The 57,671-nt window shown below is 54.6% G+C and carries 46 protein-coding genes (1 of these 46 running past the window's edge); 19 read left to right on the top strand and 27 right to left on the bottom strand.

Annotated features, from left to right (window positions below; genetic code table 11):
* Window positions 1-152: 152 nt before the first annotated feature.
* The 7 genes from ACF8D4_RS21645 to phhA form a co-directional block, all read right to left on the bottom strand.
* On the bottom strand, window positions 153-614 hold the full coding sequence (locus tag ACF8D4_RS21645) for a hypothetical protein (protein WP_025010899.1): 462 nt from the start codon (window positions 612-614) through the stop codon (window positions 153-155).
* Between the two features lie 10 nt (window positions 615-624).
* Window positions 625-2,742 carry a S8 family serine peptidase gene (locus ACF8D4_RS21650; protein WP_144133695.1) on the bottom strand — a complete coding sequence of 706 codons (2,118 nt, stop codon included), beginning with the start codon at window positions 2,740-2,742 and terminating at the stop codon, window positions 625-627.
* A 461-nt stretch (window positions 2,743-3,203) separates the two neighbouring features.
* Window positions 3,204-3,863: a maleylacetoacetate isomerase gene (maiA, locus tag ACF8D4_RS21655; protein ID WP_025010900.1), complete on the bottom strand. Its 660-nt coding sequence runs from the start codon at window positions 3,861-3,863 to the stop codon at window positions 3,204-3,206.
* 165 nt (window positions 3,864-4,028) lie between these two features.
* A complete protein-coding gene (locus ACF8D4_RS21660; protein WP_025010901.1) occupies window positions 4,029-5,018 on the bottom strand; it encodes a fumarylacetoacetate hydrolase family protein in 990 nt (329 codons plus the stop codon).
* A 261-nt stretch (window positions 5,019-5,279) separates the two neighbouring features.
* On the bottom strand, window positions 5,280-6,818 hold the full coding sequence (gene tyrR, locus ACF8D4_RS21665) for a transcriptional regulator TyrR (protein WP_025010902.1): 1,539 nt from the start codon (window positions 6,816-6,818) through the stop codon (window positions 5,280-5,282).
* Window positions 6,819-7,016: 198 nt separating this feature from the next.
* Entirely contained in the window at window positions 7,017-7,355 is a 339-nt protein-coding gene (locus ACF8D4_RS21670; protein ID WP_025010903.1) for a 4a-hydroxytetrahydrobiopterin dehydratase, read from the bottom strand.
* Between the two features lie 54 nt (window positions 7,356-7,409).
* A complete protein-coding gene (gene phhA / locus ACF8D4_RS21675) occupies window positions 7,410-8,201 on the bottom strand; it encodes a phenylalanine 4-monooxygenase (protein ID WP_025010904.1) in 792 nt (263 codons plus the stop codon).
* 286 nt (window positions 8,202-8,487) lie between these two features.
* Between phhA and galU the strand changes: the two genes are divergently transcribed.
* The 6 genes from galU (at window position 8,488) to ACF8D4_RS21705 (ending at window position 15,096) form a co-directional block, all read left to right on the top strand.
* Entirely contained in the window at window positions 8,488-9,399 is a 912-nt protein-coding gene (galU, locus tag ACF8D4_RS21680) for a UTP--glucose-1-phosphate uridylyltransferase GalU (RefSeq protein WP_025010905.1), read from the top strand.
* Window positions 9,396-10,409, top strand: coding sequence for a UDP-glucose 4-epimerase GalE (galE, locus tag ACF8D4_RS21685; RefSeq protein WP_025010906.1), 1,014 nt, complete (start codon window positions 9,396-9,398; stop codon window positions 10,407-10,409). Before galU ends, galE begins: the two co-directional genes overlap by 4 nt.
* A 2-nt stretch (window positions 10,410-10,411) precedes the next feature.
* A complete protein-coding gene (napF, locus tag ACF8D4_RS21690; RefSeq protein ID WP_144380239.1) occupies window positions 10,412-10,891 on the top strand; it encodes a ferredoxin-type protein NapF in 480 nt (159 codons plus the stop codon).
* 116 nt (window positions 10,892-11,007) lie between these two features.
* Window positions 11,008-11,412 carry a polymer-forming cytoskeletal protein gene (locus ACF8D4_RS21695; RefSeq protein ID WP_025010908.1) on the top strand — a complete coding sequence of 135 codons (405 nt, stop codon included), beginning with the start codon at window positions 11,008-11,010 and terminating at the stop codon, window positions 11,410-11,412.
* A 155-nt stretch (window positions 11,413-11,567) separates the two neighbouring features.
* Window positions 11,568-12,542 (top strand): LysR family transcriptional regulator, encoded by a 975-nt coding sequence (locus ACF8D4_RS21700; RefSeq protein ID WP_392466541.1) that lies wholly within the window; start codon window positions 11,568-11,570, stop codon window positions 12,540-12,542.
* A gap of 286 nt (window positions 12,543-12,828) precedes the next feature.
* Window positions 12,829-15,096 (top strand): OmcA/MtrC family decaheme c-type cytochrome, encoded by a 2,268-nt coding sequence (locus tag ACF8D4_RS21705; RefSeq protein ID WP_190532572.1) that lies wholly within the window; start codon window positions 12,829-12,831, stop codon window positions 15,094-15,096.
* Between the two features lie 106 nt (window positions 15,097-15,202).
* Here ACF8D4_RS21705 and ACF8D4_RS21710 read toward each other — a convergent pair whose 3' ends face one another.
* From ACF8D4_RS21710 to ACF8D4_RS21740, 7 genes are all read right to left on the bottom strand, one after another.
* Window positions 15,203-15,877, bottom strand: a complete 675-nt coding sequence (locus ACF8D4_RS21710) for a DUF2982 domain-containing protein (protein ID WP_101059771.1) — start codon at window positions 15,875-15,877, stop codon at window positions 15,203-15,205.
* A gap of 68 nt (window positions 15,878-15,945) precedes the next feature.
* Window positions 15,946-16,725, bottom strand: a complete 780-nt coding sequence (locus tag ACF8D4_RS21715; protein ID WP_392466545.1) for a YdcF family protein — start codon at window positions 16,723-16,725, stop codon at window positions 15,946-15,948.
* 205 nt (window positions 16,726-16,930) lie between these two features.
* Window positions 16,931-17,833, bottom strand: a complete 903-nt coding sequence (mak, locus tag ACF8D4_RS21720; protein WP_392466548.1) for a fructokinase — start codon at window positions 17,831-17,833, stop codon at window positions 16,931-16,933.
* Between the two features lie 28 nt (window positions 17,834-17,861).
* Entirely contained in the window at window positions 17,862-18,623 is a 762-nt protein-coding gene (gene cysQ, locus ACF8D4_RS21725; RefSeq protein WP_392466576.1) for a 3'(2'),5'-bisphosphate nucleotidase CysQ, read from the bottom strand.
* Between the two features lie 188 nt (window positions 18,624-18,811).
* Window positions 18,812-20,095, bottom strand: a complete 1,284-nt coding sequence (locus tag ACF8D4_RS21730; protein WP_392466549.1) for an SDR family oxidoreductase — start codon at window positions 20,093-20,095, stop codon at window positions 18,812-18,814.
* Between the two features lie 68 nt (window positions 20,096-20,163).
* The gene (locus ACF8D4_RS21735; protein ID WP_392466551.1) at window positions 20,164-20,925 is read right to left on the bottom strand and encodes a phosphatase; all 762 of its coding nucleotides are present in this window, start codon (window positions 20,923-20,925) and stop codon (window positions 20,164-20,166) included.
* A gap of 348 nt (window positions 20,926-21,273) precedes the next feature.
* Entirely contained in the window at window positions 21,274-22,503 is a 1,230-nt protein-coding gene (locus ACF8D4_RS21740) for a DEAD/DEAH box helicase (RefSeq protein ID WP_392466554.1), read from the bottom strand.
* A 227-nt stretch (window positions 22,504-22,730) separates the two neighbouring features.
* On the opposite strand from ACF8D4_RS21740, the gene ACF8D4_RS21745 reads away from it, so the two are divergent.
* Window positions 22,731-25,109, top strand: coding sequence for a Lon protease family protein (locus tag ACF8D4_RS21745; protein ID WP_071239211.1), 2,379 nt, complete (start codon window positions 22,731-22,733; stop codon window positions 25,107-25,109).
* A gap of 43 nt (window positions 25,110-25,152) precedes the next feature.
* Here ACF8D4_RS21745 and ACF8D4_RS21750 read toward each other — a convergent pair whose 3' ends face one another.
* Window positions 25,153-26,106 carry a LysR substrate-binding domain-containing protein gene (locus ACF8D4_RS21750; RefSeq protein ID WP_045282634.1) on the bottom strand — a complete coding sequence of 318 codons (954 nt, stop codon included), beginning with the start codon at window positions 26,104-26,106 and terminating at the stop codon, window positions 25,153-25,155.
* A 117-nt stretch (window positions 26,107-26,223) separates the two neighbouring features.
* Here ACF8D4_RS21750 and ACF8D4_RS21755 point away from each other — a divergent pair, with 117 nt between their 5' ends.
* From ACF8D4_RS21755 to ACF8D4_RS21765, 3 genes are all read left to right on the top strand, one after another.
* The gene (locus ACF8D4_RS21755; protein ID WP_345844725.1) at window positions 26,224-28,011 is read left to right on the top strand and encodes a flavocytochrome c; all 1,788 of its coding nucleotides are present in this window, start codon (window positions 26,224-26,226) and stop codon (window positions 28,009-28,011) included.
* A gap of 524 nt (window positions 28,012-28,535) precedes the next feature.
* Window positions 28,536-30,404, top strand: coding sequence for a methyl-accepting chemotaxis protein (locus ACF8D4_RS21760; RefSeq protein WP_044734824.1), 1,869 nt, complete (start codon window positions 28,536-28,538; stop codon window positions 30,402-30,404).
* A 64-nt stretch (window positions 30,405-30,468) separates the two neighbouring features.
* Window positions 30,469-31,662 (top strand): porin, encoded by a 1,194-nt coding sequence (locus ACF8D4_RS21765; protein ID WP_107353386.1) that lies wholly within the window; start codon window positions 30,469-30,471, stop codon window positions 31,660-31,662.
* Between the two features lie 300 nt (window positions 31,663-31,962).
* Here ACF8D4_RS21765 and ACF8D4_RS21770 read toward each other — a convergent pair whose 3' ends face one another.
* A complete protein-coding gene (locus ACF8D4_RS21770) occupies window positions 31,963-36,912 on the bottom strand; it encodes a S8 family serine peptidase (RefSeq protein ID WP_345844724.1) in 4,950 nt (1,649 codons plus the stop codon).
* A 189-nt stretch (window positions 36,913-37,101) separates the two neighbouring features.
* Between ACF8D4_RS21770 and ACF8D4_RS21775 the strand changes: the two genes are divergently transcribed.
* A complete protein-coding gene (locus ACF8D4_RS21775; protein WP_335900196.1) occupies window positions 37,102-38,040 on the top strand; it encodes a transporter substrate-binding domain-containing protein in 939 nt (312 codons plus the stop codon).
* On the opposite strand, the gene ACF8D4_RS21780 is transcribed toward ACF8D4_RS21775, so the two are convergent.
* On the bottom strand, window positions 37,958-39,001 hold the full coding sequence (locus tag ACF8D4_RS21780) for an alkene reductase (RefSeq protein ID WP_044734827.1): 1,044 nt from the start codon (window positions 38,999-39,001) through the stop codon (window positions 37,958-37,960). The two genes, ACF8D4_RS21775 and ACF8D4_RS21780, sit on opposite strands and share 83 nt — an antisense overlap.
* Before the next feature lie 183 nt (window positions 39,002-39,184).
* Here ACF8D4_RS21780 and ACF8D4_RS21785 point away from each other — a divergent pair, with 183 nt between their 5' ends.
* The gene (locus ACF8D4_RS21785) at window positions 39,185-39,766 is read left to right on the top strand and encodes a TetR/AcrR family transcriptional regulator (protein WP_025010924.1); all 582 of its coding nucleotides are present in this window, start codon (window positions 39,185-39,187) and stop codon (window positions 39,764-39,766) included.
* Between the two features lie 43 nt (window positions 39,767-39,809).
* Here ACF8D4_RS21785 and ACF8D4_RS21790 read toward each other — a convergent pair whose 3' ends face one another.
* Window positions 39,810-41,450 carry a methyl-accepting chemotaxis protein gene (locus ACF8D4_RS21790; protein WP_392466578.1) on the bottom strand — a complete coding sequence of 547 codons (1,641 nt, stop codon included), beginning with the start codon at window positions 41,448-41,450 and terminating at the stop codon, window positions 39,810-39,812.
* Window positions 41,451-41,647: 197 nt separating this feature from the next.
* On the opposite strand from ACF8D4_RS21790, the gene ACF8D4_RS21795 reads away from it, so the two are divergent.
* Window positions 41,648-42,370 (top strand): YebC/PmpR family DNA-binding transcriptional regulator, encoded by a 723-nt coding sequence (locus ACF8D4_RS21795; protein WP_025010927.1) that lies wholly within the window; start codon window positions 41,648-41,650, stop codon window positions 42,368-42,370.
* A 74-nt stretch (window positions 42,371-42,444) separates the two neighbouring features.
* Here the strand turns inward: ACF8D4_RS21795 and hpf are convergent, their stop codons facing one another.
* The gene (gene hpf / locus ACF8D4_RS21800; protein ID WP_025010928.1) at window positions 42,445-42,801 is read right to left on the bottom strand and encodes a ribosome hibernation-promoting factor, HPF/YfiA family; all 357 of its coding nucleotides are present in this window, start codon (window positions 42,799-42,801) and stop codon (window positions 42,445-42,447) included.
* Window positions 42,802-43,151: 350 nt separating this feature from the next.
* Here hpf and ACF8D4_RS21805 point away from each other — a divergent pair, with 350 nt between their 5' ends.
* Genes ACF8D4_RS21805 through ACF8D4_RS21815 form a run of 3 tightly spaced genes read left to right on the top strand, consistent with a single transcriptional unit; the run spans window position 43,152 to window position 45,383 of the window.
* Entirely contained in the window at window positions 43,152-43,454 is a 303-nt protein-coding gene (locus tag ACF8D4_RS21805) for a hypothetical protein (RefSeq protein WP_025888316.1), read from the top strand.
* A gap of 1 nt (window position 43,455) precedes the next feature.
* Window positions 43,456-45,063, top strand: coding sequence for a PepSY-associated TM helix domain-containing protein (locus ACF8D4_RS21810; RefSeq protein ID WP_392466559.1), 1,608 nt, complete (start codon window positions 43,456-43,458; stop codon window positions 45,061-45,063).
* Window positions 45,060-45,383 carry a DUF3325 domain-containing protein gene (locus ACF8D4_RS21815; RefSeq protein ID WP_044734831.1) on the top strand — a complete coding sequence of 108 codons (324 nt, stop codon included), beginning with the start codon at window positions 45,060-45,062 and terminating at the stop codon, window positions 45,381-45,383. Before ACF8D4_RS21810 ends, ACF8D4_RS21815 begins: the two co-directional genes overlap by 4 nt.
* An 82-nt stretch (window positions 45,384-45,465) precedes the next feature.
* Here the strand turns inward: ACF8D4_RS21815 and ACF8D4_RS21820 are convergent, their stop codons facing one another.
* Window positions 45,466-47,028, bottom strand: a complete 1,563-nt coding sequence (locus tag ACF8D4_RS21820) for a S8 family serine peptidase (protein WP_144220906.1) — start codon at window positions 47,026-47,028, stop codon at window positions 45,466-45,468.
* Between the two features lie 342 nt (window positions 47,029-47,370).
* On the opposite strand from ACF8D4_RS21820, the gene ACF8D4_RS21825 reads away from it, so the two are divergent.
* The gene (locus ACF8D4_RS21825) at window positions 47,371-47,814 is read left to right on the top strand and encodes an OsmC family protein (RefSeq protein ID WP_028781544.1); all 444 of its coding nucleotides are present in this window, start codon (window positions 47,371-47,373) and stop codon (window positions 47,812-47,814) included.
* A 101-nt stretch (window positions 47,815-47,915) separates the two neighbouring features.
* Here the strand turns inward: ACF8D4_RS21825 and ACF8D4_RS21830 are convergent, their stop codons facing one another.
* Both ACF8D4_RS21830 and ACF8D4_RS21835 read right to left on the bottom strand, forming a co-directional pair.
* Window positions 47,916-51,182, bottom strand: coding sequence for a S41 family peptidase (locus ACF8D4_RS21830; protein ID WP_392466561.1), 3,267 nt, complete (start codon window positions 51,180-51,182; stop codon window positions 47,916-47,918).
* 134 nt (window positions 51,183-51,316) lie between these two features.
* Window positions 51,317-51,631: a monooxygenase gene (locus tag ACF8D4_RS21835; protein WP_025010933.1), complete on the bottom strand. Its 315-nt coding sequence runs from the start codon at window positions 51,629-51,631 to the stop codon at window positions 51,317-51,319.
* Between the two features lie 206 nt (window positions 51,632-51,837).
* Between ACF8D4_RS21835 and ACF8D4_RS21840 the strand changes: the two genes are divergently transcribed.
* Both ACF8D4_RS21840 and ACF8D4_RS21845 read left to right on the top strand, forming a co-directional pair.
* On the top strand, window positions 51,838-52,176 hold the full coding sequence (locus tag ACF8D4_RS21840) for a helix-turn-helix domain-containing protein (RefSeq protein WP_144220908.1): 339 nt from the start codon (window positions 51,838-51,840) through the stop codon (window positions 52,174-52,176).
* Complete coding sequence (locus ACF8D4_RS21845) at window positions 52,173-52,637, top strand: DUF2809 domain-containing protein (protein WP_045282624.1); 465 nt, start codon at window positions 52,173-52,175, stop codon at window positions 52,635-52,637. Before ACF8D4_RS21840 ends, ACF8D4_RS21845 begins: the two co-directional genes overlap by 4 nt.
* On the opposite strand, the gene ACF8D4_RS21850 is transcribed toward ACF8D4_RS21845, so the two are convergent.
* The 5 genes from ACF8D4_RS21850 to ACF8D4_RS21870 form a co-directional block, all read right to left on the bottom strand.
* Entirely contained in the window at window positions 52,576-53,409 is an 834-nt protein-coding gene (locus ACF8D4_RS21850) for an ABC transporter substrate-binding protein (RefSeq protein WP_157824673.1), read from the bottom strand. The genes ACF8D4_RS21845 and ACF8D4_RS21850 overlap by 62 nt on opposite strands.
* Window positions 53,410-53,680: 271 nt before the next feature.
* Window positions 53,681-54,151, bottom strand: a complete 471-nt coding sequence (locus ACF8D4_RS21855; protein ID WP_167715291.1) for a cupin domain-containing protein — start codon at window positions 54,149-54,151, stop codon at window positions 53,681-53,683.
* A 104-nt stretch (window positions 54,152-54,255) separates the two neighbouring features.
* Entirely contained in the window at window positions 54,256-55,101 is an 846-nt protein-coding gene (locus tag ACF8D4_RS21860; RefSeq protein WP_392466562.1) for a hypothetical protein, read from the bottom strand.
* The gene (locus ACF8D4_RS21865) at window positions 55,098-55,649 is read right to left on the bottom strand and encodes a sigma-70 family RNA polymerase sigma factor (RefSeq protein WP_208183852.1); all 552 of its coding nucleotides are present in this window, start codon (window positions 55,647-55,649) and stop codon (window positions 55,098-55,100) included. The genes ACF8D4_RS21860 and ACF8D4_RS21865 overlap by 4 nt, the downstream gene beginning before the upstream one ends.
* 167 nt (window positions 55,650-55,816) lie before the next feature.
* Window positions 55,817-57,671, bottom strand: partial view of a von Willebrand factor type A domain-containing protein gene (locus tag ACF8D4_RS21870; RefSeq protein WP_392466564.1) — the 3' portion only. The gene runs 47 nt beyond the window's last position; only the last 1,855 of its 1,902 coding nucleotides appear in the window; the start codon falls outside the window, past its right edge; its stop codon occupies window positions 55,817-55,819.

Raw genomic sequence — 57,671 nt, forward strand, 5'->3', positions numbered from 1 at the left:
TTTATAGACAAACGCCCTAAGCCAAATCGGCCTAGGGCGGTAAAAATATCAAAGACCCGATATCCTGTTAATCACAAGGCAGCTCCGCTTAAGTGAACTAGGTTGCGGTGGGATCCGGGCCTTTTTGCGTCTGAGTGGATCATCTCAGTGGATCACATAGGCTCGTGTTTAAGTACCGCCCTATCCAGCTTGACTCTCATCACTTGCGGATCCCGCTTCAGCTTTTCGAGCACAGCCAGGAGATCGCTGCCTTCACTGGCGGCCAACACCATCAGCTGAGTGTCATTTTGCCAATCCAACCTCAGGCCTGAATCGGCAGCAAAGGCCGCGGCATCAACACCAGGCTTGAGTTTGACCACCAGCTTTCCGGTCACTGTCGCAAAAGGCTCGCCGGCCTCTGTCACCAGTTGCTCTCCCTGGCTCAGCCTGCTGGCTTTCTGCACACCTTTGTCTGTCTTGACATAAAAGGTATCCTTCAGTCCGAGGAAGTCGGCTCTATCGCCCTGTTGCTGATACTGCTTGCCGTTATCTTCAAAAGGATTTTTATCATGCGCCATTGCAGGAGCCGCCAAAAGTGTCAGCCCCATGGCCATCATTGCTGTTGAAATCTTCATCTGTTACTCCTTAAGATGCTGCCTTGGCCTTGTGGCCATGAAAACGAATGGACCAGCCCTTCAACATACCGTTACTCTCATTGGGAATACTGATATAACCCTTGTCATATTTGAGGAACTGATATTCACCGCTGTTCACATCTATCAGCTTAATGGTCCACACACCTTTGGTGTTTTCACCATAGAAAGCATTTGAGAGCATAGGCGTCTTATCATAGCCTTTGACCAGGTCATCCGGATCGTTGGGATCCATCACACCCTGATACACCAGGCCATTGAAAGGCGTCATCAACACACTGCGGGTACCTGCCGGAGACACCAGCTCAACCGCCAGATCAGGAAGACGCAGATGATCGGCGCTGAGCTCAATCTGCACCGCTTCCACCACCAAATCCTCGGCAACCTCAAGAGAGTCTGAAACCCCGGCAAGACTGGCATCCGGAATCGCCTTATCAAGATCCTTTTCACTGGCAATCCAGTCAGTCAACAGATACTCACCCAAGTCTGCCTTGTAGTCCTTGGCCATAGCTACAGCCGCACTGACATCTACCCTGCCAAAACCATACTCATTGTGGAAATGAAATCCTGCAGCGTTGTCCTGCCAGGCTGAGATAGCCTCATAGACAGGCGCCTTGTCCCCCTCACCGATAGCAATCGTCTTGGCGGGTATATCTGCATCCACCTTGGTGGCAGTCGAAGCCAAGATATGGCGAATATCACGCCAGGAAAGAGAGGGGTTGGCACTCATAATCATGGCGACTGCACCACTGGTATTGGGCGCTGCTGACGATGTTCCGTTCATGGTAGAACGATAGTCACATTCCAGATTGAGTGGATGCAGGCCGCCGTCAAAAGGCGTTGATGGGCGCTCTTCGGTAACCGAGCTCCCCTTGTCACAGCCGGCTCTGTCCGTGGTCACAATGGCGGGATCATCCTCACCATATTCCCCACCCGGCGCAGTAACGAACACATTGGAACCTACAGAAGAATAACTTGAGCGCTTACCGGCTGCATTGATTGCCGATACCAGGAGGTTATATACGTTGGCATTGTCGGAGGACATGTTGGCATTATGGAAGGGCAAACCGTGGTTGGGCACTTTGCCTTCTTTTGGCGCACTGAAATAATCACCGGGGATCCAGAAGGTATTGAACGCCTTGTAATATTTGTAGCCATTACCGGCAGACTTGACAAAGATGCTGCCCTTGCCGTCAAAACTGTCTTTGGTAATAGCACCATAGACCTCATTTTCATCTTCATCAAATCCATGGGGGAAAGGCACTGAATAACCATAGCTCTGGTTAAACACCCTGGCATTGTCACTGTAAGCACTGGCACCGTGGGACTTGGCGAAGTTCTCAAAGGTTTGTACGCTCTTGACCTTACCGCTGGGATCCTTATCCAGGAAGTTAAAGCCGATAAGGTTGGCATCGGGGGCAACACCGCGGCCGCCAAGGCCATTCCAACCGGCAGCGGCTATGATCCCACCAACAGAAGTACCGTGCGAAGCACTGTCGGCAAATGGCGTAGGATCGATAGTGCCGGTGATCAGGTTATAGGAGCCGCCTTCAATAACATTGGCCTTGAGATCCGGGTGACTAATCTCCAGACCATCATCTACCACAGCAACAATAACGCCTTTACCGGTAACACCTGAGGCAATAGCATCACTGACATTCATGTCTTCACCGGCCACACCGCGATTCTTGGCAAAGGCATTTTGGCCTGTGTTTTTCAAGTGCCACTGATGCTGATACAAAGGGTCGCCACCGTCGATACGCAATGTCAGCGCTGAGACAGACTCGCTCTTGCCGTCACTGACTTTGAAGCGCACGACTTCTGTGCCTTCCAACGCATCGGTCTGGTAGCTGAAGCTACCCTTGGCCGCATCATTGATGGTCAAAGTCCCTAACTTGACTTCGCCGGGATCCACTAACGAAAAGGTTATCCCTCCTTCGGCATCTCTTCCTTCCAGTTGACCATCCAGGCGTACCGACTGACGAACGTCATAGGTCACATCCTGACTCTCAGGGGCTGTATTAACCGGCTCAGGTGCCTTCTTGTTGTCACTGCCACACCCCGCCAATAAGACTGCGGCTATGCTCAGCGCAATAATCGACTTATGCATACTTCTTTTCCTTTTGATAATAAAACGCCATACCGCCGAAAACAGGTTTTCGGAAGCAAATGTTTAATAGGTATGGCGTATTTTTTATTGTTATAGCTTGGTCAAAATCAAGCATTAACATATGTATCACATGTAACAGCCAATTCAATAAGAGAAAAACAACAAGCAGGAAAAATCCTACATATGATACGAAATACGTTATTTGAGGTATTTTATAAAAGACTAAATAAAGAAATGGTAAGCCTATAAATCTAAAAACAATTTCCTATATAAGCCAGATCGCAAATGTAATAAAAACAGCATATTGTTTAAACAATTAGTTACAAATTGCCGAGCAGATTTTATTTTCAAAAGCCTGTTATTAACAGAAAGGTATCATTTTATAAGAGAGGTTTTTCAAGCGCGGGGTATTTTTAAGGTTATTTTATAGTCACCGCATAGATGACTATAAAATAATAAAACTACTGGGCATCTGGTTGATTTTCAGGTGCTGCATCAATAAAGGCCGGCAGAGTCAGGCACTCATCATTAATACGACATATATTGGGATAAGGAGACAAATCGATATTAAAACGCTTAGCATTATAAACTTGGGGAACCAGACAGATATCCACCAGGCTGACCTGGTCGCCGAAACAATACCGGCCCGAGTACTGCTGCAGCTGTTGCTCCAATGCACCAAAGCCCTGTTCGACCCAGTGGCGATACCAATCATTCTTGGCCGCGTCATCCAACTTGAGCGTCCCGGTCAGATACTGCAACACCCGCAAGTTGTTCAAAGGATGGATCTCACAGGCAATCCCCATCGCCATGGCCCTGACCAGCGCCCGCTGCTCAATATCACCCGGCAACAGCGCCTCACCGCCAAAGGCTTCATCCAAATATTCAATGATCGCCAGCGATTGGGACAACACCAACTCGGCGCGCTCGTCGGTTTCATCCGTCACCACCAAAGCCGGTACCAACTCCTGCGGGTTAAGCGCCTTGAAAGCAGCCTGATGCTGCTCGCCGCCATTGCGCACCAGATGAACCGAGAGCTGCTCGGCGCAAAGCCCCTTGAGGTTGAGCGCAATTCGCACCCGATAAGCGGCGCTGGAGCGCCAGTAACCATATAATTTCAACATAAGTTGTTCTCCCAAAGCTCGCTAACCTTAGATTGCGACTCCGCCTTGGTGACGCTTTATCCAAAGCCTTAACGCTGACACATTCGAAGGCAATACCAAGCCGGTATAAAAACCAACGGGGCTTCATCTTTATTGAGAGCCCCGTTTTGTTATCGAGTTATTTTACTCGGCTATATACTCAACTACCTGCTGATCTATCGTGCCGAAGATGCTGTGCCCGGCATCATCCAGCATTTCGATTCTGACCCTGTCTCCAAAGCCCATAAATGGCGTCACCGCCTTGCCCTCGGCAATCACTTCCAGCATGCGCTTTTCGGCCAAACAGCTGGAACCTGCGCTTCTGTCATAGTTGGAAATGGTGCCCGAGCCTATGATGGCACCGGCACCCAGGGGGCGGGTCTTGGTGACATGGGCGATCAGCTCGGCAAAGTTGAAGGTCATATCCACCCCGGCATTGGGCTTGCCGAACAGTTCGTTGTTCAGATGGGTGATCAGCGGCAGGTGAACCCTGGTATCCTGCCATTTATCCCCCAACTCATCCGGTGTGATTGCCACCGGCGAAAAACTGCTGGAAGGTTTGGACTGGAAAAAGCCAAAGCCCTTGGCCAACTCGGCCGGGATCAGGTTACGCAGCGACACATCGTTAACCAGCATCAACAGCTTGATGTGAGAGGCGGCGTTTTCAGCACTCACGCCCATGGGTACATCATCTGTAACCACGGCAATTTCCGATTCGAAGTCTATGCCCCAATCTTCGCTTGCCAGCGGGATATCAGCTCTGGGAGCGATAAAACTGTCTGAACCGCCCTGATAGACCAGGGGATCTGTCCAGAAAGACTCCGGCATTTCGGCGCCGCGGGCCTTACGTACCAGCTCAACATGATTGACATAAGCGCTGCCGTCGGCCCACTGGTAAGCGCGGGGAAAAGGTGACAAACAACGGCTCTCGTCAAAGTCCTGGGTGTTATCCAACATGCCGGCATTCAGGGCATCGGAAAGCTCTCTGAGCTGAGGTTCCAGCAGTGACCAACTGTCAAGCAATTGCTGCATGGTCTGGGCTATGGCGGGGACAGCCACTGTCTTCTTCAAATCCCGGCTGACCAACATGAGTTGACCATCGCGGCGTCCATTGTCATATGTCGCTAATTTCATACCTGCTCCTTCCTGTCTCTGCCCGGATTAATGGTTTTCATCAGGCTATGTGCCCGGCTCAATCCGTTTCTGTTATCCCGCCAGTAATACCTCATGCCGCAGGCAATGAAAACTCTGTGACTCACTTCACATTTAGCCCGCACGGGAATGAGTTTGTAAACTTTCACTGACGCTTGCCATCAGCAAGCGCCAGCAAAGGCTTTGCGCTCAAAGATAGCCTAAATTTCAGCCGTTCCGGCGGCAAATCCGCTTTACAGGGCTTCAGCGCTTCTTGCTGATCTCATACTCCCTGAGTTTATTGGCAATGGCGGTGTGGGATACCCCCAACTTTTTCGCCAACTGGCGGGTACTGGGGTACGCGGGATAGAGACGCCGCAGCAAACCGGCTTCAAACTGTTTCATGGCCTGATCCAAGGTGCCTTCAAACTCCTTGTCGAAATAGCCAAAACCTTCGGCATAGGAAGGCAGCTTCAACTGTTCTATGGTCAATTCGGCCGAACCGTCCCACATGGATACCGCTCTGAACACGGCGTTTTTCAGTTGCCGCACGTTACCGGGCCAGGCATAGGTCAACAGGTGATCGCGGCAGGACGCAGAGATCCGCCGCACCGGGCTGGAAAGCTGCTGGCTGTAGTGTTCAAGGAACATTTCCGTCAGCGGGATAATATCGACCCTGCGTTCACGTAGCGCCGGCATATGGAAACTCAGTACGTGAATTCGGTAGTAGAGATCTTCACGGAACTCACCGGTCTGACAAAGCTCCGCCAAATTCTTCTGGGTCGAGCAGATGATACGGACATCGGCGCGCACCTCTACATCGCCGCCGATACGGCGGAAACTGCCATCCTGCAGCAAGCGCAACAATTTAACCTGAGCGGCCTTGGACATCTCGGCAATTTCATCGAGGAAGACGGTGCCCCCCTTGGCTTCTTCGAAGAAACCCCGCTTAACCACTTCCCCCTTACTGACATAACCAAACAGCTCCTCTTCTGCGGCACTGTCGGGCATGGCGGCGCAGTTGATGGCAATAAAGGGTTTCTCCCGCCGCATGCTGGCATCGTGACAAGCCCTGGCCATCAGCTCTTTGCCTGTGCCGGTTTCTCCGGTGATCAGCAAAGGCGCATCCAGCTGTGCCATACGCTTGGCCTGCTTGAGTACCTCTTTCATCTTGTCGCTGACGGCCAGCACGGAATCAAAGCCACTACTCTGGCTCTGCAGCGCGTTGAACTGTTTGCCCACCCGCGCAGGTGACTTGAGTGCCACCACGGCGCCGGCGAGAATACTCTTGTCGTTTTCATCCGGCAGATAAATGGGCAGCATCTCGGCCAGATACTCGTTGCTGCCAATAGCAACCCGGGTGGCCTGCGCCAACACCTTGGGCTCACTGAGCCAGCGACCAAAATTGAAGCCTTGCACCCAGTGATTGAGGGATTCATCTATTACTTCATGTTCGGCCATTTCCAGAATAAGCAAGGCCGACTCGTTGACGATACGAATACGTCCCTTACCGTCGAGGGAAAACACGGCATCCGGCAGGGTTTTCAATAGGGTTTTGAGGGCGTAATGCTCCTGCTCCGAGGGCATAAAGGAAACGGTTCTGACGTCGTGCACCCCTTCCACCTTACGGATTTGGGGCATCAACTCACTCAAGGTCTCAAAGCCGACCTCGGCAAACTGCAAATATAAGAATCCCTTGTTGCTGGCGTCGATAGCGATAAGGTTAATCCCGTATCGCTCCAGCACCATTAAAATATCCTTGGCTAAACCAACGCGATCCTGACAACTGACTTCCAAGCGCATAACTGTCATTCCCTTTTATAATTCAGATTCTTTGGGATTATCGCCTGCATGAAGAGGTCGGCAGGCGATGTAAAAATGCGCCCTATACGTTAGAAGGTTCTGACACAAGTGGCAAGCTCGCTTTACAGCGGATTTGTAACAAAGGGAAAGGATTCAGTGTGAAGAGACAATCAACACACTGAATATATTAGGAAAAGATTAATCCAGCAACTGGTCTGTCTTGGCAGCCATGATAAAGTCGTTACGGTGCAACCCCTTAATGGAATGCGACCACCAGGTCACAGTCACCTTGCCCCATTCGGTCAGGATCCCCGGGTGGTGAAACTCTTCTTCAGCCAAGTCCGCCAGCTTATTGCTAAAGGCCATTGCCTGCCGGAAATTTTTAAACTTGTAAACCCGCTCCAGCTGCATGATGCCATCGCGCACCTGTACGCCCCAATCCGGGATCATCCGAATAAGCTCGGCAAGCTCGGCATCTGTCACCTTGGGAGCATCGGCGCGGCATGCTTCGCACTTCATATTGGCCAGTTCAGTCATAACATCTCCTTGAAAGTGGCCAGCATGCTTGCACGCAGGCCATTACCGCCAGTATCAGCTGGCTTTGGGTTGAAATTTGGGGGTAAAGAGTCCCAGTCGTTTGGCTTGGGTAATCGCCTTCATAATGTCCATGCGGGCGATTTCATCCAGAAAATCAATATGTTCTATCTCGTAATAGATGGGCTGCATAATGTCTATCCGATAGGGAGTGCGCAACACATCCAGCAGTTCAAAGGGTCTGCGCTCCGGTGTGTCGCTGAAGGCGTACAGCGTCTCGCCCGGCGAGCTCAAAATGCCGCCACCGTAAATTCTCAGGCCGTCAGTCTGGGTACGCAGCAAACCAAACTCCACGGTAAACCAGTAAAGACGCGCCAAAAAGACCCTGTCTTCCTTGCTGGCATCCAGCCCCAGCTGACCATAAATATGGGAGAAATGAGCAAAGGCCGGGTTGGTCAACAAGGGACAATGACCGAAAATCTCATGGAAGATATCCGGCTCCTGCAGATAATCAAACTCCTCCCTGCTGCGGATAAAAGTTGCCACCGGAAACTCTTTGTTGGCTAGGAGTTCAAAGAAGCGCCCGAATGAGATAAGCGCCGGTACCGCCGCCGTCTTCCAGCCCGTGGTGTCCTGCAACACGGTATCCAGCTCACCCAGTTGCGGGATCCTGTCTTTGGGCAAGTCCAACGCCTTGAGTCCCTGCATGTATTCGTCACAGGCACGTCCCGGCAAGTTGTGTTCCTGACGGGCATACAGCTCCTGCCAGATGGCGTGCTCGTCCTGCGGGTAATCTATTCGGCCATCACTGCCCGGGTGACGGGCCACATATTGAGTTGCTTTACTCATAGTCCATACTCACTGCCTGAATCGTTTCTGATTTCATGTTCACTCAAGGCCGCACTTTTGTTAACCAGGTCACACTTTATTTCCGGCGACCAGTGAAGAAAATTTGTAAAGATTGAGTTACAAATTGGTATTTAACTCTGTGAGCTCAGAAGCTTATTTTTGTGCTCCAAACAGGCTTTTTTGCATATTCCCAGCGAAATTAGCCCTTTTTGCAAATGGCTTTTCGGTGCCACTGCATTACAATAGGGGCTGTTTTATCCCGAGCACCCAAGGTATCTGAATGCCGATAAAATCGACCACCATCCGCAAGGCGGTAATTCCCGTTGCGGGTCTTGGCACCCGAATGCTGCCGGCCACCAAGGCCATTCCAAAAGAGATGCTGCCGGTAGTAGATAAACCCTTGATCCAATATGTTGTCAGCGAAGCCATTGCCGCCGGCATCAAGGAAATCGTGCTGGTTACCCACGCCAGTAAAAACTCCATTGAAAACCATTTCGATACCAGTTTTGAACTGGAAGCCCAGCTTGAGCGCCGGGTAAAGCGGCAACTGCTCAATGAAGTACAGTCTATCTGTCCGCAAAATGTCACTGTTATCAGCGTCCGCCAGGCTCAGGCCAAAGGGCTGGGACACGCCATTCTCTGTGCCCGTCCGGTAGTAGGTGATGAGCCGTTCGCCGTGCTGCTGCCGGACGTGTTGATAGACGATGCCGCCAGCGATCTTTCCCGCGATAATCTGGCCGAAATGGTCAGCCTGTTCGACCGCACAGGAACCGGGCAGATCATGGTGGAAGGTGTGCCTCACGAGAAGGTAGACCAATACGGAATAGCCGATGTCAACGGCCACGATCTCAAGCCGGGCGAATCCCAGCCGCTTATCAAACTGGTTGAAAAACCGGATGTCGACGAAGCCCCCTCTAACTTGGCTGTAGTGGGCCGCTATGTGCTACCTGCCGCCATTTGGCCCTTGCTTGGCAAGACGCCGGCCGGTGCCGGTGATGAAATCCAGCTCACGGATGCCATTGCCATGTTGATGCAAAGCCAGCAGGTCAACGCTTACTACATGCGTGGCAAGAGCCATGACTGTGGCAACAAGTTGGGTTATATGCAGGCAACGGTGGAACATGCATTGCGCCACCCCGAGCTTGGACGTGAATTTGCCGCCTATCTGGGCGATTTGGTTAAAGGAAGTAAAGCATGACAATTTTGGTCACCGGTGGAGCCGGGTATATTGGCACCCACACTCTGGTTGAACTTCTGGCCGCGGGCAAAGAGGTTGTGGTGATAGACAACCTGAGCAATTCAAGTGTCGAAGCCTTGGCCAGAGTCGAAGAGATCAGCGGCAAGAGCGTGCTCTTTTATCAAGGCGATATTCTCAACAAGGCATTCCTGCAGAAAGTCTTCAGTGACCACAGCTTCGAAGCCGTTATTCACTTCGCCGGCCTTAAGGCGGTGGGTGAATCCGTCGCCCAGCCGCTCAGATACTATGAAAATAATGTCACCGGCACCCTTATTCTGTGCCAGGTGATGAAAGAATATGGCGTTCGCAACCTGGTATTCAGCTCATCGGCCACAGTTTACGGCGATCCCGCCAGTCTGCCGATCACCGAGGCCTTCCCCACCGGCGCCACCAACCCTTATGGTCAGTCCAAACTGATGGTGGAACATATTCTGGCGGATCTGGCCGCGGCCGATGCCAGCTGGAACATCGCCCGCTTGCGTTATTTCAACCCGGTCGGCGCCCACAAGAGCGGCCGCATCGGTGAAGATCCCAACGATATCCCCAACAATCTGATGCCCTTTATCGCCCAGGTTGCCGTCGGCAAGCGCGATAAACTCAGCGTATTCGGCAATGACTACCCCACGGTAGACGGCACAGGTGTGCGTGACTATATCCATGTAGTTGACCTTGCCATAGGCCACCTCAAGGCACTGGATAAACTCGCTACCAATCCGGGCCTGGTCACCTATAATCTGGGAACAGGCCAGGGCTACAGCGTACTTGAGATGGTCAAAGCCTTTGAGAAAGCCTGCAACAAGGCGATCCCCTTCGAGTTTGCCCCGCGTCGTCCCGGCGATATCGCCGCCTGTTATGCCGACCCTACCCATGCTACCAAAGAGCTGGGCTGGAAGGCTGAGCACAGCCTGCAGGATATGGCCGACTCCAGCTGGAACTGGCAATCCAACAATCCTAACGGTTACAAGGGTTAGTCATGGATCTATCCCGCAGACATCTGTTCAGTCGCCGCAAGAGTAATGTGGTCAGGCCGCCCTGGAGTAAACCGGAAGCGGAATTTATCGACGCCTGTACTCGCTGCGGCGCTTGTGTGGATGCCTGCGAGACCCAAGTGCTTATCAAGGGGGATGGCGGCTTTCCGGAGCTTAACTTCCAGCGCGCCGAATGCAGCTTTTGCCAAGCCTGTGTCACCAGCTGTGCAGAGCCGGCATTCAGGCCTCTTAGCGAAGCGCCTTGGCGGCTTATAGCCCAATTTGCCGACAACTGCCTCGCCCGCCAGGGTATTGTCTGCCAAAGCTGCAAGGATGCCTGCGACGAGCGGGCGATCCGCTTTCCGCCCCTTTTAGGGGCTACCGCTCTACCTGTACTGGATGCCGAGCGCTGCAGCGGCTGCGGCGCCTGCGTTGCCCCCTGCCCCGCCTCTGCCATCAAGCTGGTAGAGCCAGACCCCGCCTGACTCCCATCCGGGAGCCAAAAATCTGACTCCCACAGCGCCAAATTTTAGTGGTTTTGTTCTTTTTCAATAACGGGTAACATCGGGCCTTCCCTGAGAAAAAACTCTTAAAAAGCATTATGTTTGGTAAAAGCAAAAAAACGACGGGGCTCACATATATTGCCCAGGGCAGCAAAATCACCGGTGAGAGTCACTTCGATGGCGAGACTCTGGTTGGCGGTGCCATTTATGGAAAAATCAACGCCGAAAGCAAGCTGACCATAGAAGCCAACGGCTTGGTTGATGGCGAACTCACCTGCCAGGAGCTCAAGGTCTCCGGACTGTTTCGCGGTAAGCTCTGCTGTGAAAAACTGACCATCTGCGGCACAGGGACTGTCGAAGGTGAAGTGGCCAGTAAGTCGATGGAGATCTTCGAAGGTGGCCAATTTATCGGCATGAGAGTCAAAGAAGAGGTCAATCTGCTGAAACAGCTGGGTAATGACAGCGAAACGGCTACCGAGTTGAGGCTGCAAACCCAGGAATGAGTTTAAAGTATGGGATCCTGCAACAGGATCTCCATCACACTTTGTTCACAAAATATACAAAAGCAGCACAGAATGGTGCTCAGTCACAGTAATGCGCTGCTCGGAGAGCTAACATCTACCCCCCTAAGTGGTATGAAGCCGCGGGATGGATGTAAGTGACGAGTCGATTACTCAAGCAGTTGTGCGAATTGGATATCTTTACTCTCATGGTGTTCAAGAACATCTATGAGACGGGGCATGCCAACTGTACGGCAAGAGATTTGGCGGTTTCCGCCCCCAAGGTCAGTCGCTGTTTGGCCGCGCTCAGGCTGGCCTTTGATGACGAGCTTTTCTATCGCCGCCAGCAAAAGCTCAAGCCTACCCCACTGGCCGAAAGCCTGTATCAGCCCGTCTGTGATTTCATTCACTCAGTGCATCGGCTGGAGCAACAGGTTCATCAGAGCCGTCAGCCCTCGAACGACATCTGTATCCATATTGCCGTGGCGCATGGACTGCTTTCCGCACTGGCGATGAAATTGGGGCTGAAAAACATTCAACAGAAGTTGGGTCAGGTCAGGCTCTACCCCTGGCAGGACGACTCGGCAGAGAAGATTCACCGTGGGCAACTGGATTTGGGGATCTGTCTCGAACACCCTGAGCAGTTGGATCTCATTCTGAGTTCACTTGGGCAGACCATGGGCGTATGTGTGGTCAGCCGAGAAGATCATCCCCTGTGGCAGAGATCGCCGGCCATCACCCTCGAAGATATCAGCCAATACACCTTCGTTTACTTGACCATCAAGGGCTTCAACGAACGCATGGATCCCATGGAGCTCTTCTGTCAGCAAGAAGGCATACCCCTATCCCAGGTGCATGCCGTACACGACAGAGAAGAATGGCACGCTCACCTGCTTACCATGGGCAGTGTAGCCTTCAGCACTCCCAACGAAATGGCGCTTATCAAGGGCATGCCGGGTTTGCGGGTGCAACATCTGCCCGAAACCGAGGTGGCCAAACTCCACCGGGCATTTTCGCTGCCAAGCTACTCCTTGGTGGAAAAAGCCCCCAGCTACCGCCGCTACTCCGAGCAACAAAGAAAGCAGTTGCTGGCTCTGGTCAGTCAAGAACTCTACCCCAAGGCCGAGTATTGAAAACTAAGTCAGGTCCTGTGCCTGACCCCTTTACTCGCACCAGCACCGACACCCTTCGCCCACCTCTCAAAAGCCGCTGACCGCTTTGTCCCTGGTATGGGTTTTCTGCCCTGTAGATTCGGCAATTTCAAAAACTGAAATTATCCATTTCACCATCAGTTATTTCTTTATCAATTTTTTAACCCTCAATTCACAAATAAAACAATAAGTCAAAACTACTACTTTAGATGTATGTATATTCAAGTTACTGCACAAGCAGTACCCATAATTTGAATAAAGGGACGCTATGATGAAAAACCATAATAAGTCATTACTGGCGCTGGCTCTGACCAGTCTATTGTGCCTTACCGCATGCGGGGACGGTGAGGACGGAAAAGACGGAGCCCCCGGTGAACCTGGCATACCAGGCGAACCCGGACAGCCAGGAGCCCCCGCAGGTTCAGGTACTTCCACCATTATCAGTGCCGGCGATGTCAGTTTCGAGATAGTGCCGGCCGACAACACACTGGCAGGCGGCGAAGCCTTCGCCCTCAAGTTCAAGGCCTCGGCCACCAACAGCTCAGGGGAGCGAGTCCCTCTGACGGGCCTGGATCAGGTCGCCCTCTACTCTATTACCGCCATGAGCAATGACTCGGGCAGCGGTGCGCCGCTGCAATGGGTCAATAATGCCACGGCTCAGGAACTGGGCAGCTCCATGTATTGCACCCTGGATGGCACCTATAGCTCCAGAGGTCAGACTGGCGATGCCTGTCTTCTGGTTGAAGATCCGGCCGAGCCAGGTACCTATACCGGCACTTGGGAACATGACGGGGTCGCCCCCATTATGAATGCCAACGACAACCTCAGCGCACCTCATCGCTTGTTCCTGCGCGCCTATAACCTCAAGGATGCCAGCGGCACAGCGGTTGCAGACAAGGTGCTCTCTACGCCGCTGGATTATATTCCGGCATCCGGCGAGCTGGTTGAAGCCACAGGTAAAGACACGGTAACAGATGCCGCCTGTATCGCCTGCCACGGCGAAGTCGAAGGCCGCATCGCCAAGATAAACGCACACCACAACTACCAAAGCACTGAGAAGTGCGTTGCCTGCCACAACCCGGCTCTGGTACCGGACGAAGCCCAAAAAGCCGAAGGTTGGGTATTTGATTTCGGCCCCATGGTTCACAGGCTGCATGCCGGCCATCACATCGCGGGTTTCCTCTCAGGTGAAGCCAAAGAGTACTTCGGTGAAATCGGCTTCCCGGCGGAACTCAACAACTGCGCCAGTTGCCACAACAACGGTGACTCCTGGAACGCCAATATCTACCGCGAAGCCTGTGTCGGTTGCCATATCAATGTCAACTTTGAAACCGGCGTAGGCCACTCTGACTTCAACCTGGCCCAGACCGACGACAGTCAATGTCAGTCCTGTCATGGCAGCGGAGCACTCAGTCCAACCCAGGCTCACAAGGTGGGTAAACGGGCTGAATATGCCGAGCTGTTGACCGTTGAGTTCACCTCAGCCACAGCTGCCGCTTCTACCACGGCGGGCAATAAACTGGTTACCATCACAGCCAATGTCAGCTTCAATGGTCAACCACTGACTGACACAGCTCAACTGGCGGTGCTCAACAAAGACGCCACTCTGATGGGTAATGTGGATGCCAAGGGTGAAGTCACCCGCTGGGGCAGCAGGCCAGGTCTTGCCAGCGGCAGCGCCGCCAATGGCGTGCTGACCCTGACTGCTGATGTACCGGAAACTCAGGCGATGGGCACCATTTACGTCGGTACCGAGGCCAACTTCTGTGTCGATAACTCAGGTAAGATAGCCGCCTGTGCCGAAGGCATGCCCTTCGATGCCGGTAATCCGATTGGCGCCACTTCAAGCGTTAAGTTCTATAACCTTGACGGTGGTGATGCAGTAACAGCCCGCTTTGCCATTGCTGAGCGGATGAGCGCCAGTGAAGCCAAGTGTAATGCCTGTCACGGCACCCTGGACTACATCAAGGGTACCCGCCACGGCACCTACACCTTCGATCAGTGTATGGACTGCCATAACAACAGCTATTACGGCTCCTATCACGGCACCTCCGAGTACAACACAGGTAATCTGGATGCCGATGGCAATCCTATATTTGCTGAAGTACCCGAGCTCTTGTATGCCAACCGGGATCTGATGACAGTTGCCCACCGCTTCCACAGTGGTAACTGGGGTGAAGCCGCCATCTTCCGTGACGCTTCAGGCGAGCTGCACGGCTACCCAGGTGTGGAAACCGAATGTTCCGCCTGCCACAAAGACGAGACACCGCTGTTCGCCGCCGATGGTGGCCTGACATCCGCCAAGCGTGCAATCAAGATTTCGGCTACCGAGTATATCTCTCCGGTTGCAGAATCCTGCCGTACCTGTCACGCTCACTCTGACGCGGCCGCTCTGGCCCACTTCAAGAGCAATGGTGCCTTCGTTGCCGGTGATGCTGCCACAGACGCCAACCTGCCGGTTGAGTCCTGTGCCACCTGTCACGCCGAAGGCAAGACCTATGGCGTAGATAAGGTACACGCAGGGGGTGCTCACTAGTACCGTACCTTGAGGGCTGTCCCTGCAAGGCCCTCCCTCAACTCTGCAACAACAAGGGGACCCAACCGGGTCCCCTTGCCTTTTCTCAACTTACTCAAGCCAGAAATTACAACTCAGTAGCCGACACCCTCTGCTGCCATAGTTGCCGCAGTTTACGGACAAAGCTCTCCGGCGGTTGATCCAATGCATCCACGGGAATATAGAGGTGATAACCCAAGTATTTGTCCAGCGTCAGGCAGCGGCGGCCAAACATGGCCAAAACGCCTCTGTAGCGCTCATCATTGACCGTCAGGGGTTCAAACTCGGCGCTGAGTGCCGCTTCCAGTGTTTGCAGCTCTTCATCCTGGGCGGCAGCTGTCATCAGCAAGGGCCGCTGCTCCGACAAGAGCCCGGTCGCCAACCTGGGTGAAATGGCATCCAGCAGTGGATTGATACGTTTGAGCTTGAGCCCGACATAGGGCAGCGTCAGTTGCTCCATACCTTGGGTGACTCTGGGCTGATCCAGCCGCTGAATATTATCCCAGGCCACAAACAAGCTGCCGCGGCGATGAAAGAATCTCAGCCCTTCGGCGCTGAATTCAAGACTGACATGGGGCTCGAGCTGCTTGGCAATTCCCAGCACCAAAGACACGGCCCCGAGGGCGAAACAAACCAGTCCGGGCGCAAACATCCAAGGCCAACCGATAAACAGCACCAAACCCAGGACAACGCCCAGCCCTCCGGCCAGGGTCAGTGTAATGCCATTGCGCTTGCTGCCCGGCCTTATTGTGATAGTTTCCATAACGCTTTTGCTCTATTGTCAGCGGCTTGTCAGCCGTTTATTCATTTCATGACCAGGGTTCAGGACCATTAGCGGCCGGTAACAGTCAACCAGGCCAATCCCAGATATTCGTGCAGCGCCTTTTGTGATTTATCCAGATTGGATGTAGTCAGGCGCCACCAGTGATCGCGCCTAAGCAGAAAGTCGGTCGGTGCCGCCTGAGGTTCAAGCCCGGTCGAGCGGAATATTCGCATCGCCCTTGGCATATGGCTGGCGGAAGTGACCAGGATCAGTTGTCTGCCACCCAAGGCATCTATTCCTTTATCGTCTGTGTCGGCACCGAAGGCCTGCCGCAACGCCAGGGCTTCCTCTATGGTATCGCGGGCCGACTCCAGCATTAGAATTCGCGATGGCTCGGCCCCCAACTCGATGGCGGCCTCGGCCATGCGCCGGGCATGACTCTGCTGCTCAAGGCCGCCACCCCAACCACTGACCGCCAGCAGGCAATCTTTGCTGTTGGCCGCTTTGAGTTGCGCCACCCCTTCACTGAGACGCTCAAGCGCCGTTGCCGACAACATATGTCGCGCGAGTCCGCCAACCTGATCATCATGGCCAGAACCCAGCACCATCACCACACAGGAGCGCGCCGGCGCAGCGGTATAAAGTGGATACTGACGCTCAAGTCCCGCAAGCAGGGTGTTGCTGCCGATAGAGCTGGAAAGCAGCAGCACCCAAGTGATGGCAAAAACCACCAGGGCACGCGCTACTCCCGGCCTGCGACGGATATAAAAGCAAGCCAGCAGCAGAGTGACCAAGGTTAGAGGAATGGGCATAAAGAATTGAGAGAGGATTTTTTTCAGCCAGAACACGCTTGATATCCGAAGGTTGGCAAAAGTAGCCATAGCTTACAGAAGCGTTACTCGGCTGACCAGTGATTGGCGAAGGGCTATAGGCTCACTCGCCCCAATACATGTTCGAGTGCTTTTCCCTTTTGTCTAAAGTGCCTAGAGTGTCTAAAGTGCCTAGAGTGCCTAAGTCGAATACCTGTAACACGGCCAGAGCGCCTCGCCAAACTCAGTCCCGGCCCCACAGCCAAGCGGCGCCGCGTACCCCGGAGGAGCAGCCGTAGTGATTGGCCAACACAGGGGTTCGGCACTCGCCGCCGACCACATAGCGCTTGAGTCTGGCCGGCAATGCCGGATAGATGGCCTGCACATTGGACATGCCGCCGCCAAGTACTATGGCGTCCGGATCCAGCAGATTGATCACATGGGCCAGAGAACGGGCCAGACGGTCAAGATAGCGCTCAAAGGCCGCGCCGGCCTCGGCATCCCCCTGCTCCACCAATGCCATCACCTCGGCGCCTGAGCTGAGCTGCGCCCCAGCAGCCTGGTTATAGTCGCGGACAAATCCGGTTCCCGAAATAAAGGTTTCGATGCAGTCGTACTTGCCGCAAAAACACTCAGTGCTGTTGAACTCCTCGGCGCTTATCCAGGGCAAGGGATTATGGCCCCACTCACCGCCTATGCCATTGCCCCCCTGATGCACCCTGCCATTGATGGCAATGCCGGCACCGCAGCCTGTGCCTATGATCACCCCGAACACCACCTCTTTGCCTGCGGCAGCGCCATCCAGCGCCTCGGAGACCGCAAAACAGTTGGCGTCATTGGCAACCCGCACTTTGCGCCCCAGGTGCTGCTCAAGATCTCTATCGAGCGGATGACCATTTAACCAAGTGGAGTTGGCGTTTTTCACCAAACCGGAAAAGGGTGAGATCACCCCGGGAATACCAATGCCGATGGTTCCTGTCATTTCCAGCTGCGTCTCGGCTTCATCGACCAAGGCACAGATGGCCTCAAGGGTCGCCTGATAGTTTCTGGGAGTGGCAATTCGCTTGCGAAACAGCTCACTCCCTTCGCCACTCAGAGCCACCAATTCAATTTTAGTGCCGCCCAAATCAACGCCGATACGCATCATGCTTTCAACTCCGGTGTGTATATCTGCTTCAATCGCAAGGCCAATCGGCACTGTATGCGATAAACCAAGGATTGAGGATAGTTTCTTTTTGGTTATATTTTAAGTTGTTGCCTGCTGGATATTCCAAAACTCGGCCACCGGCACTCTCAAGCACCGCCTGAGCCGCCGCCGTGTCCCATTCACTGGTAGGGCCCAATCTGGGGTAGATATCCGCTTTGCCCTCAGCGAGCAGGCAGAATTTGAGTGATGAGCCGACACTCTTCATTTCGTGCTCGCCAAACTGCTGCAGATACTCGCCAAGCCCCGGGCTCGAGTGCGAGCGACTGCCGACAATCACAGGGATCTGGCGCTTAACCCCGGCCCTGGCATTCAATTCCACACGCTGGTATCCAGCCGCATTTGGGGTCTCACGCCAGGCACCGAGTCCCAGCGCGCCCAAATAGCACACGGCTGTGGCGGGCACATAGACAACACCGGCGACCGCCTGGCCGCGGTGAATAAGCGCAATGTTGACGGTAAATTCGCCGTTGCCCTTAATAAACTCCTTGGTGCCATCGAGAGGGTCGATAAGCCAATAGGTTTCCCAGCCCCGCCGCTGCGCCCAGGGGATATCCGCCGCTTCTTCCGACATCTGTGGCCAGGTTGGAAACTCACGCGCCAGCGCCTGTTGCAACACGGCGTGACTGGCAAGATCGGCAGCCGTGACCGGACTGTCATCGGCCTTGCGCTCAATCGCCAGTTCGCCGCCCTGATAATACTGCATTATCGCCTCACCGGCGGCGCGGGCCATCTCGGCCAAAAGTGTCAGCTGCTTGGCATCAAGCAAGGTCTTGGGGGGATTATTCGACAAGGTTTCATCCTTTGGATCAACAAGATAGTTTATTATGCCAGCCACCCGGCTTTGGCGGGTATAACCTTTAGCTACTGGTTATAATCTACAGCCGGTTTTGCCTTACTTTTCATTCTGTTTAAGCCGATTCAATCCAAGGAAGATGCACCAAGCCCCGAAAGCATCTGCGTCAACTGCGCCTGCCAGGAAAGCCAGATGGGTGACGGATAATCTTTTGGCAAATAGCAGCGAAATGCCGAAGGCATGGCCGCCATGGCATCTTTGAGAGCGCTTGAGTCGAGCGCCGAATACGCCGGGCGCGGCGCCTGTGCTCGATTCAATAAGGCGCCGTATTCTACTGTGCTGACAGGCGTTATCCGGCACCCTGGCGTGATTGGCGCCGGGTTTGCTGGTGAATGTAATGCAGCTTGAGAATGCAATGCAGCTTGAGATTGCAACGCGGTTTGAGATGGCGACGCGGTTTGCAATGGCGGCGCCGCCTGAGAGCTTGGCGCAGAATTGCACTGCTGCTTGGCGATTTGCTCGGCTATCTCTTGGGTGAAAAGATACCAGCTGCACTGCCCCGTTGCCGCGTAATGAAAGCAGCCGCTCAGCACCGCGGACTTCTCTGGATTAAGATGAAACCAGATGAGCAACTGCCAGATAAGCCGCGCCAACGCCTCGGCCCAGGTTGGCGTGCCGACCTGATCCGCCACCACCTTGAGTTCCGGGCGCTCGGTCAGCAATCGCCGCATGGTCAACACAAAGTTGCTGCCAAAACGGCTGTAAAGCCAAGAGGTTCGCATCACCAGGGCGCCGGGATTAGCCTTAAGCAAGCGCTGCTCGCCGGCGAGCTTGCTCTGACCGTACAGGCTCAAAGGCTCGCAAACATCGCTCTCGGTCAAGGCTCTGGGCGCATTCCCGAGCATATTGGTAGCTGCATTTCCAGAAACGTTTCCGAAAACACTTCCCAAATCATTCCCGAAGACATTCCCGAAGACATTCCCGAAGACATAGTCGCTCGAAATATGGATAAGCCAAGCACCCTGTTGCCGGCACCAGAGGGCCAAACGCTCCGGCGCCTCGGCATTGAGCGCCATGGCGGCAGCCATATCCTGCTCGGCCGCATCCACGGCGTTGTAGGCGGCGCAGTTGATTATCACATCGGCATTGATTTCACTGAGCCGCTCGGGCAAATCTGCTGAGGTTAAATCCAGCTGCTGATGCCCGAGCGCCACGATTTCAATTGCGCTACCGGGTGCTTTAGCACTGCGGGGTTCTACAGCACTGCCGGGCACCAGGCTTGCCTCAGGTATCTCCATTCGCAGCCTGGAAGGCGAAAACTCGGGCAACCAAGGCAAGTTCGCCAGCAGCGCCTGTCCGAGCTGACCATGAGCGCCGGTGATCAATATTCGGGTAGTCTTGGCTTTCACGATTCGGGATTCATGGCTAATCAATTGATGGATTTTGTGGCTCGTATCCTCAAGGCAGGCGAACCAGGTTAGCCTGCGGCCGCCTCACGCTCAAAGTAGTCGATTAACTCACCAAGCGTCTTGTGGCCTCGCTGCTGCAGGAAATTCAGCAGCGCCAATGGTTCGCGATTGAGCAGCCTGTCTCTTGGATAACCGGCGGCATCCACTATCTCAAGCGCCAGCGGGAACTCCCCCAGACTGAAGGCAACATGAGAATCTGATCCCATCACCAACTGGGCGTCGAATCGTTTCGCCAGTTTGGCAATATTGAGGCAGCTGTCTTCACTGCCCTTGCGGGAGCAGGCAAAAGAGGAGTTATTGATCTCCAGCGCCACATTATGCTCGGCGGCAGCGCGGACAATCAGCTCCTGATCCAATGGATACTTGGGGTTACCTGGGTGGGTAATGATATCGACCTTGCCGCTGCGAATGCAGTTCAGCAGCGCCTGAGTATGGCTGTCACTGTCGGCGGGAGGGAATACCGGCTCGTGAAACCCGGCCTGCACCAAGTCCAGCTCTTCCAGGAACTCACCAAAGAAGTCGATTTCCCCCTCCAGATTGGTAATATTGGCTTCAATTCCGCGCAATATCCCTACGCCATCGACTATCCGCGGCAACACCCTGAGATTCACGAAATGCCAGAAATGCGGCGCATCGGCCATCGCCGGGCCATGATCTGTGGTGGCAAACAAACGGATCCCTTTCTGCTTGGCGACTGCCAGGTAATCATGGATCGTGCTGTAGGCGTGAGTAGAGGCAACTGTGTGGGTATGGGTATCGACTGCGAACATGGCTCCCCCAGGAGACTGTTTCTTGAAAACCGGGCCACTAGCTTAGCGCAACTGACCCACTTTGGCGAATGAACCCAATAGCTTTCCTACCTATCGGCCACCCCAAAGATAAAAGGTATGCATCGACTCAAACTGCTTGAACAGCATAGGTTTCCAATCCACACAACTATCAAGCACCTGCCGTGGGCTTTCGTCCTAACGGCTTCTCGGCACGCCGTGAAATCATCCCTGATGGCTCTACTCTGGCATCCATGCCAGAGAAGGCCTCGAATCCATCAGGACCAGAATACTTGTGTTGTTTGCATTTGCGGTTGATTAACTCAAGTAGGCTCAACTAAACCGGACTTGTTATCTTTTACCAAGCGCTCTCTTGCGGGCACGTTGCTTTTGGGCGGCTTTACGCTGGTTTCTCGGTGCATCAAAACTGCGGTTGAGATCCGGCTCAAACCCGGGCAGCCATTCTCTGGGGAGGCGTCTGTCGAGCATGGCTTCCAGCTCTTCGAGGAGGCGCTCGTCGTCACGACTGAATAGGGTGATGGCGAGCCCTTCCATGCCGGCGCGGCCGGTGCGGCCAATGCGGTGCACATAATCTTCGCGCTTGAACGGCAGCTCCAGATTGATAACGCAAGGCAAGGCCGCTACATCCAGGCCTCTGGCGGCAACATCTGTGGCCACCAGCAAACGGCATTCACCCGCCTTGAACGCCTGATAGGTCTGCTCGCGCTGAGCCTGACTCAGATCTGAGTGCAGCGCACTGGCGGCCAAGCCCTCGGCACTGAGCTCACAGACCAGTTTGTCGGCCCCCTCCTTGGTGCGGCTGAACAGCAACACCTGACGCCAGTCGTGCCGGCGACAAAGGGCGGCAACGGCGGCGGCCTTACGCTCGCTATCGAGCTCAATCAATCGTTCCTTGATACTGCCACCCTGCTCCGATGCTTGCAGCTCCAACACTTTGGGAGACTGCAGCAAAATCTTGGCCAGACGCCAGATGTTGTCGTTGAAGGTGGCAGAAAACAGCAGAGTCTGGCGCTGTTTGGCCATCTTTTTCATCAGCGCCGAGATCTCATCTTCAAACCCCATGTCCAACATGCGGTCGGCCTCATCAAACACCAGGGTTTCAACCTTATCCAGCCTGAGACTGCGCTTTTTAAGGTGATCCAGCAGGCGCCCGGGCGTGGCGACCAAGATATCGACGCCATCCTTGAAGTTCTTTAGCTGCCCATCGAGTGGCACACCGCCATAGGCAATGGCAATCTTCAGCTCGCAGCCCTTGGCATAGCTTTTAATGTTATCGAAAACCTGCTGCGCCAACTCCCGGGTAGGCACCAGCACCAGAGCCTTGGGTGCTGCGGGTTTTACTGCTCTCTCAGTCGTGGCGGGCATTAAACGCGCCAGCAACGGCAAGGCAAAGGCGGCGGTTTTCCCTGTGCCCGTCTGTGCCTTCACCAGGAGATCGCTGCCGGCGAGCACCAAAGGAATGGCCTCTGCCTGCACTTGGGTTGCCTTGCTAAAACCCAGTCCGGCCAGATTGGTCAGTAGCGGTTCGGGCAGAGAAAGAGAAAAAGCGGCAAATTCCATGGAGAGTCCTTCAAAAATAAAGCTTAGGGCAAACCGCCATTATACTCTGCTACCCGGTGACGAATAGGCGTTACCCCTGCGTTCGAGCAGCAAACATTGCTTACGGGTGAAAAATTAACCGCCCGAGAGACTTATTCGGTTTGACGTTTGCTTTAGGCTGCAGCGCATCTTATTGTCATAAAAAGCAGTTTTACTTTTCTCTGCCCTATTTGAACAAGGAAGCGCCCATGGCCGTCACCAGCTTAGATGCCAGTCAGGTATACCGTCCCGCCAATCTCGACAATCTGGGAGATGAGGTCAAGTCTACCCGCGAACTGGAGCCACTGGATGACATCATAGGCCAGGAGCGGGCCCAGAGTGCGGTGGAATTTGCCATGTCCATCAAGGAGAAGGGCTACAACATCTATGCCATAGGCCAAAATGGTCTGGGCAAACGCACCATGATGTTGCGTTATCTCAAGCGCCATGAATTTACCGACAAGACACTTAACGACTGGTGTTATGTGGCCAACTTCGACCAGACCCGTACCCCCAAGGTGCTCAAATTGCCCGCCGGCAAGGGCGTCACTTTCAAGAAGGAGATGGAAAAACTGGTTCTCAGGCTGGTCAAGGCGCTGCCGTTGGCATTTGACAACGAGATGTATTACCGCCGCGCCGACAAGCTCAAGAGTCAGTTGGCGCAAAAACAGGAAGCGGCGCTGTTGGCTCTGAGCGAAGAAGCCAAGGGGATGAAAATAAGCCTCTCCATCAACACTCAGGGCGAGTATCAGTTGATGGCGCTGAACGGCGAAGAGCCGCATACCGAGGAAACCTATCACGCCCTGCCAGAAGCCGAGCAGCAGGCGTTTGAACAGAATATCAAACACTTGGAATCGCGCCTGCGGGGCATTATCCGCCAATTGACCGAATGGGAAGAGGAGTTCAGCACCAAGCAGCAGGAGCACGATGAACAGGTAGCCCGCGAAGTACTGAGCCATTTCTTCAAGCCGCTCAAGGATGAATACCGCAGCCTGCCGGAGATCCGCTCTTTTCTGACGGCGATGCAGAAAGATATGCTCGGTAACCTGGATATCTTCCTTGAGGAGAGTGAAGACCAACTGGCACTGGCCTATGCCTCGCTGGAAAAGAAAATGCCCAGGCGTTATCAGGTCAACCTGCTGGTCGGTCAGGAGGAGCAGAAATTCCCTGTGGTGGTAGAGGAAAACCCCACCTATCACGGCCTATTCGGTTATGTGGAAAACGCCACTTATCGCGGCACAGTCTTTACCGACTTTTCGCTGATCCGCCCCGGCAGCCTGCACAAGGCCAATGGCGGGGTGCTGCTGATGGATGCGGTCAAGGTGCTGGAACGGCCCTACGTTTGGGACGGGCTCAAGCGGGCACTGCGTTCCCGCAGTCTGGATCTCAGCTCGCTGGAGCGTGAAGTCTCCCTGTCCGGCACAGTTTCATTGGCGCCGGAGCCTATCCCTCTGGATGTCAAAATCGTGCTCTTCGGTGACAACCAGACCTACCAGTTACTGCAGCATTATGATCCCGACTTCAGCGAGCTATTTCGGGTAACCGCCGACTTTGAAGATGTGATGCCAAGAAGTCCGAAGGCCGAATGTTTCTATGCCAGATTTATCTCCTCGATAGTGCACGATAACCAGATGTTGCACTGCGATCGCAGCGCCATTGCGCGGATAATCGAATTCAGCTCGCGCCAGGCCGATGACCAAACCCAGCTGTCATTGCACTCGGCCAATATCGCCAATCTGCTGCGGGAGACCCACTACTGCGCCAAGGCGGCCAACGCCCGCAGTATTCGCCTCGCCCATGTAGAGCAGGCTCTGGCGCAGCAGGAGCAAAGGGTATCGCGTCTCAGAGATCAACTGATGCAGAGCTTTCATAAGGGCACCACCCTGATTGATGTGCACGGCAAAGTCTGCGGCCAGGTCAACGCCCTGTCGGTCATCGCCACCACAGATCATCAGTTTGGCCTGCCCAACCGTATCAGCGCGACCACAGCTTTTGGCAAGGGCGAAGTGTTGGACATTGAACACAAAGTGCGCCTCGGCGGCCGTATTCACTCCAAGGGGGTGTGGATCCTCTCGGCCTATATCAAAACCCTGTTGGGACGCGAGGCCGATATTCCGCTGACCACCTCCCTGACCTTCGAGCAATCTTATTCCGGGGTCGATGGCGACAGTGCCTCCATGGCCGAATGCTGCGCCATTATCTCTGCAATCGCCCAGGTTCCCCTGCGCCAGGATATTGCCATAACAGGTTCAATGAACCAGTTCGGTGAAGCCCAGCCCATAGGCGGGGTCAATGAAAAGATTGAAGGCTTTTTCGATGTCTGTGCCATCAAGGGGCGCAGACATACCCAAGGGGTGATCATTCCCGCGGCCAACGCCCACAACCTGATGCTGAAAAAGCCTGTGGTGGACGCCATCAGCAAGGGCAAGTTCCATATCTGGACGGTCGAGCATGTGACCGAGGCGATGGCATTGCTGTGCGATATGGAAACCGGCAAGGCCGACAAGCGCGGTCATTACCCGAATGGCAGTTTACTGGGACTGGCCTCGGCCAGGCTGTCAGCTTTAAAAGCCAAAGATAAAGCGTAATCCAACGCTAAAGTAAGCAGCGCCGCTCAAGGGCGGCGTTTGATTATCCCAAAGGGGTTGAACACCCCAACCGCTGCCGACCTGTGCTGACAGAAGAACGCTCCGGGATACGTTTCACCTCTTCCAGAATAGACTGATAGATCAGCGCAGTAGATTCATGTTGCATCCGCTCGAAGGTGCTGACCAGATGATATGAAGGCGATTTGTGCTCAGGCATGCGGATCTCAAACGGGATCACCAAACGCTGTTTCTCCAGCTCCTTTTCCACCAGCAAGCGGTTGACATAGGCAATTCCCGCGCCCAAGACCGCGGCTTCTATGGCCTGAACTGAATTTTGAAATACCAGCCTCGACTGTTGTGCTCTCCGTTCAATGCCAAAGTACTGTAATACTATATCCCACTGTACCAATCTATTATTGGTATATATCAAGGTCATATTATCGACGGCATTTTGTGTTAAAGAATCATAATTAACCGCACAGTATTCAGGGTGGCAAACGGCAACCATTTCCTCATCAAAGAGATGAACGGAATAATAATTATCCCAGGAGTCATAACCGTATCTAATAGCCAGATCCAGACCAGTACTTCCAAAATCAAGATATTCCAGGGTATCGATAAACTCGATACTGATCCCCTTATGATAAATATGACTCTGGCTCATTCTTGGCAATAGCCAGTTTTTCAGCAGTGACGGCGGCACAGCTACTTTCAATGAGGGGCTATGCCCCTGCACCCCAAGGTCTATGGTGGCTTCTTCCATATTTTTTAGAATAATCGCGACTCTGGCGAAATATTTTCGGCCGCTGTGAGTGAGCTCCAATTGCCTGTGACTACGGTCAAACAATTCTTTACCGACAAAGTTTTCCAATGCGGCGATTTGGTGACTGATTGCGCCCGGCGTCACATTCAGTTCAACCGCTGCCAATTTAAAACTCTTGAGTCTTGCGGCCGCTTCAAAACAAATCACCGCCTTCATTGGTGGAATTATTCTCATATTTTCTCTTAACACTTTAGTTTTTTTAACGTCACAGACGAAAACGATTGGTTTGATAACTCACCCATGCATTAACAATATTATCAAGGCATAACAAAACCATGTGTGAGGATATTCATGAAAAGAATAATGTTATTGGCCGGTACTGCATTTCTGTATACCGGCATGGTATCTGCTGCGGGTCTGGCCGAGCACCATATCAAACAGGCCGGGGCCGATTGTCAGTCCTGCCACAGTCAGCCCATAGAGGTAAAAGACAATGAGGCTCGGGAAAACCAGGCTTGTATCAGTTGCCACGGCTCGCTGCAGGAGTTGGCTCAGCAGGCAAAACAACCGCTTTCGCCCCACCACAGTCATCTTATTGACCTGTCCTGCACCAGTTGCCACTCGGGCCACAAGGAGCCTGTGATGGTCTGCCAGACCTGCCATGACAGCTTCAAGAGCAGTTTTCATATCCCCTTCTCCGCGAGCGATAAGGTAGCGGATACCTATGTCTTCCCCGAAGTATCTCAGCAAGCCATAGACAAGGCGCTGGCCGCAGGTCCGGTGGAACGGCATGAGCTTCTGGTCATTGGCGCCGGCGCCGCCGGACACGCCGCCGCCGTATCGGCCCGCCAGCACGGTATCAAGGATGTGGTATTACTTGAGAAACAACCTTACATAGGTGGCAATGGCATGCTGGCCGCCGGTGGCATGGCTTCGGCAGAGACTCTGACCCAAGCGTTTCGTGGTTATCAGGACAGCAAGGCGCTCTGGTATCAGGACACAATGAAGGGTGGCCACCAGCTCAATAATCCGGATTTGGTGCATACCCTGGTCAACAACGGCAGTGCCGGTATCGATTGGTTGATGGCCTTGGGCGCAGATATGACTTCCGCGGCCAGTGCCGGTGGCCACAGTGCCGAACGTCTGCACCGGCCCAGCGGCGGTGCCAAGTCCGGCCCGGAAATCATCAATACCCTGAAAAGGGCGGCCGAAAAACTCGGGGTTGAAACCCGCACCAACAGCAAGGTGATACGCTTGGTTGAAGACAAGCAAGGCAGAGTCACCGGAGTATTGGTGCAAGGCAAGCACACTGGAGTGCATCTATTGGCGGCCAAGGCCGTGGTGATCGCCTCCGGCGGCTTTGCCCGCAACAATGCCTTGGTCGCCAAATACAGACCGGATCTCAAGGGCGTGGACTCTACCAATAACCCGGGCAATGTCGGCGATGCACTCACCTTTGCCACCGCCATTGGCGTGGATACTGTGGATGTCGACCAAATCCAGGCCTTCCCCACAGCAGCGGCCGGTAAAATGGTTATTTCAGGCACAGCACGCGGCGCCGGTGCCATATTGCTGAACCGCGATGGTGCCAGATTCTGTGACGAGATGGGCCCCAGGGACAAAGTCTCCGAGTGCATCTGGGCTCAACCCGGAAAAGACGCCTGGCTGGTATTTGATGAAACCGTGTTTGAACGTCTGGGGCAACTGCGGGGCATGCTGGAGCTGGGTATCATCTACAAAGCCGCCGATGCCAAAGAGCTGGCCGCCAAAACCCAAATGAATGCCGAAACGGCGGCAGCCGCCGTCAAACGCTATAACAGTTTTCAGGCCAGTGGCAAGGACAGCGATTTTGGCCGCAAGAATATGGCCGACGATCTGCATTTTCCGCTCTATGCCGTGCAGGTTAAGCCTGCGGTTCACCACACTATGGGTGGCCTTAAAATCGCCACTGACACCCGGGCATTGAATAAAGACGGCAAGCCTATTGCCGGCCTTTATGCCGCCGGTGAAGTAACAGGTGGCGTCCACGGTGCCAATCGCCTGGCGGGTAATGCGATAGCCGATACCATAGTATTTGGTCGCATAGCCGGTGAAAATGTCGCCGAATTTATCAAACAAACAGCAACCGATAACCAGTAATCTGTATCGCCCCTTGGGAAGATGGGAATAAGTCCTCGTGGCCTTCTCTTTTGTAGAGAGTGGCTTGCACAGCAGTTGGCGTTCAAGGCATCTGACTGAAGGCATGCCGGGGCCTGTCGAAGTCGGATAACGCAGAAAGCTGGTTGCTGTGAAAGCCCCGAAGGGCGTGGCTTACAGGCCTGCCTGCTGTGTTGTGCTTCTTACAAAGGACTAAGGCCATTTGCTGCGAACCACGCCTTGCATCCAGGCCTGTAAGCCGACGCAGAGCACGCATGGGACTTGTTCTCACCTTCCCTTATATGCGCAAGGGGCGTTGTTTAAGCCATATTTCCAGCAGCCCCAGTTAGAATATGGCGCAGGAAAGCCTTATTGGTTCACATTTATTAAATATCCTCAGTTAAAACCCCTCGGCTTGCACTATTCTTGTTAAACAAATGTACTAGATTGTCCCGGTCGCAATGGCCGCTGGGTAGATTTATGTCTATATATTTATGGGATACGTCAACATTATCAGAGGATAAACAATGAAGTTCAGCCATAAGATTGTCGCCGCCTCCTCTGCATTGCTTTTGGTAACAGTTGCACTGCTTTCCACCAAGCAATACTTTGCGGTACAGGAACAGATGCAGGCTCAGGTAGGAGCCAGCGTGACCGAAATCATGGATGGACTCAAAAACACGGTTTCTTCTGAGCTGGACTCGCGCAAGAAACTGGCCGCTTATTCAACCAGTATGTTGGAAACCGATCTTTCGCCCGCACATATCCGCGATGTGATCACCCGTCCAGTAATAAAAAACAGCTTCCTTCTGGTCGGCTTCGGTTATGAAAGCGATGGCTCGAACATCAACAACAATCCCGCCTGGGATCCCGGAGCCGGTTGGGACCCCAGGGTGCGCCCCTGGTACAAGGACGCCAAACAAGCCGACGCTTTAATTATCACAGCGCCCTATGCCGACTCGGCGTCAGGGGAAATCCTGGTTTCCATCGCCACTCCGGTCAAAGACAGCGGCCGTTTTATCGGCGCCATTTTTTATGATGTCAGCCTGGTCGGCTTGGCCGAGTTGGTCAATCAAGTCAAACTCTTCAATGCTGGCTATGTGTTTATCGTCTCGGGCGATGGCACCACCATAGCCCACCCCAAGTCAGAGCTGAACGGCAAACCCATGAGCAACTTCCTGCCCAAGGTGTCGTTAAGTGAAGATCCGCAGCAGGTAATGCTGGACGGTAAACCTTATACCCTGGATTTTGCCAAGGTCAGTGGTGAGAACTGGTACGTCGGCGCCCTACTGGATGAAGATATCGCCTATGCCGCCGTCAGCGAACTGCGCAACAGCTCTGTCCTGTACGCCATTATCGCCGTCATAGTCAGCATCACACTGCTGCTGATGCTGATCAAGACCCTGATGCGGCCTCTGGAAACCCTTAATAAAGCGATTCAAGATGTCGCCTCGGGCGAAGGGGATCTGACCCAGAGACTGGATACGGACACTGACGCCGAATTCTCGGCTCTGGCATCTGGATTCAACAGCTTTACCGCCAGTCTGCAACAGCTCATCACCCAGTCAAAGGCCATAGGGCAGCAGATATTGCAGAGTTCTGAAATGACCTCGGCCGAGCTGCAGCAATCCACTGATGCCATGAAATCCCAGTTGCATGAGCTGGAACAGTTGGCCACCGCCATGCACGAAATGGCCACCACCTCGTCGGATGTTGCCCGTAATGCCCAGGGCGCCGCCACCGCAGCCAAAGACGCCGATAGCGCCACCAGTGTCGGCACTCAGGTGGTCAGCGCCACCACAGATGCAATCAATGCCCTGTCAGAGCGGATTGATATGGCAGTGCAAGAGGTCAAAGAGCTGGAAACCGCCACCAGCAATATCGCGACGATTCTGAGTGTTATCAATGATATTGCCGATCAAACCAATCTGCTTGCACTCAACGCCGCCATTGAGGCCGCCAGAGCCGGTGATTCGGGCCGAGGTTTTGCCGTGGTGGCTGATGAAGTGCGCACTCTGGCACAGCGCACCCAGGAATCCACCACAGAAATTCGCGCCATGATAGAGCAGTTGCAGGCCGGATCCCGCGCCGTGGCCGACGTGATGAATCAGAGTAAGGATACCACCCAGGAAGCCGTTACCAAGGCAGAAGGTGCCAATGAGGCGCTGAACCGTATCCGCGATGCCATTCAGCAGATCACCGATATGAATCTGCAAATCGCCTCGGCCGCCGAAGAGCAGAGCCTGGTGGCCGAAGAGATCAATAACAACACGGTCAGGATCAAGGATCTGTCGGTGCAGGTATCGGATTCGGCGACACAGGCCAACTCAGCCATGCATACCCAAACCGAACAGGTACGGCAGCAGGACGCCATACTCAACAAGTTTATTGTCTGAAACCGCCAGTGCGCCCAGGTAACAAGCCCGGGCGCACCGTATCCACAGCTACCGGAGAGTCGATATGAAAGGCAAACTCCTGATATTGAGCGCCTGTCTGCTGCCGCTGCTGGCGAATGCCGAAGACAGCAGCCAAGAGCAACGCATCAAGGCATTGGAACAAAGAGTCATGGAACTGGAGCAGCTACTGCAAGCCCAGCTGCAACAATCCGGCACTCACTCGCCAATGATGGCCCAAGACACAAGCCAAACCTCAGCATCGTCGCAACAAGCCAGCAAGCCTGAGCCTGCCGCCAGTCAAACGATGCAGGATAAGTCTCCCTCTATGACCTCCTCCCTTGGCGCCAGCCAATTCACTCTGTACGGCTCGCTGCGCCCAACATTGGAATACAGGGATCGCGGCAAAGATCAGTGGGACATAGGCGATGCACTGTCGCGAATTGGAGTCAAGGCAGAAACCGAATTTCTTCCCGGCTGGCGCGCTCTGGCGCAAGGGGAATGGAAAATCCGTATCGATGATAATGGCCGCTTCGGTGAGGCGAGACTGGCGTTTGCCGGAGTCGACTCGCCATACGGCAAACTGACTCTGGGGCGGCAACGCCCGGTGCAATATACCCTGGTGGCGGAATACACTGACATTTTCAACAATGCCAACAGCCCCTTTGGCTACAATCAGGAAAGCCCCTTCTTTGTCGACAACGCTTTAATTTATCAAGTTAACATTGAGCTTTTCACCCTGATGGCTTCGGCAGTATTTGATGACAGCGAATACAATAGCGGCGCCGATATCATCAACCTGGGGGCGGGATTCGATTGGCAGCAGTTGCATCTGGGGCTGACCTGGCTGGCCCAGGATAAATATGCCGGCGATATCAAGCAGGGTGACGAGCAGGTGTGGGGCGCGGTAGCAGCCTATACCTGGCACAACGGCATCTATGCCGCCGCCAGTTACCAACGCAAGGAGTATGACTTTGTCAGTGCTAACAATCGAGATGGCGATACCTTTGATGGCGCGCTGGCACTGCCGCTTGGCAAGGACTACAAACTCAAGCTGGGTTACTTCTGGTTCAAAGATGGCATAGAAGATTTCAGCAGCCTGGACTATGACGGTTACAACCTGACACTGGAATGGCAGCCGCTGAATAATGTACGTTTGCACCTTGAATATCTGGCGCAAAACTATGACAACCGAGAGGATGAGTCGATAGTGGCTGCCGGTATCCGCTACGACTTCGATCTCAATTGGCGTCTTCCTTAGGGAAGGAGCCAATAAGTCCTCGTGGCCTTCTCTTTTGTAGAGAGTGGCTTACACAACAATTGGTGTTCAAGGCTGCTGACTGAAGGCATGCCGGGGCCTGTCGAAGTCAATCTGTATCAATCGTGATGATTAGCCCGGTAAATAACCGCTTTCAATGAACCCTGGCAATAAAAATCCCCGCTGATGCAACCTGCGGGGATTTTTATCTGCTTAGTCAGCAGTTTTTGGCAGCTGGCCCAAGTGAGAACCCGGACTCAGGTTTGGCTTTGGATCTAGCTTTGGCTTTTGTTTAGCTCAGCCTCAGCGCTTGCGCCGCAACAAGCCAAGAGACAATAGCGCCAGCAGACTCCAGCCGAGCGAACCACCCGAGTCTGACTCCTCCAGCGGCGGCTCTGGAGGGCTCACAGGGTCAACCCCGTCGGACTCCACCTTCAGCATAAAGCTGGTGCTGGCGGCATCGCCACTGTTGAGGCTATCACGCACAGTTACCGTGACCTGGGTTTCACCGTGAAAATCTGCCTCGGGGATCAGGTTGAAGCTGTCACCGTCAATCTCGGCGCTGATGTGTTCACCACTGACCTCCAACAGATTCGGCACCTTATCGGCATCGATATAGGTCACGGCAATACCGTCTATACGGCCATTTTCGGCAACACTCATGTCACTGAGTGGCGCCAGCTGGATATTGCCTTTAACCGCAATCTGATGGCTCAAAGTGCCCGGCTCGCCGCCTTCGAGATCGTAATTAAGCGTCATGGCAAGCGCCTTCCCGGTAGCCCCGGGTTGAATCGCCGCCTTGAAGCTCAGCTCGACCCGGCTCTGCTCAGGCCCGGTGTAATCAAAGCAGATCACCAGATCGTCCTTAAGCAAGGTATCCAGGTTATCGAAGCCCAGCATCTCATAAAGATAGCCATTCTTCGGCCCCGCGCCGCTGGACCAGGTACTGTCAAAGCCTTCGACAAACACAGCCCCGTCGGCCACATCGGCCCCCAGGTTCTGGTAGGCATAGATGATCTCGTACATGCCGGGATGATCGTCGATACCACTGCGCAGTATGGTCTGGAAGTCAAACTCCTGGCCTGTCTGGCGGTCGGTAACATTATCAAACTCGAGGAACAACAAGTCCCCCAAATCCGGACGCTCTTCCTTGTACTGAGTGGCTATGGTCAAGCCCCAAGGCTCTTCCCAATGGCGGCGGTACTTCATCTCAAAACTGCCACGCCAGAAGGGGGCCAGCGCCTCGTAGAGGAAACCAGGGCCGCGGTGCGCGCCCATATACCAGTAGGCAGTGTTAAACTGCAACGCGCCCACAGTATGCATCCGCATATAACCGGCATTGGCCTGGTTGTACACCTTGAACTCGGCGCCCTCTTTATAGAACAGCCAATCGATAGGCACATCGACACTGGCTTGAGAGTCGCCGGCCAACCAGTCGGCGTTGGGCTGCATGCCAAACTCGCCGAAGAGATCTATGTAGCCACCGGTGGAGTACTCATCAATCATAGGCGTGCGACACATGGCATCGTTGAGGTTGGTACTGACCTTGTATTGCCGCTCCACCAATCGAGTGCTGGGCTGCTGGCCTGTCAGCGTCAGGCCGCTTTCATCGGCAACAATCGCTTCGGCAACCGCAGGATTATTGCTCTTGATGGTCGCCGGTGCCAAACGCATGCCTTCGGGTAACTTGAGCTGCAACTCATAGTTACGATCGCGGGATTCCAGGTTGGCCGCCAGTTTAACGGTAACATCCACCACATCTTCGCTCAGCGCCTTGTCCTGACTGACTGACCAGCTTACGGCATCCTCGCCGCGGCGGATATTGAGGGCACTGAAACCGAAAGAACCTTCAGCGCCGGGGCCGGCACCGAGATCCATACCGCCATAGAAGACATCCCCTTGCTTGGCATCGGGAATATTCCAGTTGAGGGTCAACTGATAGTCACCATTGCCATCATGCGACGCCGGACCATCCAGGCTCAACATACCGAAATCGTCATCGGCCATGATCACCGCATGGCCGGTCACAGCTTCCACTTCCCCCTTGCCATAGGCCATGGCGGTGGCAAACCAATAGGTACCGGGGGCCGGGTTTTCCAGACTACAGAGGTTGTGCTCGGCTTGGCTGGAAGAGAAACACACCAGCTCGGCATCGTATTCTGCCTTGAGCGCCCTGTCATCCTGCTCCATCTCCTCTTGCGAAGGGATAAAGCCGTTATTGCCGTTGGCATCCCGCCCCAGGATCACAAAGGGGAACACCCCTGAATAACGGGGGTTCATCTCCTCAAGCGTGCTGGTGCGCTTGGCGCTCTGCACTTCCACCACCAAACGCTTGGCGCCTTCGGGAACCGTGACGGTTTGAATATCCCAGCCCTTCTCTATGTATTCCAGATCAAGGAATGGCGCCACGGCTTCCAGAGTGGCAGTTTTTAGCTCAGGCTGCACCGGGCCGTAGAAACGAGGCGTCAGTTGAGCATAGGCCGAGGTATTCATCTTCAGGGTTTCACTGCCCTGAGCCCGGCTGATCTCCAGGTCCATGGATACCGGCATCTGATCAGCCTTACTGGCCACGACTACCGGCATATGCAACTCAGGGGAAGTGCCTGACGCTTCAGTGAGTCTGAGCTCACCGTTGAAGAAGGCGTCCTTGTTTTGTACCTGCTGCCAAGGCGCTCCCGGCTCACCCGGATTGACGTTGGACTCAATCAACGGCGGCACTTTGGCCTTGATCACCAGAGTCTGACTTTCGCCCTTGGCCAGGGTAAAGTTCTCGGGAGAAACACTGAGCTCAAAGCCCTGCTCCTTACCCAAAGCCTCGGCACTCCAACTGCCGTCGCGGGTGGCAGTAACTGTGCGCATCCAGCTGCAACTTTGCTCACAGGCCATTTCCACCATGGAAGGCAAGTTGAGCCAATTGACTATCCCGCCGTTCTCCGGATTGGCATTGCGGTAATTTTCTATGGTCTCATCCATCACCAAGCCGGTATCGGCCGCACGGGCAACATTGATGGCACCGGCGCCGGCCATAAAGTGATAGAAAGGCTCCAGCAACTCATAACCTGTATTGAGATACACAGGCCCGGCTGTCATCATCAGCGCCGACTGCACTTCGGCAGGGGTCCACTCGGGATGCAGCTGCATCAGCAGTGTCATGGCACCTGTCACATGAGGCGCCGCCATTGAGGTGCCGCTCATAAAGGTCCAGTCGGAGGCATCCGGCGCGCCGGTAAAGGGTTGATCATCGGCGTTGGCAGCGTAAATCTGTACCCCGGGAGCGCTGAGATCCGGCACCAGGGTGTTGTTGGTGCGGCTCGGGCCCATTGAGCTGAAAGGCGCCAGGTTATTGGCCAGGGCATCATCAAACAGATACTCGTTGCTGAAGTCCGAGATAGTCGCTATGGCCGTGCCGGGATCACTGTATCTAACCCAGTTTTTCAGCTTGTATCGGTCGCTCTGCTTGACCTGGATCCCAGGGATCACAAAGCTGTCGGCCACCAGATTGTCGACCTGATAGTTCACGTTTTGCAGAATAAAACCACCGGCGCCGCCGGCCGCCACATTCTTGGCCTTATCCACTCTGGGAATGTCACCGCGCTCACAGATGACTATCTGGTCATCGCGGAAGGTTCCGGCGGGGAAAGGTACGTTACAGGAGGCGGCGTTGAAATCATCGCTGGGGTCAGGGTCGGCATAGTTTTCAGCCAGCACCACTTCGCCGGTAATGCCGCCGGAGAAGCTCTTGCCCACAATAGGCTCGGACGGGCGATAGCGTTCGTTACCGCCGAAATTGTCGATATGCTTGTTACCGGCTTCCAGCACCCTGTCGTGGGTGGTGGCGCCAACTGTCGTCACCCAGGGAGAGCTGTGATCCGCACTCCAATAAGCACCGGCATTACCGGCGGCGACAGCCACAGAAATTCCCGCCTCACGGGCGGCCAGAAACGCCAACTCCATAGGGTCGGCCCAGGGCAAAGATTCGGCGCCACCGATGGAGAAGTTTATCGCATCTACCCCGTCGGCAATGGCATCTTCAAAGGCGGCCAGAATCGCCGACTCGGGACAACCGGCATAGGGATCACCACCGTTGCCGGGCCAACACACCTGGTAAGAGATGATATGCGCCCGCGGCGCTACACCGCTGGTAGCCGGGAAGTTAAAGGGCACATTGACCCCATCACTGGTGGCATCACCGGTTGCAGCCTGCAAAGGCGTATTGTCCAGATGGTTACCAGCTACTGTGCTGGCAGTGTGGGAGCCATGGCCGTTATAGTCCTCACCATTGGCCGGGCGCAACATGACAGGTGTGCCCCAGGGGTTGGCCTGAAATTCCGGCGCCCCGTAAACATCTGTGATCTCGGGGTAGGAATGTACCCCCACCAGTTTGTTGTTACACAACTCAGGGCTGTCGATACAATCACCGGTAAACTTGTTGCTGCCGAGCGGGTTCAAACGCACATAGTCTTGATCCTCGGCAAAGGCCGGGTGATCTGTGTTAACCCCGGTATCTATGATCCCGACCAGCATACCTTCACCCTTGGCGGCCAGGCCTGTACTCGGGTCCTGGCCGAGCCAGATCCGATCGGCGCCGATAAACTCAGGCCCTCTGTCGGTACGCAGTTGGAAAATGCGGTTGGGGGTTATCCGCTTGACGCCGCTCTGGCGGGCAAGAATTTTGGCATCTTCCTGAGTCATCTCCACCACCATGGCATTACTGGCAATGGTGAAGCGCTGTTTCAACTGCAGATTGGCACCGGCCTGACGGGCGCGATTTACGAAACTGTCCTGACGCTTTTCCAGGAAACGGCTGTAAGCCCTGGCATCAGTCGTATTGACACTGACCCGACCTTTGGCGATCAGCGAGCGATTTTTCGGTGCCTTGGTGGCCGCCAGCCCGGAAATACTGCCGTCGTAGGTTGCCAGAGGTTCTTCGTTAAGCTGCACTATATAGCTCTGAACGCCGCTGACAGATGGATCCGGCTGAAATATCTGTTCCGGCGTCCGCTGGCGCAATACCTGGTTGAGCACACCCGGCTGACCGGCATAGATGTCGCCTTCAAGGCTCGCCTTACGAGCCTTGTCTGCCGCCAACACCTGTTCTTTGGTAAAACTCGGCTGATAGAAATTGCCTTTGCCCACGGGTTGCATCTGAACCTGGGCGGTGGCGCTCATCATGCCCCCGAAATAGAGCGCGGTCAGACTGGCCAACGCCGTCTGCCGGAACCGCGTTCCAAGTTGATTATTTGTTATAGTCATAGGTCCTCTTTAAGACTCTTGCTTTCAATTACGCAGAAAATCTGCCCTCCAGATATAACAAACAAAAACAAACAATTTCGTAGCATTTGGTAACGTTGCAATTACATGCGGATTTATGGGATGCTGACGACACCTGCAGCTTTCTTTCAGCACTTTTGGGTTCCAAGCCTCTGATATGAAGGGTCAAATATGAAACTGACTTGGGTATTTGCTCTGCTGTTTCTGCTACAGCCATGGCTGGCTTGCGCCAACTGTAATCCAGCATCCCCTTCGACTTCTGAACCGGCAGTACCGCTGCATCTGACACTGACCAATGATCCCTGGCCCCCTTTTATTGAGGCCGATGGCAAAGCCGGTTTGGCACTGGAAATAGTTCAGAGCGCGCTGGCGGTTCACTGTTATCGCTTGCAGGTGGAGTTAAAGCCCTGGGCCCGGGCACTGAGGTCGGTAAAGGAGGCCAAAACCGATCTGCTGCTGGCCACCTGGCATACGCCGGAGCGAGAGCAAGTGCTGCTGTTTTCCGAGCCTTATCTGCAAAATCGCCAGCGTTTCATCAAGCGCCGTGGCGATCCCTTTGAATACACAGATCTCGACAGCCTCAAGGGGAAAAGAATCGGCGTGGTACGCGGATACAGCTATCAAACCGGTTTTCGCGCCGCGAGCGATTTTATTCGCGTGCCCAACAACAGTCTGGAGTCCAATCTGAAGATGTTGGCAGTGGGTCGTCTGGATTTGACTTTGGAGGATGAGATTGTCGCCACAGATACATTCTGGCGTCTGCAACAGGAAGATAGCTTCGACTTTACCGGTCCGCCACTGGATATTCGCAACCTGCACCTGAGCACCAGTCGCCTTCATCCCCATGGCGCAGAGTTGATTGCCGAGTTCAATCAAGGGCTGGAGACAATCAAAAAAAACGGCGAGTATGCCAAAATACTCGCCAAATATGGGGCAATTCTACAAGGACGCCAGGCGCCGCCAATACTGCATCTCGATGGCGCCATGGCTAAGCGGGTTAAGGGTACTCTGGCCGAAATGCCTTGTTTCAGTCGAGAGTGGCCAGCATCTCATCCGAGTAATCCTGCAGGCTCTCGCCGCTGCGAACCTTGGCGATATAGTCAGGGTTAGCAATAAAGGGGCGGCCTATGGCGACCAGATCAAAACGCCCGGCAGCAATCGCCTCGGCAGCCGTTTCCGGGCTGTAACCACCCACACCCACCAGATTTCCCTGGTAGTGGCGGCGCATGTAGTCTGATACCCGGCCATCGAGGAAGTCGAAGCGCATGTTGTCGTCAAACATGCCCTCGTGCAGATAGGCCAATCGGCGGGAGCCAAGCTCGGCGAGCAGATAATCAAACACCTGACGGTCACGGGGATCGGCACTCATATTAAAGTATGCCCCGGGTGACAAACGCAGCGCCGTGCGATCTGCACCTATGGCGGCTATGGTGGCATCCACCACTTCCAGGGCAAAGCGGCTCATGTTTTCAGGCGTTTGACCGTACTCATCTTCACGTCGGTTGCTGTCGTAATGCAGGAACTGATCGATGAGATAACCGTTGGCACCGTGGATCTCAACGCCATCGAAACCGGCCTCAATGGCGTTTTCTGCCGCCTTGGCGTAATCACGCACCAGTTCGGCAATCTCGGCCTTGCTGGCCTCCTTTGGGGTTTGGTAGCTCAGCTCGCGCATTCTCGGTACTGTACCTTCAACGCCCACAGCAGATGGTGCCAACACATGCTCACCATTAAAGAAGTGCGGATGCGCGACCCTGCCTGTGTGCCACAGCTGGGCAAAAATCTTACCGCCCTTTTCATGCACGGCATCTGTCACCCGGCGCCAACCGGCAATCTGAGTCTGGGTAAAGATCCCAGGAGTGTTGGGGTAGCCCTGCCCATCCGGGCGAATGATGGTGGCTTCACTGATGATCAGCCCAGCCTCGGCGCGGCGGGCGTAGTAAGCCAACATGGCATCGGTCGGCACCAAATCGGCATCGGCCATACAACGGGTGAGCGGCGCCATCATAAAGCGGTTATTGAGTGTGATGCTGTCATTGAGACGATACTGTTCAAACAAGTTCTGGTACATGGTTCCTGCCCTTGGCGAGTTAACGGCTCAGTCACTGGCATTCGCCTTATTCAGAGCCTGAGGAGCTGAGCCCCTATTTGAATGTTCGTTCAAGATAAAGATTGTTGAATGATCATTCAAGCCTTTTTTGAACAAATATTCAAATTGCAGTAAACTCGGCGCATCACAGTGGGAAATCATCTTATGAGAAACGCCGAATTCGATCGCGAGAAAGTGCTGCGCAGCGCCATGAATGCCTTTATGGCCAAGGGTTACAGCAAGACGAGCATGCAGGATCTGACCCGGGCAACCGGCTTGCATCCGGGGTCTATCTATTGTGCCTTCGACAATAAGCACGGGCTGTTTCTGGCGGCGATTGACCAGTACCATGCCGATCGCGAGCAGCAGTTGCAGGGCTTTTTCCCGGCCGAGGGTTCACGACTCGAGTGCCTGCGGCGTTATCTGGACAACATAGTCAGCGAGTGCCTCAGCTGTGATGCCAGCCAGGCCTGCCTTTTGGTCAAGGCTTTGAGCGAAGTGGGTGAGCAAGATCTGGCTGTACAACAGAGAGTGAGCCAACATCTACAGCAATGGCAAACGGCGTTGCAGCAGATACTGCAGCAGGCCCAGGTGCAAGGTGAACTGGCCGCCGATAAAGATCCGGCGCAACTGACCCGGTTTCTGATGATGGGTATTTATGGCCTGCGCACTTATGCCCATACTCACCCGAGCGCCGATGAACTCAGTGCCCTGGCCACAGAGCTGTATGAGCATCTGAGTCTCTGAGCCAGCCGCAAGCCTGGAGCGCCCAAGGCGCCTACGCACAGCATCACTGGGCCTTGAAGCCTATCCGAAAGCCACCCCAGTGTTTGCCCTTAACATAGATGGGCACAGAGAGATCGTGCATCACCTCACCCGTGTCACGCTTATAGGTCTGCAGCAGCACCGGCTCTGTGTGCTGGCCGCAGCGGATCCCAGTTGGGTCGTTGAACAATCTCTTGGTGCGGTTTTGCAGCATATCCCGCTCCCTATCACCGGTCAGCGGCTGGCAAAAACGCTGATTGTGAGTCGGAAAGTAGCCCTTCTTATCGACCGCTCCGGCGTAAATCACCTCCCGGTGACGCTCCAGTATCGGTTCCTGCAAGGCCGGAAAGTGCTTGTCGGTAAAACCGTCAAAGGCGGTGTTGTATTTGGGTGGCTCTGTCGCCGCTATCGGCCGATATTGCGGCGAAAACAACTGCTGCTCAGTAAACTTGCCTTCCGCCAACCCTTGCTCCAGCGCCTGGCCGCAAGCCTTGGCGGCCTGCTGCGCTTCTTTGAAAATAAGCTGATCGAAACTGCCGGTATCCCAATGCGAAAGCGCCCGGAACATTCCCTCTGTGGTCTGCGACAGCCCAAAGGCCTGACGGGAGATCTGCTCGCTGCGACGACCTGTATCTGTCAGCGACTCGCTGATATGGGTAATGGCATTGGAAATATCCGCCGTAGTGCCGCGATATTCACGCAACGCGGCCTCAATCTGCTCCAACGCCTGCGCCGAGTCCTCGACACCCGAAGCGATACTGTCAAACCTCTGCTCCAGTGAATTCATGGCATCCACGGCGCCGGCCGTTTGGCTAACCACCTGATTCATTAGCTGTGAGGTGCCATCGGTCAGCTCTCTAATCTGGGTCAACATGGCGGCAATGTTTTGGGTAGCCTCTGCGGTCTTGGCCGCCAGACTGCGCACTTCATCGGCCACCACGGCAAAGCCTCTACCCGCCTCTCCGGCCCTGGCGGCTTCAATGGCGGCATTGAGCGCCAACAGATTGGTCTGGGCGGCAACACTGTCAATCACTTCGGTGATTTTGCCTATGGCATCGGCCTGCGCCTTGAGTTGTCCCACGCCGGAGGCGGCCTTGTCGACATCCTGACTCAAGGCTTCAACCGCACGAAAACCACTGGCGGCATACTGGCGCCCTTCCATGCTGACACTGCGGGATGCCTGTGCCTGATTGAGCACCACTTCGGCATGTTCGCTCAAAGCCACGGTGGTATGGCTCAGTTGACTGGCCGCCACGGCAATTTGCCCGGCTTGCTGACCGCTGGAGTCCAGAGTGAACTTGAGTTGGTCAACAAAGTGAGACACTTCGGCAGCGCCGATAGCGATACGGCTTGCATCCCGGCCCAGTTGCTGCGCCGCCTTTTCATCATCTGCGCCCTCACCGGATGTCTGCTTGGCGCCTTGGGCCACAGGGCGGGAAGCCCAGCGCAGCGCCAATACAGGGCCAATAAGCGCAAGACTCCATCCAAGCAGTGAAAGCAATAGATTGTCGGCACTTAAAGCCAGCAGAGCGCAACCCAGCGCCAGCGCGCCGAGCAGCAACCCTGCCAGCATAGGCAAAATACGGTTTTCCTCAGACATGCAGCCTCCCTTCCTATCCTTATTGTTGGTTTGTGCCAAACAAGGGATCCTTGAGTTTTTCAGCATAACCCAAAGCACGGCGCTCTGCCGAATTGGACATAAGTCTATAGTGAGGTAATGAGCTTCTGCGGCGGGAGACGGTAAGCATGATCAGGCGTGGCTTCACACTGCCGGCAGCCCAGCGGGCGGACAGGTGCATTTAGTGCGGGAAAGCTGCTAGAATCTGCCACTCTTTTTCAACGCATTGATGAGACATTGCAAAGATGGGCAGAGCATATCAAAACCGCAAGGAATCCATGGCCAAGACGGCCGCACAGAAGACCAAGGTCTACTCCCGTTACGGTAAAGAGATCTACGTGTGTGCCAAGGGTGGCGGTGTCGATCCCGACGGTAACCTGGCACTGCGGCGCCTGATTGAACGCGCCAAGAAAGATCAGGTACCGGCACACGTTATTGACCGGGCTATCGACAAGGCCAAAGGTGGTGGCGGTGAAGACTATGATACTGCCCGCTATGAAGGTTTCGGCCCGGGTAACTGCATGGTGATTGTTGACTGTCTGACCGACAACGGCAAGCGCACCTTCACCGAGGTTCGTCAGGCCTTTGTGAAGAATGATGCCAAGCTGGGTGGCCCAGGCACTGTGGCCCACATGTTCGATCACCAGGCGGTATTTGTCTTCCCCGGTGAAGATGATGAAGTGGTGCTCGAGGCCCTGATGATGGCAGATGTCGATGTTGCCGATGTCGAGTTGGAAGACGGCATGATCAGTGTCTACGCCCCCAACACCGAATTCTACAAGGCCAAGACGGCATTGCTGGAAGCCTTCCCCGAGGTCAACTTTGAGATGGAAGAGATCACTTTCGTACCACAAAACATGGTGGAAGTGTCCGGTGAAGATGTCGCCCAGTTCGACAAGTTTATTGCCGCACTGGAAGACTGTGATGACGTGCAAAATGTCTATCACAACGCCGAGATCATTGAATAAGACCAAGGCTTTGAAACATAAAAAGGGACCTGATGGTCCCTTTTTATTTCTGCGTAAATGTTAATGCACTTGAATTAACGCAGTTCCATTTCCTGGATGATTTCGTGGGCAATTTCCGGGGTGGTCACCTCGGGTTTTTCATGAAGATCGGCCTTAAGTTGCCCCTTTCTGTGCTTGAGCGCCGCTTCCAGTTTTTTGCCTGCTTCGGCGATGGCCGGATACATGACTTCGTTCTTGCCGGAGGCCGCGACTGCCACCCCCTCGTAATTGGTTCGAATATCAACCTGATGCACGCCATGCTCTTTGGCAATGATGATGTCCAAGCCTAACAGGCTGGGGAAATGCTTGGCGATTTTGGAAAACTTCTCTTCGATATGGCTACGTACTGCTGCTGTGACTTCAACATGATGACCTGAAAGCTGAATTTTCATAGGTTTTCCTTTTTTCTGCTGATTCACTTATAGAGCTTGGGGCTTTCAGCGTAAAACACAAGGGCCAATGTTCAAATAAAGCTCGATCAGTGCCTCATTCTGCTCTTGTATGGTCAAAATTAATCCAGAGTTCATCTTGTTCCCTGTTTAGTGCTGTTTTTATCGCCGGTTATTGGCCTGTTTTAATTCAGTTCAGTATTTCCAGCCCCTTCTGTATCAAGCCAACTGCCGGTTCGATACAGGCGTTATTTACAGGTAAAACACGAATGGTAATGTTTATCATTAATTATTATTAAGCTAGAATCAGCGCATCTGTTTCCCTTGGTGGTCAATGACTATCCGCAGCAATCATGAAATCTCTATCTCTGTTACAGTTTCCCAGGCGCTATCCCCAAGCCCTGACCATTATCAGCCGGGCGCTGGCATCTATTGTTGGCGGTTATCTTATCGCGTCTTTGGCCTGTGCCCTGTTGGCAGTGAGCCTGCCTATGAGCCGTATCGACAGTACAGTAAGTGCCATGATGCTGTCTTTTCTGATCTACGCCCTGGTGGTTATCAGGGTATTTTGCGTCAAACGCAGTTTGCGGGCCTGGCAAGAACTCCTGCTGCTGGCAGCCGCCTTGTTTGGCACGCTGAAACTGCTGGGGGTTTGAGATGAAAGACAGTTTTTTCCGAACCATGACCTGGCTCCACACCTGGGTGGGCTTGCTGGTATGTTGGGTGCTGCTACTGGTGTTTTTTGCCGGAACCCTGAGCTACTATCGCCATGAAATCAGCCTGTGGAATCAGCCCGAGCTGCACAAGGAGGTGTTCCAATCCTACGATGACACCCGCCTTGCTGAGCAATTGAGTCAGGGCGAGGATTATCTCAGGCAGAATGCGGTCAACGCCCAGCGCTGGCTGATTGAATTCCCCACAGAGCGCCACCCCATGTTGAGTTATGGCTGGCAACAGCCGCCGGAGCCGGGGCAGCGCCGCGGCGCCTTCAGTGAACATCTAGTCAAGGCCGATAACAGCGGCTATGTGACTGAAGTACGGGAAAGCCGCGGCGGTAACTTCTTTTACCGCCTGCATTTCGATCTGCACTATATCTCTGCCATCACGGCACGCTGGATTGTCGGTTTCTGCACCATGTTTATGTTGCTGGCGATCATCTCAGGAATAGTGATCCATAAGCGCATCTTCAAGGACTTCTTCAGCTTCCGTCCCGGCAAGGGCAGTCGTTCCTGGCTCGATGCCCATAATGTCAGCTCGGTACTGGCGCTGCCGTTCCATCTGATGATCACTTATACCGGGCTTATCACCCTGATGATCATCTATATGCCTTGGGGCATATTGGTCAACTATGACAGTGACCGCCGGGAATTTATCAATGAAGCCCGTCCCGGCAGCAGCTTTACCCGCATAGCTGCCGCCAATGAAGCCGCGCCTCAATTGCCACTGGCAAGCTTCCTGCCCAAGGTGCAGCAAACCTTTGCCGAACTGCCGCTCAAGTCGGTGTCAGTGATCAACCCGGATGATGCCAACAGCCGGGTAGTGGTCACTTTCAACACAGGCGAGCAAGTCACAGAACGAGAGCTGTTTATGGTGTTCAGCGGTACTGATGGCGAGCTCCTCTACAGCACAGACAATGACATCAGCGCCGCCAAGGCGACTCACGACGCCATGATGTCCTTGCACACAGCCCGTTTCTCCGGCCCCGCACTGCGGGGGCTCTTCTTCCTTCTGGGGCTGAGCGGCTGCGTGATGATAGCCAGCGGCACCTTGATGTGGGCGGTAAAGATTCGCCAGAAACAACAAAAAGCCATCAGTCAGGGCGCCAAGCCCAGCCTGGGTCTGCGCCTGGTGGAAACGCTGAACCTGATGTTTATCCTCGGTCTGCCCTTGGGTACAGTGGCCTTTTTCTATGCCAATCGCCTGCTGCCTGCCTCTTTGCCTGGCCGCAGTCAATGGGAGGTTCACAGCTTCTTTATTCTGCTGCTGATCAGCGGCTTGCTGGCTATCTGGCGCAGAGACAGAGCCATGTGGCGCGCTCAACTGGCGGCGCTGACAGCTGCACTGGCGTTCTTGCCGCTGCTGAACGCCCTGACCTCACCAGCCAACCTGCTGAGCAACCTCGCGGCCGGTCAGTTGCAATTGGCGGGATTTGATCTGCTGGCGCTGGCCTTCGCAGCCCTTGGCTTATTTGCCTTCAAGCGTTTGGGGAGGCAGCCAATGAAACAAACGGCCAAGGCCCAAAAACTTCAGGCGGTGCGCGGATGATGATTGCACTTATTGCGTTGACTTATCTCGCCTTTGGTCTGCTGGCCATGTCCATGTTTGGTCATTTCCGTGAGGCCATGGGGCGCGCTCCCAAAACTCTGGAAAGCCGCCTGCTGTATGCGGGCGGTTGGTTGGCCCTGCTGGCAAGCTTTGTGCTTTGTGGCATGGGGTATGGCTGGGGTTATGGCAGCATACTGTTTTTCGGCCTGATGACGCTGGCTGCCCTGCCTGTGGTTTTGCAGCTCAGCTATCTCGGTCGCAGTCTGCCTAAAGCGCTTATGTTGGCGCCGGTTGTTTTTGTTGTGGGTTGGTTTATCTAACCAATTTTGGCTCAAACTCTGCCATGAAAAAGCGCTGCAACTGCAGCGCTTTTTCGTGCGTATCTCAAAATAGATCCAGCAATCAGCGAGGATTTTTAGGGCTCTTACAGCCTTTGCCCTTACAACCACCTGTGTCACCGCCACCGCCGCTACCACCGCCCGAGCAACCGTTGGCGGTCAGGTAATCCACTGCATCCTTGGCCTGCACCAGACCATAACCTGTCTCATCATCACGGCCGGCAGCGCCGAGATCTTCGGCGGTGGCACGCAATGCCGCACGAATGTCACTGTTGCTGCACTGAGGGAAATGACTCCACACCAAGGCCGCAACCCCGGCCACATGAGGTGTCGCCATCGAAGTACCGTCGAAGTAAGCATAGTTACCCGCGCCGATATCAACGCTGGCATTGCTGCCAACTGCCGCCAACATGACCGCACCATCAGTATCACTCACACCCACAGACGGAATGGCGGTAACCACCTCACCCAGAGTCCCGTTTAAGGCCCCCGGCTCATTGTTGTAGATAATGGCCGCAACACCACCGCCATTTTCGCAGGCGAGCACCTTGTCGGAGAAGGCGATATTACCGCGTTGAATTAAACACACCTTACCGGCGGCATCACACTGGCTCTCACCTGTGCCGCAGTCAGCCAGAGTACCGGCGGCACTACCTGTAGGTGAGCCTTCCATACCTATGGCTTCGTAACCATTGCCGGCCACTGAGGCCGCAGCCACCAACGCAGTGCCCATAGGCACGGAGGAAAGCACGCCAACACCCGGGCCTGAGAGTTCAACCTGACTGGTACGTTGTGAGAAATCCGCATGCTGCTTGTTGGCATCCACTGCGGCAACCGACACCACAGAGTTATAAGATGCCGGATAAGAGTGACGAGTATTACCGTCGTTACCGGCGGCGGCAATACTCAAAATGCCACGGCTGTCGGCGGCGGCAAAGGCGCTGTCCTCGGTGCGGCTCTTCAAGCTGCCACCCAGACTCATGTTGATTACCTTGGCGCCGGCCTGCTCACACTTGTCCAGTGCAGCAACCAGGCTGGATGAATAACCCCAGCCATCGGCATTAAACACCTTGATAATGTGCAGGTTAAGATTGCCGTTGGGGTTTACACCAACCACACCAACCCCATTGTTGAGTGCGGCAATCGTCCCGGCCACATGGGTACCATGATGGTTTTCATCTGTGTACCAGTTGCCGGTACCGGGATCATTGGTGCCATCGACATTGTTGCCCGACAGATCTTCATGGGCCAACTGGTAACCTGAGTCTATGATACAGACCTTCATATTACCGGTCTGGGCGTCACTGAGTTGGTCGGCCTGTACCATGGGAATACCGTAAGGCACTACCTGTGAAAGCGGGAAACGTTTCACATCCGCTTCGACATATTCCACGTTGGGATTGTTGGCCAGGCCCTTGAGAGCCTGAGCCGGGATGGAAAAGGCGGCGGCGTTGTGGGCCGACAGATCCAGTTCCATTTTGGCGCCCATGGCCTTCATCTGCGCCATAGTGCCGGGGCCTTTCCCCTCCTTGAACTTAACGATGTAACGTTCGTTATCTGCAGCCTGTGCACCAACGCACAGCGCCAGGGTAACCGCTGCCGCGAGGGGCTTGTAAAATGCCTGCATAATGTTCTCCTGCAATTTGTCTTTGATCAGTATTTCGATCCATCTCGAAATATCATTTTTATTAACATTTTAAACATTGTGTTTACATACACTGTTGTTATAGCGCCGCCAGACGACAGATGCAAGACTAAAGTAGGTGGAATGACCAAAGAGATAAGACCAAAGCATTAAAGTTCAAAAACACAAATATTCAATTTAAAACAACTAGTTAATAAGAAATGGCTCTTGGGTGTAATGAGAAAAATCGAGCCGGGTGGAATCGTGATGACCTGTGGCAGACAAGGGTTTGGCAAATAGGCTATAGTGGCCGCTACTTTGCAAACCGTCTCAAGGAGCATCCAATTGAGTTTTCATCTGACCGTATCCTGGCAAACCAGCCCGGCGCCCGAGGGAGAGTTCAATCGCGATCATCAAATAGACTTTGGTACAGGCCAACAACTGCTGGCATCAGCAGCCCCCGAATACAAAGGCAATGAAGCCAAGGTCAATCCGGAAGAGAGTCTGCTGGCGGCATTGTCGTCCTGCCATATGCTGACCTTCCTGACCATAGCTCACTTGAAGCGCTTACCGGTAGAGAGCTACCGGGATAACGCCACCGCAGAAATCGGCAAGAAGGAGTCTGGCAAAATTGCCGTGACCCGTATGAGCCTCAATCCTGAAGTCACTTTTGCCGAAGGCACTGAGATAGATAGGGAAACACTGGAAAAGATCCACGAAAAGGCGCATGCCAACTGCTTTATCGCCAACTCACTGGCGGCCGATACCGAAGTGGAAATTAATTTCTGAGCAATAAAAACGGGTGCTACCGGCCTGGGAACCACGTGGCCGATAACACCCTAACACCTGCACAGGGGATGCAAAATGCATCCCCTGTTTTTTATCACTGCTTACTTAATATCGTCCGCTTCACCCTTGGGAGGCATGGGGCGAGCATTCAATGCAGGTATGGGTTCGCGTACCAGTTCATCCTTGAGATAACTGATAGCCCGCTCTAGCTGGGCGTCTTTGCCTTTGAAGGTTGCCAGTGGCAGGTTGTCTACCTCGATATCCGGGCTGACACCTCGGCCTTCAAGCACCCAGCGACCATCGATGGCATACTGAGGATACTCGGCAACCCGAGCCATGCCCCAGTCGGTAAGGCTGTTGCGCCCCGAGAGCCAAACCCCGGCGCCCGCCGTCTGTTTACCCACCAAGGGCGCCAGTCCCAGCGCCTTTATGCCGGCAGAGAAGGTTTCACCATCGGAATAGGTCAACTGATCTGTCAGTACCACCAGGTGGCCGCGGAACGTCTGCTGCATGTTGACATAAGGCGCGCCTGTTGTGGGTTGCCAGAAGGCCCATGCCTTACGCAGCAGCTTTTCAATGATCCAGCTGTCGATATTACCGCCACGATTGCGGCGCACATCGATAACCAGGCCATCCTTGTCGTAGTTGGCGTAAAACTCGCGGGCAAAGCTCTCAATATCACCACTGCCCATGGCATACAGATGCAGATAACCTATCTTGCCATCGCTGGCCTTGGCCACCTTATCGGCATTGGCATTGACCCAATCGAGATACCTGAGTTTGGCATTGTCACGGTTGCTGATAGCCTGCACTATTACCTTATGCTGCTTGCTGCCGCGCTTGAGTCCCAAAAGCACCTGTTTGTCGGCCTGATTACGCAGCATGGAGGTGAGCTGCGCCAGGGTAGCCAGCTTACGGCCATTGATATGGGTGATGATGTCGCCATCACGGACATCGACCCCGGGGCGCGCCAGCGGTGAGGCCTGCATCGGCAATTCAGGGTCGGTGCGATAGATATGGCTTACCTTGACACCATCTTTCACCTGACTCAGACGTGCACCCAGCTCGGCGGCCTTGGGCATGTCGGGATCCTTGGCAAAGTCACCGCCGCGCACTTGAGAGTGCAGCGCATCGAGCTCACCCATCATCTGAGTGAAGATGTCATTCAGCTCATGTCTGTCGGTGAGCCGGTCCAGCAATGGTTGATATTTGGCCTTGGCGGCTTGCCAATCGACACCGCGCATCTTCTTGTCGAAGAAGGAGTCTCTGTGCATCAGCCAGGCATCCTCAAAGATCTGCTGCCACTCCTGACGCGGTTGAATGGCGAGTTGCCACTGGGATGTTTGCACCACGGCATTGCTGAGATCGCCCGGCAGTTTGTCACCCACTGGCACTATCACCATCTCTTTGGGATTGCTCTGCTTACGCAGCAATACCTTGCTCTGATCGGCCGAGAGTTGATAATCGCGCACATCATCAGCGAAGGTTTCCAACTTGGGGCTCAACGGGTCAAACTTCACCAGCTTGAGCGCCGACTGTTTGCCTGTGATATCCCTATCGAGCAGATAGAGACCCGGGCCCAATACCTGCAGTTTCTGGTAGTTGCCCGCCTCGATGGGGACTTGCCACAGCCGCGACTTCAGGCCTTGCCAATCCACTTTCAGCTTATCGTCAGCGGCCTTTTCATCACCGGCAGCAGCGCCTTGCAGCTCGTTGGGACGTTGGAATGGGAAACGGGCATCCTGACTCAATGCCAGGGCAAATATTTGGCTACGCTTGTCAAATACGGGGCCCATGTTGCGATCGCCCCAAGGCGAAGAAGGAGTGGCCTGGAACTCACGGTTTGACAGGAAATAGAGCCACTGGCCATCCGGGCTGAAGCTGGGCGAGAAAGACTCGTACTTGTCGCTGGTCAGCATCTCGCCCTTGGCGGATTCCAGTGAGTAAAGCATCACTTGGCTTCGTTGGGCACCGACTTCCGAGCGAGTCAAAGCCAGGAAGCGGCTATCCGGCGACCAACGGATATCGGCATAGGGGCCAAGACCTTCGTTGTTGGTCACTATCTTCTTGTTACTGCCGTCTTTGAGATCCAGCAGCCATAAATTACCGGCATAATCATCATGTGCCAAATAACGCCCATTGGGCGACAGCTCCAGGCTCATTCTCAATGTGTTGCCATCTTGGGTCAGCTGCTTGGCGCCAGCGCTGCCATCGGCGGGATAACGCCAGATCTCCTGCTCACCGGAAGCATCCGAGATGGCATAGACCCAACGGCCGTCATGACTCATCAGTGCATTGCGCATTCTATGCTTGCCGTCCGAGTCCAGCTCTACCAGGCGGGAACCATCTGTAGTCGCCAGCGCCACATGGCTGCGGGCAGTGATGACCACCTTGTCTCCTGCCGGCGCCAGCCTGGCACTGGTGGCAAAATCGAGCGGATCTTTAACCCAATGTTCACGCCGCTCGGGAAAGTCGGAGGCCAGACGCAGATCCAGCTTCTGCTCCTGCCCGGAAGCCAGGTCCCACATGTGAATATCGGCGCCCAGCTGGAACACTATGCGGCCGCCGTCCAGATAGGGGCTGCGCACTTCGAAATCACGATATTGAGTCAACTGTTTAAGATCTGAGCCATCGCTGGTCATAGACCAGATGTTGGCATTGCCATCGGCATCCGAGACAAAATAGACCCGCCCCTGCCACAGCATGGGATGACGCAGAGAGCCCTGATGCTCTTTGCCCAGCCGCACGGCCTCTTTGTCCTGCCCCAGTTGATAACGCCACAGTTCGCCCATGGCACCGCCGCGGTACACCTTGGCATTATCCCCTGTGGTTTGCAGCCCAAAGCGGGTGAAGTAGACATACTCGCCTTGTGGGTCAACCACGCCTTCTATGGCATCGGCCAGCGGCAGATCACGGGTTGTCAGGGTATCCGGGTTTACCGAACGCAGCACCCAGTAATTCGCCGGCCCTTGGGCATTGTCTGTGGCATAGAGAATTTCGCCATTTGCGGTCCAGCCCTGCAGCCGTACCTGGCTGTTTTCGAAGCTGACGCGCTTGGCTATTCCGCCGCTCATGGGGATCACATAGACTTCCTGGGCACCGTCATAGTTGGCGGTAAACGCCAGCGATTTTCCATCGGCAGAGATCTTGGCATTCAACTCTTCGGCAGGCAGGCTGGTCAAACGGGCGGCCTTGTCCTGCCCGAGCTTCTGAGTCCAGATATCCCCTTCGGCAGTAAACACCAGGGTGTTGTCATGAATCGCTGGCGAACGGTAATAGCCTTGGCCCGCTTCTGCGGCGTAGGCGGCTGCACTGCCCAAAGTTCCCAATGCCAGCATACAGCAGGCCACGGAGTGACGAAGTTTCATGAATGCCTCTATCTCTGTTATTAGTCTGTTAGCGCGGTTTTGCGAGTCCAACAAGTTAGCAGAGAAAGCAGCGGGATTCAGCTGTTGCCGACGACAGAAGTTTTAGCAAATGTGTCGGCAGGCATACTGAAAAATCAAACTGATAGCGGCCAGCCGTGGGTAATTTTGCTCAAGGATTCATTCACATCGAACAGCCTTATGCGTATGTTGTGGGCGCCCATGGCCGCCACTCGTTGTGAGTGCATGCAGGCGTAAGCTTCGGCGCTGGCTTCATCTTCAAACAGATAAATGCCACCGGCCTCGCCGCTGCGTGGGTTTTCGGTCCAGATTTTGGCAATGAAACCCGGCTCCCGGGTAATGGACTCGGCCAGAGGTTTGGCCTGCTCAGTCAGGGCATCGCCCATCATTTCGGCGGGAAATTCAAAATCGATTTGCAATAGAGTGGTCATTCAACCCTCCCCTTGGTTTGCGGATTAATGTCAGGGAAGATGCCAACAAGTCATAGGCCTTGAACGCCTGTCACTGTTTTAGCCGCTCTCTTTCAAGAGAGCGCCGTAAGGACCTTCCTGATAAAATCATAAAACTGCTGCGCGTTCGCTACAAGGAGGCACAAATTGGTGGCATAGTTACCCCAAAGTAACTTGCGCCCAGCCTTATGACACTCAATCAGCAAGCCCCTCTTTGCCCGGCCTATCAGGTTCTGCGGCTGATCTGCGGCAAATGGAAGCCCGCCATCCTGTTCCTGCTGCAACAGCAGCCACAGCGCTTCAGCTACCTAAAACGGCATCTACCCGGTGTCAGTCAAAAAGTGCTGACCGCTCAGCTAAAGGAGCTGGAGCAAGACGGCGTACTTACCCGTACTCTCTACCCTGAAGTGCCACCCAGAGTCGACTATCGTCTCAGCTCGCTTGGAATAGCACTGTTGCCGCTGCTGGAGCAGATGCACCTTTTTGCCGAGCAAAACGCCGACTTGCTGACAGGAGAGCCCCAATGAAACCTGTGCCCTGGTTCGATGGCTTGAAGCGCTGGCATTTTGCCTTGGCCACAGTTTTATTGTTCGGTATTGAAGTATTGATAGCCCGCTACGCCCCGCCCGGCTTCATCCGCGGGTTTATCGGCGATCTGCTGGTAGTGATATTGATGTTTTGCGCCCTTAAAACCGTGAGCCCCTGGGCAAGTCGGCTGCTGCTTCCCTTGGTACTGGCATTTGCCTTCGCCATAGAGTTTGGCCAGGCCTTTGGCTTGGTGGATAAGCTGGGACTGGGCCATATTCGCCTGGCACGAATCGTTATCGGCAGCCACTTCGACTGGCTGGATCTGCTGGCATACAGCCTGGGTTGTTTGCTGTTACTCCCGGGTTCCATTGCGCTGTCTTTTCCGGGAAGAGCCAAGATCAAGGGGCCCGGGGATAATCCCCAAAATGAAGATCGCTCTCGACGCTCGGCGTCAGGCTGAGTCTGGCGTAGGAGATCTGCTGCCACTTACGCCGCAGCGCCGGCAGAGAGCCATCGGCCTCCAGTGCCTCAATGGCCAGATTGAAACGCTCGAGCAAGGTTTCATCAACCGAGACCTTGCTCAACATTAGATGGATCCCGTCCTGCGCCAACACAGGTTGCAGCGCCTCCAACCGCAGTTTTTCCTGCTCACCGGCAATAAAAGGCACTGAGAGGGAGTCACCCACTACTGCATCGCCCCTGTCGTAGGCCAACATCTGTACCGCCTGGGAAGCGTTGGGGCTGATGATTAACAGCGAAGCCTGACTCAAACGTTGCTTGGATGCCTGATAGTCGGCGCCATACCAGCCGTTACCGGGCAGAATAAGCCTGAGCCTTTGTGAGAATACGTCCTGCCATTGCCGCACCTGGGTGACGGCTTGGTGCCCCTGTTTGACGAAGATACGCACCTCTTCACTGCGATAAGCCAGGCTGAAGTGAGCATAAAGCTGCCGCTGTGGCAATTTGGTGGCCCCGGCAAGCAGATCAATACGGCCGGATTTCAACATCTGATGTGCCCGCTTGGCCGGTATCGCCTCTATACTCAGCGGACACCCCACCTTGCCGCTGATCAAACGGCTGGCCTCAATGTCCAGTCCCTGCGGCTGGCCAAAAGCGTCTGTCCAGGCGTAAGGAGGCCAATCATTGTAGGCCAGTGTCAGGCCTTGCTGGCACTCTTTAGCCCATGTCGGGAGGGCAAACAGCAACAACAGCAGACAACACAGACAGCGCACGCAGACCCCCTTCGGACAATCCAAGCACTTGAGTCGGTCCAAGCCTTTGAGCCGAACAGTGACGACCGTAGATACAAGTGATGACCATAGATACATAGGTTTGAGTCAGCACCTATGCAATGGGCATGTAGCACTTATGCTGCAACTCATGTTTCAAGTATAGGCGCAAGATGACAGGGAGCAGGTTGGCACCTGCCCCCGGGGATTTGACGGTTCAAAAATAGCGGTTTAAAGGTTACGGCTCAAAATAAGCTTAACCTTGTAACGCCCGTTAGCGGGTCAGGCGGTTTATCAACGCCTGATGCTCAGGGAAACGCTCAAGCAGTTCATCACGGTCGAACAGCTTGAAGTCATCGAAGGTAAAGCCTGGTGCCACCATACAACCTACCAGCGAATAACCCGGATTATTCATTGCCGAACCAAAAATAGTGCCTTTGGGCACCAAGACCTGTGGCCGCTCACCTTTGGCCAAGTCCATCCCGAGTTGCGCCTCGGTCAGCTCACCCTGCTCGGAGAGCATATAGATGGTCAGCGACTCACCGCTGTGGAAATACCACATCTCATCGGCCGTCAGTTGATGCAGGTGGGACACTTCCCCCGTCTTGAGCATAAAGTAGATACTGGTCCACAGGTTACGGCTGTCATCATAGCGGCTGTCCGAGACGAATGAACGACCGAAATACCCGCCCTCAACATGGGGCTCAAGCTCGAGTGCCTGGATAACATCATCGGCGGTCAACATAAAAACTCCTGTTATTAAAATGAGGGCAGGCTCCCTGCCCCGTGATGGATTGAAACTGACTGGCTTCCCGATAACTCTTTTGAAGTTAAGCTCAGTCTTTAGCCTCAGTGATTCTCTTTGGCTTCGAGACTCTGCTCGAGACGCTCAAGCAAGGCTTGCCAGCGCTCGCTCTGCTCCTTATTAAGCGCTTGCGCATTCTCGGGCGCCGTATCCTGATGGATAAAGGACTGCTGCTTCAGTTGCAACTGGGCCGCCTCTTCCACCAGGGCCGATTCGTTTGGGCTCAAGATCTTGGCCAAGGTATCCGGCAGCGTCAGTTGATAATCTGCGGCTATGCCTCGTACCAGCACTGCCGCCTGCTCAAGTTCACCGACTTCGATGGCACTTGTCAGCAGATCCAAACGGCCGTCGATATCCCTTGGCAACGCAGCCAGAGCTTGTTGCTGCCTGGGGGCCATTCTCGCTCTTTGCTGCACAGTGTCCTCTGCCACGGCGCGATTCTTTGCAGCACTTTCTTGAGGAGGCATATCCTGTTGCTGAACAGCTTGTTCCTGAGGTGCCGCTCGCTTGGCGGTCATGGGCTGCGGCGGCGCCATAGGTTGCAGCCTGGCGGGCTGCGCCGCATGTTCAGCGCTATCTGCCTGCGGGCTGATTTCCAGACTGGCCGGAGCACTAAGCTGCGGCGGCGATGAGTTTCGCAGTTCGGGATTAAGAATAAACAGCCCTGCCACCAGCATCACAGATGCCGCGGCGGATAGGCCATACCTGTGCTTTTGCCAGAAACCGGGCGCCGGACGGATCACCTCTGGTGCTTGGCGGCAGTTGTCCCTCGCCTGCTGCAGAATTTGCTGATCCAAGGTCTGGGGCGGCTGCTCGACAGCACCTTCACGATAGAGCGCATCTATCTGCGACTCTGGCGTGGCAGCATCATCGCGTTTGTTCTCTGTCATTCAATGCTCTCCTGGGTCTTGCGTCCCAAACAGTCACGCAGGCTCTGATAGGCATAACGTATCCGGCTCTTGGTGGCCTCCAGCGTCGCCCCGGCTACTTCGCTGATCAGTTGCGCCGTCAGCCCGGACTCCTGATTCAGCAAGAAGGCTTCCTTCTGCACCTGGGGCAAGAGGCCGATGCACTCTTTGAGCCAGGCGACCTGACGACTTCGCAGCAGCTCGCTATCCGGCTCGGCGGTTTGTGGGCCCAGCAGATTGGCCTGCGCATCAGCCTCATCCTCATCTATGCTGAGACTGTCGACCGGTTTAACCGCCCGCACATGGTCAATCAGCAGGTTGTGGGCTATCCGGTACAACCAGGTGGTAAACTTGGCACTGGGTTGATAACTCTGCGCCGCCTTAATCACCCGGCTCCAGGTTTCCTGATACAAGTCTTCAGCCAAGGTCATATCGCTTAACTGGCGGACAAAATACCGATAGAGTCCGCCCTTGTGTTTAAGATAGAGGCGCTCAAAGGCCTGGGCATCTCCGGCGGCATAAGCCAGCATCCAGGTCTCATCCTCTCCACTTGGCAATCCCGTTTGCCTTTGCTGTTCCAAATTCTCTCTCCCCTGGCCGGGCCTATATATTGGCTATTGGGATGAGAGTTTGCCCCCACGCCATTGGACTGTAAACCCCAATGGCGTGACTCTGGGTCTCAGTTTTGCCTATGCCCCTATTCCAGCGGCTTAAATCCGGCGGCTGGCATAAGTTCAAGCATGGGTTCGGACATAGGTTCGGCGCTGAGTTTATCTGCCACGGTTTTGCGTCCGGGTTTAAGCGCGCCTTGCTCGGCCAACAGTGCGGCGCTGCGAGCCAGGCTGACAAACTCATGTCGATAACCGTATGGGTCCTCGCCCTTGGCCGAATCGGCAAGCTCGGCGACCTGACGCCAGTCAAAGCCATGCAGATACACTGAGCCGTTAAGCAGTTGCCCAAGCCCGGCTACCGCCGCGGCAAAGCGCAGATCATCACTGGCGAGCGCAAGCGACTTTTGGGCCGAGTCCAGGCGAATGGCATGAGTATAAAGCTGACTCTTGCTGTCTTTGCTGCTGTCACTCAAGGGTGGTTTAGCTCGCAGTTTCAGATAGCCAAGCTCTTCACGGCTATATTTTTCCTTGCCGCTGACAGGGTCGCGACCATAGCGCAATGCATCGTTGGCCAGATTATTTGAATTCGTAAGGCTGAGCTCATACAGGGCCGTCACCACATGCCCTGCGCCCATTTCGGCGGCGTCGACCTTATCATTGTTGAAATCCTCCCGCTTGAGGGCGCGGTTTTCATAGCCGATGAGGCGATACTCGGCCACCAGCGCCGGGTTGAACTCAAGCTGCACTTTGACATCCGACGCTATGGTCAGCAGGGTGCCGCTACGCTGCTCCACCAGGATTTTGCGAGCCTCGTTCAGGGTATCGATATAAGCGTATTGGCCATTACCCTTATCCGCCAACTGCTCCAACATGCTGTCGCGGTAGTTGCCTAGGCCAAACCCCAGAGTTGTCAGGCCTATCCCCTGCTGCTTTTGTTGTTCAACCAGCGCCAGCAGCTCCTGCCTGCTGGTCAGGCCTACATTGAAGTCGCCGTCGGTGGCCAGCAGAACCCGATTTACCCCGCCACTGATAAAGTGCTTGCGGGCCAAACGGTAAGCTGTTTGGATGCCTTCACCGCCGTTGGTGCCACCGGCGGCCTTAAGCTCAGCCAAAGCGGCGTCTAAGCTCTCGCTATTGGCGCCATTGATACCGTCCAGTACTACGCCGGCCTCACCGGCGTAGACGACTATCGACACCTTGTCCTGTGAGGTGAGCGTATCGCTGAGCATTTTGATGGCCGATTTCAGCAGCGGCAACTTGTCCTGCGATGACATGGAGCCGGAAACATCCAGCAAGAACACCAGGTTGGCGGCGCCTATCTGACTGGCCGGCACTTCATAGCCCTTAAGCCCGATACGCAGCAGCATCTTGCCTTCATTGTAAGGTGACGGTGCCAGCTCAGTACTGACGGAGAAAGGCTCGCCTTTGTCCGGCTGTGGGTAGTTGTAGTCGAAATAGTTAATCAACTCCTCGACTCTCACCGTGCCTTTGGGGGGCAATGTTCCCAGGTTGATACTGCGCCGCATCAGGCTGTAACTGCCGCTGTCCACGTCGACGGAAAAGGTCGATAACGGCGTTTCGCCCGCCACCATGATGCCGTTGGCGATATACACCTCCGAGCCATTGGCAAGCACTGTGGAGCTGGGATAATTCACATCCGCCAGAGTCAATTCAGAGGGCACGCTCAAGCTTCTTGGCTGGACACTCGGCTTGTACAAGGCCCGCGGCGATGCAGCGGCGCTGACGGCTAACTTCTGGGCTTGCGCATGGGTGACAGCGTTCGCCATATCCTGCCCGGGGTCTTTGCTTGGCAGTACCTCTGTTTCAACCTCAGGGACTTGAGCCTCGCTCGCTTGATTGGCGACCTTGGGTGGCTCATGGGACTGCTGTGGCTGGCAAGCGGCCAACCCCAAACTGCCAACTAAGATGGCCAACAGGCTA

It is taken from the genome of Shewanella sp. YQ_9 (assembly GCF_043103185.1).
Classification (GTDB): Bacteria; Pseudomonadota; Gammaproteobacteria; order Enterobacterales; family Shewanellaceae; genus Shewanella; species Shewanella algae.

Coding starts and splice junctions, on each gene's coding strand:
- ACF8D4_RS21695 (WP_025010908.1), top strand. CDS start 11,008: ATGTTTGGTAAAAGCAAAAAAACGACGGGGCTCACATATATTGCCCAG.
- mak (WP_392466548.1), bottom strand. CDS start 17,833: ATGATGCGTATCGGCGTTGATTTGGGCGGCACTAAAATTGAATTGGTG.
- ACF8D4_RS21705 (WP_190532572.1), top strand. CDS start 12,829: ATGATGAAAAACCATAATAAGTCATTACTGGCGCTGGCTCTGACCAGT.
- tyrR (WP_025010902.1), bottom strand. CDS start 6,818: ATGCGCTTGGAAGTCAGTTGTCAGGATCGCGTTGGTTTAGCCAAGGAT.
- ACF8D4_RS21650 (WP_144133695.1), bottom strand. CDS start 2,742: ATGCATAAGTCGATTATTGCGCTGAGCATAGCCGCAGTCTTATTGGCG.
- ACF8D4_RS21845 (WP_045282624.1), top strand. CDS start 52,173: ATGAAACCTGTGCCCTGGTTCGATGGCTTGAAGCGCTGGCATTTTGCC.
- ACF8D4_RS21855 (WP_167715291.1), bottom strand. CDS start 54,151: ATGTTGACCGCCGATGATGTTATCCAGGCACTCGAGCTTGAGCCCCAT.
- ACF8D4_RS21790 (WP_392466578.1), bottom strand. CDS start 41,450: ATGCTGAAAAACTCAAGGATCCCTTGTTTGGCACAAACCAACAATAAG.
- ACF8D4_RS21660 (WP_025010901.1), bottom strand. CDS start 5,018: ATGAAATTAGCGACATATGACAATGGACGCCGCGATGGTCAACTCATG.
- ACF8D4_RS21780 (WP_044734827.1), bottom strand. CDS start 39,001: ATGTACCAGAACTTGTTTGAACAGTATCGTCTCAATGACAGCATCACA.
- ACF8D4_RS21765 (WP_107353386.1), top strand. CDS start 30,469: ATGAAAGGCAAACTCCTGATATTGAGCGCCTGTCTGCTGCCGCTGCTG.
- ACF8D4_RS21840 (WP_144220908.1), top strand. CDS start 51,838: ATGACACTCAATCAGCAAGCCCCTCTTTGCCCGGCCTATCAGGTTCTG.
- ACF8D4_RS21820 (WP_144220906.1), bottom strand. CDS start 47,028: ATGCAGGCATTTTACAAGCCCCTCGCGGCAGCGGTTACCCTGGCGCTG.
- ACF8D4_RS21775 (WP_335900196.1), top strand. CDS start 37,102: ATGAAACTGACTTGGGTATTTGCTCTGCTGTTTCTGCTACAGCCATGG.
- napF (WP_144380239.1), top strand. CDS start 10,412: ATGGATCTATCCCGCAGACATCTGTTCAGTCGCCGCAAGAGTAATGTG.
- hpf (WP_025010928.1), bottom strand. CDS start 42,801: ATGAAAATTCAGCTTTCAGGTCATCATGTTGAAGTCACAGCAGCAGTA.
- ACF8D4_RS21785 (WP_025010924.1), top strand. CDS start 39,185: ATGAGAAACGCCGAATTCGATCGCGAGAAAGTGCTGCGCAGCGCCATG.
- ACF8D4_RS21750 (WP_045282634.1), bottom strand. CDS start 26,106: ATGAGAATAATTCCACCAATGAAGGCGGTGATTTGTTTTGAAGCGGCC.
- ACF8D4_RS21645 (WP_025010899.1), bottom strand. CDS start 614: ATGAAGATTTCAACAGCAATGATGGCCATGGGGCTGACACTTTTGGCG.
- ACF8D4_RS21860 (WP_392466562.1), bottom strand. CDS start 55,101: ATGACAGAGAACAAACGCGATGATGCTGCCACGCCAGAGTCGCAGATA.
- ACF8D4_RS21815 (WP_044734831.1), top strand. CDS start 45,060: ATGATGATTGCACTTATTGCGTTGACTTATCTCGCCTTTGGTCTGCTG.
- ACF8D4_RS21710 (WP_101059771.1), bottom strand. CDS start 15,877: ATGGAAACTATCACAATAAGGCCGGGCAGCAAGCGCAATGGCATTACA.
- ACF8D4_RS21770 (WP_345844724.1), bottom strand. CDS start 36,912: ATGACTATAACAAATAATCAACTTGGAACGCGGTTCCGGCAGACGGCG.
- ACF8D4_RS21740 (WP_392466554.1), bottom strand. CDS start 22,503: ATGGAATTTGCCGCTTTTTCTCTTTCTCTGCCCGAACCGCTACTGACC.
- ACF8D4_RS21865 (WP_208183852.1), bottom strand. CDS start 55,649: ATGCTGGCTTATGCCGCCGGAGATGCCCAGGCCTTTGAGCGCCTCTAT.
- galE (WP_025010906.1), top strand. CDS start 9,396: ATGACAATTTTGGTCACCGGTGGAGCCGGGTATATTGGCACCCACACT.
- cysQ (WP_392466576.1), bottom strand. CDS start 18,623: ATGGCCCGCGCCGCCGGTGAGGCGATAATGCAGTATTATCAGGGCGGC.
- ACF8D4_RS21835 (WP_025010933.1), bottom strand. CDS start 51,631: ATGACCACTCTATTGCAAATCGATTTTGAATTTCCCGCCGAAATGATG.
- phhA (WP_025010904.1), bottom strand. CDS start 8,201: ATGAGTAAAGCAACTCAATATGTGGCCCGTCACCCGGGCAGTGATGGC.
- ACF8D4_RS21795 (WP_025010927.1), top strand. CDS start 41,648: ATGGGCAGAGCATATCAAAACCGCAAGGAATCCATGGCCAAGACGGCC.
- ACF8D4_RS21760 (WP_044734824.1), top strand. CDS start 28,536: ATGAAGTTCAGCCATAAGATTGTCGCCGCCTCCTCTGCATTGCTTTTG.
- ACF8D4_RS21745 (WP_071239211.1), top strand. CDS start 22,731: ATGGCCGTCACCAGCTTAGATGCCAGTCAGGTATACCGTCCCGCCAAT.
- ACF8D4_RS21670 (WP_025010903.1), bottom strand. CDS start 7,355: ATGACTGAACTGGCCAATATGAAGTGCGAAGCATGCCGCGCCGATGCT.
- ACF8D4_RS21755 (WP_345844725.1), top strand. CDS start 26,224: ATGAAAAGAATAATGTTATTGGCCGGTACTGCATTTCTGTATACCGGC.
- ACF8D4_RS21830 (WP_392466561.1), bottom strand. CDS start 51,182: ATGAAACTTCGTCACTCCGTGGCCTGCTGTATGCTGGCATTGGGAACT.
- ACF8D4_RS21735 (WP_392466551.1), bottom strand. CDS start 20,925: ATGTTCGCAGTCGATACCCATACCCACACAGTTGCCTCTACTCACGCC.
- ACF8D4_RS21810 (WP_392466559.1), top strand. CDS start 43,456: ATGAAAGACAGTTTTTTCCGAACCATGACCTGGCTCCACACCTGGGTG.
- ACF8D4_RS21805 (WP_025888316.1), top strand. CDS start 43,152: ATGAAATCTCTATCTCTGTTACAGTTTCCCAGGCGCTATCCCCAAGCC.